This window comes from Halalkalibacter sp. HAAS-P013, from assembly GCF_056619925.1.
The window spans coordinates 55,768-113,438 of record NZ_JBWQTU010000011.1 but is presented as its reverse complement, the minus strand read 5'-3'; the positions used below and the strand labels follow the sequence as shown (position 1 = coordinate 113,438).

The 57,671-nt window shown below is 37.4% G+C and carries 48 protein-coding genes, 2 pseudogenes and 1 riboswitch (2 of these 51 only partly in view); of the genes and pseudogenes, 43 read left to right on the top strand and 7 right to left on the bottom strand.

The window, feature by feature from the left end; genetic code table 11:
• The 37 genes and pseudogenes from AC1FXP_RS15315 to AC1FXP_RS15135 all read left to right on the top strand — a co-directional run.
• A protein-coding gene (locus AC1FXP_RS15315) for an ABC transporter substrate-binding protein (protein WP_480062835.1) crosses the window boundary here: on the top strand, positions 1 to 855 show its 3' portion. Its footprint begins 162 nt before the window's first position; 855 of the gene's 1,017 nt are visible here — the last part of the coding sequence; its start codon lies off the left edge, out of view; the stop codon is at positions 853 to 855.
• 278 nt (positions 856 to 1,133) lie between these two features.
• Entirely contained in the window at positions 1,134 to 2,378 is a 1,245-nt protein-coding gene (locus tag AC1FXP_RS15310) for an allantoate amidohydrolase (RefSeq protein WP_480062833.1), read from the top strand.
• Between the two features lie 27 nt (positions 2,379 to 2,405).
• Complete coding sequence (locus tag AC1FXP_RS15305; protein ID WP_480062831.1) at positions 2,406 to 3,650, top strand: pyridoxal-phosphate-dependent aminotransferase family protein; 1,245 nt, start codon at positions 2,406 to 2,408, stop codon at positions 3,648 to 3,650.
• Positions 3,651 to 3,667: 17 nt separating this feature from the next.
• Positions 3,668 to 4,855, top strand: a complete 1,188-nt coding sequence (locus tag AC1FXP_RS15300) for an amidase (RefSeq protein ID WP_480062829.1) — start codon at positions 3,668 to 3,670, stop codon at positions 4,853 to 4,855.
• Positions 4,856 to 4,874: 19 nt separating this feature from the next.
• A complete protein-coding gene (locus AC1FXP_RS15295; protein WP_480062827.1) occupies positions 4,875 to 5,735 on the top strand; it encodes a fumarylacetoacetate hydrolase family protein in 861 nt (286 codons plus the stop codon).
• A 358-nt stretch (positions 5,736 to 6,093) separates the two neighbouring features.
• Entirely contained in the window at positions 6,094 to 6,786 is a 693-nt protein-coding gene (locus AC1FXP_RS15290; protein WP_480062825.1) for a Na-translocating system protein MpsC family protein, read from the top strand.
• 245 nt (positions 6,787 to 7,031) lie between these two features.
• Positions 7,032 to 7,475, top strand: a complete 444-nt coding sequence (locus AC1FXP_RS15285; protein WP_480062823.1) for a hypothetical protein — start codon at positions 7,032 to 7,034, stop codon at positions 7,473 to 7,475.
• Positions 7,476 to 7,673: 198 nt separating this feature from the next.
• Positions 7,674 to 8,357 (top strand): Na-translocating system protein MpsC family protein, encoded by a 684-nt coding sequence (locus AC1FXP_RS15280; RefSeq protein ID WP_480062821.1) that lies wholly within the window; start codon positions 7,674 to 7,676, stop codon positions 8,355 to 8,357.
• A 98-nt stretch (positions 8,358 to 8,455) separates the two neighbouring features.
• Positions 8,456 to 9,622, top strand: coding sequence for an ATP-binding protein (locus AC1FXP_RS15275; RefSeq protein ID WP_480062819.1), 1,167 nt, complete (start codon positions 8,456 to 8,458; stop codon positions 9,620 to 9,622).
• A 163-nt stretch (positions 9,623 to 9,785) separates the two neighbouring features.
• A complete protein-coding gene (locus AC1FXP_RS15270) occupies positions 9,786 to 11,510 on the top strand; it encodes an ABC transporter ATP-binding protein (protein WP_480062817.1) in 1,725 nt (574 codons plus the stop codon).
• Positions 11,503 to 13,323: an ABC transporter ATP-binding protein gene (locus AC1FXP_RS15265; RefSeq protein WP_480062815.1), complete on the top strand. Its 1,821-nt coding sequence runs from the start codon at positions 11,503 to 11,505 to the stop codon at positions 13,321 to 13,323. Before AC1FXP_RS15270 ends, AC1FXP_RS15265 begins: the two co-directional genes overlap by 8 nt.
• A 274-nt stretch (positions 13,324 to 13,597) precedes the next feature.
• Positions 13,598 to 15,028: a circularly permuted type 2 ATP-grasp protein gene (locus AC1FXP_RS15260; protein ID WP_480062813.1), complete on the top strand. Its 1,431-nt coding sequence runs from the start codon at positions 13,598 to 13,600 to the stop codon at positions 15,026 to 15,028.
• Positions 15,029 to 15,050: 22 nt separating this feature from the next.
• Positions 15,051 to 16,013, top strand: a complete 963-nt coding sequence (locus AC1FXP_RS15255) for an alpha-E domain-containing protein (RefSeq protein WP_480062811.1) — start codon at positions 15,051 to 15,053, stop codon at positions 16,011 to 16,013.
• Positions 16,010 to 16,858: a transglutaminase family protein gene (locus AC1FXP_RS15250; protein ID WP_480062809.1), complete on the top strand. Its 849-nt coding sequence runs from the start codon at positions 16,010 to 16,012 to the stop codon at positions 16,856 to 16,858. Before AC1FXP_RS15255 ends, AC1FXP_RS15250 begins: the two co-directional genes overlap by 4 nt.
• Before the next feature lie 291 nt (positions 16,859 to 17,149).
• The gene (ggt, locus tag AC1FXP_RS15245) at positions 17,150 to 18,799 is read left to right on the top strand and encodes a gamma-glutamyltransferase (RefSeq protein WP_480062807.1); all 1,650 of its coding nucleotides are present in this window, start codon (positions 17,150 to 17,152) and stop codon (positions 18,797 to 18,799) included.
• A gap of 51 nt (positions 18,800 to 18,850) precedes the next feature.
• Positions 18,851 to 19,426: a chromate transporter gene (locus AC1FXP_RS15240; RefSeq protein ID WP_480062805.1), complete on the top strand. Its 576-nt coding sequence runs from the start codon at positions 18,851 to 18,853 to the stop codon at positions 19,424 to 19,426.
• 1 nt (position 19,427) lies between these two features.
• A complete protein-coding gene (locus AC1FXP_RS15235; protein WP_480062803.1) occupies positions 19,428 to 19,961 on the top strand; it encodes a chromate transporter in 534 nt (177 codons plus the stop codon).
• Between the two features lie 137 nt (positions 19,962 to 20,098).
• On the top strand, positions 20,099 to 21,106 hold the full coding sequence (locus AC1FXP_RS15230; protein WP_480062801.1) for a Gfo/Idh/MocA family protein: 1,008 nt from the start codon (positions 20,099 to 20,101) through the stop codon (positions 21,104 to 21,106).
• A gap of 430 nt (positions 21,107 to 21,536) precedes the next feature.
• A complete protein-coding gene (locus AC1FXP_RS15225; protein WP_480062799.1) occupies positions 21,537 to 22,907 on the top strand; it encodes an NAD(P)-dependent oxidoreductase in 1,371 nt (456 codons plus the stop codon).
• Between the two features lie 22 nt (positions 22,908 to 22,929).
• Positions 22,930 to 24,204, top strand: coding sequence for an NAD-dependent dihydropyrimidine dehydrogenase subunit PreA (gene preA / locus AC1FXP_RS15220; protein WP_480062797.1), 1,275 nt, complete (start codon positions 22,930 to 22,932; stop codon positions 24,202 to 24,204).
• A 13-nt stretch (positions 24,205 to 24,217) separates the two neighbouring features.
• On the top strand, positions 24,218 to 25,642 hold the full coding sequence (hydA, locus tag AC1FXP_RS15215) for a dihydropyrimidinase (RefSeq protein ID WP_480062795.1): 1,425 nt from the start codon (positions 24,218 to 24,220) through the stop codon (positions 25,640 to 25,642).
• Positions 25,643 to 25,645: 3 nt separating this feature from the next.
• Complete coding sequence (locus AC1FXP_RS15210) at positions 25,646 to 25,867, top strand: hypothetical protein (protein WP_480062793.1); 222 nt, start codon at positions 25,646 to 25,648, stop codon at positions 25,865 to 25,867.
• A 186-nt stretch (positions 25,868 to 26,053) separates the two neighbouring features.
• Positions 26,054 to 27,409, top strand: coding sequence for an aminotransferase (locus tag AC1FXP_RS15205; RefSeq protein WP_480062791.1), 1,356 nt, complete (start codon positions 26,054 to 26,056; stop codon positions 27,407 to 27,409).
• Between the two features lie 255 nt (positions 27,410 to 27,664).
• The gene (locus tag AC1FXP_RS15200; protein ID WP_480062789.1) at positions 27,665 to 28,966 is read left to right on the top strand and encodes an ATP-binding protein; all 1,302 of its coding nucleotides are present in this window, start codon (positions 27,665 to 27,667) and stop codon (positions 28,964 to 28,966) included.
• Between the two features lie 164 nt (positions 28,967 to 29,130).
• Positions 29,131 to 30,444 (top strand): polysaccharide biosynthesis protein, encoded by a 1,314-nt coding sequence (locus tag AC1FXP_RS15195; RefSeq protein WP_480062787.1) that lies wholly within the window; start codon positions 29,131 to 29,133, stop codon positions 30,442 to 30,444.
• Between the two features lie 274 nt (positions 30,445 to 30,718).
• Positions 30,719 to 32,152, top strand: coding sequence for a PTS system trehalose-specific EIIBC component (treP, locus tag AC1FXP_RS15190; RefSeq protein ID WP_480062785.1), 1,434 nt, complete (start codon positions 30,719 to 30,721; stop codon positions 32,150 to 32,152).
• A 303-nt stretch (positions 32,153 to 32,455) separates the two neighbouring features.
• On the top strand, positions 32,456 to 34,132 hold the full coding sequence (gene treC, locus AC1FXP_RS15185) for an alpha,alpha-phosphotrehalase (protein WP_480062980.1): 1,677 nt from the start codon (positions 32,456 to 32,458) through the stop codon (positions 34,130 to 34,132).
• A 29-nt stretch (positions 34,133 to 34,161) separates the two neighbouring features.
• Complete coding sequence (gene treR / locus AC1FXP_RS15180; RefSeq protein ID WP_480062783.1) at positions 34,162 to 34,878, top strand: trehalose operon repressor; 717 nt, start codon at positions 34,162 to 34,164, stop codon at positions 34,876 to 34,878.
• Between the two features lie 72 nt (positions 34,879 to 34,950).
• Complete coding sequence (locus AC1FXP_RS15175) at positions 34,951 to 35,427, top strand: glutathione peroxidase (protein ID WP_480062781.1); 477 nt, start codon at positions 34,951 to 34,953, stop codon at positions 35,425 to 35,427.
• 165 nt (positions 35,428 to 35,592) lie between these two features.
• Positions 35,593 to 36,726 carry a nitric oxide synthase oxygenase gene (locus tag AC1FXP_RS15170; RefSeq protein WP_480062779.1) on the top strand — a complete coding sequence of 378 codons (1,134 nt, stop codon included), beginning with the start codon at positions 35,593 to 35,595 and terminating at the stop codon, positions 36,724 to 36,726.
• An 85-nt stretch (positions 36,727 to 36,811) separates the two neighbouring features.
• Positions 36,812 to 38,722, top strand: a complete 1,911-nt coding sequence (locus AC1FXP_RS15165) for an ABC-F family ATP-binding cassette domain-containing protein (RefSeq protein ID WP_480062777.1) — start codon at positions 36,812 to 36,814, stop codon at positions 38,720 to 38,722.
• Between the two features lie 344 nt (positions 38,723 to 39,066).
• Positions 39,067 to 39,822, top strand: coding sequence for a DeoR/GlpR family DNA-binding transcription regulator (locus AC1FXP_RS15160; protein WP_480062775.1), 756 nt, complete (start codon positions 39,067 to 39,069; stop codon positions 39,820 to 39,822).
• Complete coding sequence (gene pfkB, locus AC1FXP_RS15155; RefSeq protein ID WP_480062773.1) at positions 39,819 to 40,733, top strand: 1-phosphofructokinase; 915 nt, start codon at positions 39,819 to 39,821, stop codon at positions 40,731 to 40,733. The genes AC1FXP_RS15160 and pfkB overlap by 4 nt, the downstream gene beginning before the upstream one ends.
• Before the next feature lie 15 nt (positions 40,734 to 40,748).
• On the top strand, positions 40,749 to 42,605 hold the full coding sequence (locus AC1FXP_RS15150; RefSeq protein WP_480062771.1) for a PTS fructose transporter subunit IIABC: 1,857 nt from the start codon (positions 40,749 to 40,751) through the stop codon (positions 42,603 to 42,605).
• Between the two features lie 255 nt (positions 42,606 to 42,860).
• Positions 42,861 to 43,088 (top strand): annotated as a pseudogene (locus AC1FXP_RS15145) (amidase family protein); the annotation flags it as partial.
• 35 nt (positions 43,089 to 43,123) lie between these two features.
• Positions 43,124 to 43,223: riboswitch (TPP riboswitch) on the top strand.
• Positions 43,224 to 43,295: 72 nt separating this feature from the next.
• Complete coding sequence (thiT, locus tag AC1FXP_RS15140) at positions 43,296 to 43,865, top strand: energy-coupled thiamine transporter ThiT (protein ID WP_480062769.1); 570 nt, start codon at positions 43,296 to 43,298, stop codon at positions 43,863 to 43,865.
• 165 nt (positions 43,866 to 44,030) lie between these two features.
• On the top strand, positions 44,031 to 44,990 hold the full coding sequence (locus tag AC1FXP_RS15135; RefSeq protein WP_480062767.1) for a calcium/sodium antiporter: 960 nt from the start codon (positions 44,031 to 44,033) through the stop codon (positions 44,988 to 44,990).
• Positions 44,991 to 45,239: 249 nt separating this feature from the next.
• On the opposite strand, the pseudogene AC1FXP_RS15130 reads toward AC1FXP_RS15135, so the two are convergent.
• A pseudogene (locus AC1FXP_RS15130) lies at positions 45,240 to 46,698 on the bottom strand (IS1182 family transposase).
• Positions 46,699 to 47,309: 611 nt separating this feature from the next.
• Here AC1FXP_RS15130 and AC1FXP_RS15125 point away from each other — a divergent pair.
• A complete protein-coding gene (locus tag AC1FXP_RS15125; RefSeq protein ID WP_480062765.1) occupies positions 47,310 to 48,113 on the top strand; it encodes a carbon-nitrogen family hydrolase in 804 nt (267 codons plus the stop codon).
• Positions 48,114 to 48,264: 151 nt separating this feature from the next.
• Here AC1FXP_RS15125 and mreBH read toward each other — a convergent pair whose 3' ends face one another.
• From mreBH to glcT, 4 genes are all read right to left on the bottom strand, one after another.
• Positions 48,265 to 49,275, bottom strand: a complete 1,011-nt coding sequence (gene mreBH / locus AC1FXP_RS15120) for a rod-share determining protein MreBH (RefSeq protein WP_480062979.1) — start codon at positions 49,273 to 49,275, stop codon at positions 48,265 to 48,267.
• A gap of 282 nt (positions 49,276 to 49,557) precedes the next feature.
• Positions 49,558 to 49,692, bottom strand: a complete 135-nt coding sequence (locus tag AC1FXP_RS15115) for a DUF2639 domain-containing protein (protein WP_480062763.1) — start codon at positions 49,690 to 49,692, stop codon at positions 49,558 to 49,560.
• Positions 49,693 to 49,802: 110 nt separating this feature from the next.
• Complete coding sequence (gene ptsG / locus AC1FXP_RS15110) at positions 49,803 to 51,833, bottom strand: glucose-specific PTS transporter subunit IIBC (RefSeq protein ID WP_480062761.1); 2,031 nt, start codon at positions 51,831 to 51,833, stop codon at positions 49,803 to 49,805.
• Between the two features lie 181 nt (positions 51,834 to 52,014).
• A complete protein-coding gene (glcT, locus tag AC1FXP_RS15105; protein ID WP_480062759.1) occupies positions 52,015 to 52,845 on the bottom strand; it encodes a glucose PTS transporter transcription antiterminator GlcT in 831 nt (276 codons plus the stop codon).
• A 231-nt stretch (positions 52,846 to 53,076) separates the two neighbouring features.
• Here glcT and AC1FXP_RS15100 point away from each other — a divergent pair, with 231 nt between their 5' ends.
• The 3 genes from AC1FXP_RS15100 (at position 53,077) to AC1FXP_RS15090 (ending at position 55,298) form a co-directional block, all read left to right on the top strand.
• Entirely contained in the window at positions 53,077 to 53,841 is a 765-nt protein-coding gene (locus AC1FXP_RS15100; RefSeq protein ID WP_480062757.1) for a YkgJ family cysteine cluster protein, read from the top strand.
• A gap of 203 nt (positions 53,842 to 54,044) precedes the next feature.
• Positions 54,045 to 54,380 carry a hypothetical protein gene (locus tag AC1FXP_RS15095; protein ID WP_480062755.1) on the top strand — a complete coding sequence of 112 codons (336 nt, stop codon included), beginning with the start codon at positions 54,045 to 54,047 and terminating at the stop codon, positions 54,378 to 54,380.
• Between the two features lie 54 nt (positions 54,381 to 54,434).
• The gene (locus AC1FXP_RS15090) at positions 54,435 to 55,298 is read left to right on the top strand and encodes a polysaccharide deacetylase family protein (RefSeq protein ID WP_480062753.1); all 864 of its coding nucleotides are present in this window, start codon (positions 54,435 to 54,437) and stop codon (positions 55,296 to 55,298) included.
• A 59-nt stretch (positions 55,299 to 55,357) separates the two neighbouring features.
• Here the strand turns inward: AC1FXP_RS15090 and AC1FXP_RS15085 are convergent, their stop codons facing one another.
• Together AC1FXP_RS15085 and AC1FXP_RS15080 are read right to left on the bottom strand one after the other, a co-directional pair.
• Complete coding sequence (locus tag AC1FXP_RS15085) at positions 55,358 to 55,609, bottom strand: hypothetical protein (protein WP_480062751.1); 252 nt, start codon at positions 55,607 to 55,609, stop codon at positions 55,358 to 55,360.
• Positions 55,610 to 55,678: 69 nt separating this feature from the next.
• Positions 55,679 to 55,813, bottom strand: a complete 135-nt coding sequence (locus AC1FXP_RS15080; RefSeq protein ID WP_275980291.1) for a hypothetical protein — start codon at positions 55,811 to 55,813, stop codon at positions 55,679 to 55,681.
• Between the two features lie 88 nt (positions 55,814 to 55,901).
• Between AC1FXP_RS15080 and rnhA the strand changes: the two genes are divergently transcribed.
• A complete protein-coding gene (gene rnhA / locus AC1FXP_RS15075) occupies positions 55,902 to 56,522 on the top strand; it encodes a ribonuclease H (RefSeq protein ID WP_480062749.1) in 621 nt (206 codons plus the stop codon).
• A 78-nt stretch (positions 56,523 to 56,600) separates the two neighbouring features.
• A protein-coding gene (locus tag AC1FXP_RS15070; RefSeq protein ID WP_480062747.1) for an aldehyde dehydrogenase crosses the window boundary here: on the top strand, positions 56,601 to 57,671 show its 5' portion. The gene runs 291 nt beyond the window's last position; 1,071 of the gene's 1,362 nt are visible here — the first part of the coding sequence; it begins with the start codon at positions 56,601 to 56,603; the stop codon falls past the right edge of the window.

Sequence of the window (57,671 nt, the reverse complement as noted above, 5' to 3'; positions counted from 1 at the left end):
CCGAAAAGCCAACATGGTGGTGTTTTTGCTGCACAAGAAGCAGGAATATTTGCTGAACATAACTTAGATGTTGAGATTGAAGCAGGCGGTCCCCAAGTTTCTTCGATTCAAATTGTGGCATCAGGGAATGTACAATTTGGCTTAGCCCATGCAGATCAAATTGTGATTGCTAGGAATGAAGGAATTGAACTTGTTACATTAGCGACAGCTATGCAAAATAGTCCAGCTGCATTAATGTTCCACGAAGGTGAAGAGATTACTGATTTTGAAGATATGAATGGGAGAACTGCTTACATTCAACCAGGTATTCCATATTGGGATTTCTTAACGAATAAGTATGATTTAAGTGGAGTTACTGAAATGGGTTATACCGGACAGCACGTTAATTTCATTGAGGACTTTGAGTCTGTCAGTCAGGCGTTTGTCACTTCAGAACCATTTTTCTTAGATAAGGAAGGGGTTAAGACTGAAACGATTCTAGTCTCCGAATCTGGCTTTGATCCATATAATGTCGTGTTATTTGCTTCGAAGGATTATATTAAGAATAATGAAGATACCGTTCAAAACTTTGTTACGTCTTTTGTGGAAGGGTGGAATTTTTATAAAGAATCCCCTTATGAAATCAATGAAGTCATCCATGAAGCAAATCCTGATCTTGCTCTTGAAGACTTAGAATTTGAGACGGATTCGCAAAAGGATTTTGTCTATGGAGGCGATGCCGAAGAACACGGTTTTGGTTACATGTCTGAGGAACGTTGGCAATTGCTGATTGATCAGCTATTTGAATTAGGTTTATTAGAAAATCAATTTGAAGCAAATGAGATCTATACAACTGAATATCTGCCGTCTAACTAAATTGATAAAGTTGGTGAGGGTTCAAGGAGGTGGAGTTACCTTCTTGAACCCTTTTCTATTTAAGTCTTTTAAAATACATGGGTAGAATATCTTACATTCCGAATGGTACATATACCAATTCATCTTGTTGCCATATGAGAAAACTCATCAAACGATTGGTTATTACAACTAATAAACTAGTGTATTTTTAGATATATTGAACAATGACTAACCCTCCTCCATTCTCTACAATGAAATCAATTAGAAGCTGGGATTTTACAAGGAGGGATTGATTCTACATGATTATTACAAATCAAATAAATCAACAACGTTTATGGAAGACGATTCAGGAACTAGGTAAGATCGGAGCTGGTTCAAATGTCACTGAAGAAGGTGTGACAAGACTGGCTCTCAGCTTAGAAGATTTAGAGGCTAGAAAATATGTGCTTCAATTAATGGAGGAGTCAGACTTAGACGTACGAGTGGACTCCGTTGGAAATATTATCGGGAAGTTAGAAGGAACGGACAAGAACGCACCAGTAGTGATGACTGGATCTCATGTAGATACTGTTTACCAAGGTGGCTTGTTTGATGGAGCTTTAGGGGTTTTAGGAGGAATCGAAGCTGTTCGCTCTATAAAGGAATCAGGGATAGAACTCACTCATTCTATTGAAGTCGTATCTTTTACAGATGAAGAAGGGACTCGGTTTGGAACTGGGTATATTGGTAGTAAGGCAATGACCGGTTATTTAGACGAAGCTACGCTTAATTTAAAAGATGCAAATGGAATAACTTATGCAGAGGCGCTTGGGCAAGCTGGCTTTGATTCCACGCAGTATAAACTAGCGATTCGAAAACCTGAAGAAATAAAAGCTTATTTAGAAATGCATATTGAGCAAGGAAAAGTACTTGAGGAACACGAATTAGCAGTTGGAGTTGTTACAAATATTCAAGGACCAGTTTGGTTAGAGGTTACCCTAAATGGTCACCCAGATCATGCAGGTGCTACACCAATGAATATGAGAAAAGATGCCTCGCTCGCAATGGCGGAAGTGATGCTTGAAGTGGAACGAATTTCAACCAATTACCAAGGGGTCGGTACGGTGGGGAAAACACATGTCGAGCCAGGTGGAGTGAATATTATTCCGGGAAGAGCCATATTTTCAATTGATTTAAGGCACGGTGACAAAGAGTTACGTACGAAAATGGTTGATGAAGTAACAACGGCGATTAAGGAAATTTGCGAGAGAAGAGACATAATAGCAGAGATTGATATGAAAAAAGCAGTCGATCCAGCCACTTGCTCCCAATCAATTGTTGATATGCTTGAAGACTCATGTGCTGAGATGAATATTCCAACTATGAAACTTCCATGTGGAGCAGGGCATGATTCACTAATGATGACGAAAGTGACAGATATGGGAATGATTTTTGTTCGTTCGAAAGATGGAATTAGTCATAATCCAAAAGAATGGACAGATGAAGAAGATTGTGTCATTGGTACACAAGTTTTGTTACAGGCATTAATTAAATTAGCAAAATAATAGTTGAACATAATGGAGGAAGAGAATATGCAGCTATCTAATAGATTACAAGTTCCGGCTAGAACGATTATGACACCTGGACCAGTAGAGGTCGATCCAAGAGTATTGCAAGCGATGTCCTCATCTATTTTAGGGCAATTTGATCCAAGTTTTACATCTTTAATGAATGAAACAATGATTCAACTACGAAAAGTATTACAAACTGAAAATCATTGGGCATTTCCGGTGGATGCTACATCACGAGCTGGGATTGAAGCAATGCTTTGCAGTGTTCTGGAAGAAGGAGATAAAGTTCTCATCCCTTCTTTTGGACGATTTGGTGGATTGTTAACAGAAATTGCAGAGCGCTGTGGTGCAGAAATTCATAATATTCATTGTGAATGGGGCAGAGTCTTTGACCCAGAGGAAGTGATTTCTGAAATCAAAAAGATTCGTCCTAAAGTGGTAGCGATGGTCCATGGAGATACATCGACAGGAAGAATGCAGCCTCTAAAGGAAATAGGTCATGCTTGTCGAGAGCTAGATGTTTTACTTATTGTAGATGCTGTTGCAACAGTGGCTGGAACAGAAGTGAAAACTGATGAATGGAAGATTGATGGATTGATCACAGGTACACAGAAATGCTTATCTGTTCCTGCAGGGATGGCTCCATTGACATATAATGATCGAATTGAATCCATTTTATTAGAAAGAAAGTCAATTGAAAAAGGACTTGTAACTGATAAACAAGTATCCGTTAATCATAGAAAGATTCGTAGTAATTATTTAGATTTAAGTCAATTGCAAGATTACTGGAGTCCTGCAAGACTAAACCATCATACGGAAGCAACAACGATGTTATACGGGTTATATGAAGGGTTACGTTTAATTCTTGAAGAAGGCTTAGAGGAACGTTTCAAGCGACACCGTCTTAACGAAAGAGCATTGGTCAATGGAATAGAAGCAATGGGGCTGACGCTATTTGGTGACAATGACTATAAATTACCAACTGTAACATGTGTTAACATTCCAGAAGGTGTTGATGGCGATTCAGTTCGTTCTATGCTCTTAGATGATTTTGGAATTGAGATTGCAAGTTCGTTCGGTCCATTACATGGGAAAATTTGGAGAATTGGAACGATGGGATATAGTTGCCAGCAGCGAAATATATTACTTACACTTGCCTCTTTAGAAGCAGTGCTGTTGCGTCATAAAGTGACACTAAACGTGGGAGAAGGGGTTCAGGCAGCGTTAGATGTATACCAAAACAAAGAACGAATCGAGAGTGTGTAATTAAAGGGAGGGTACGTATGAAGGGTCACTATAATGCGTTTGTTGATGAAAATGTCACTGTAAAACCAGTGAAAACAGGGAACCTTTCAGGTCGTACATTTGCTGTGAAAGATGTATTTGATATTAAAGGAATCACTTCAAGTGCAGGGAATCCGGATTGGCTACGAACCCACACTCCAGCAGAAAAGAATGCTGTATCTATAGAACTATTGTTACAATCAGGTGCTACGTTAACAGGTACTACGATTACAGATGAGTTGATGTATAGTTTGAATGGGGAAAATTACCACTATGGTACACCAGTAAATCCAAAAGCGGAGGGGCATATTCCAGGAGGGTCATCTAGTGGCTCAGCAGTTGCTGCTTCATCAGGAGTAGTCGATTTTGCTATAGGGACTGATACAGGTGGCTCTGTTCGAATCCCAGCAGCCTATTGCGGAGTTTACGGATTCCGTCCTACTCACGGGCTCGTACCGATTGATGGAGTGATTCCTCTTGCCGAAAGCTTTGACACAGTTGGCTGGATGACATCTGACCCACAATTATTAGTCGAGGTAGGCAGTGCCCTAATTAAAGATAATCGATTAGTAGATAAACCTTTTACAGGCCTTTTATTTGGGACTGATGCTTGGGAATTGGCCGATGAAAGAAGTAAGGAAGTTTTAGAAACGTATATAGATAGACTGGGTAATGGGTTGCAATCAGAATGGTTAACGATTGCAGAAGAGGGGTTACAAAAGTGGGCAAGCTGCTTTAGAACACTTCAAGGATTAGAGATATGGAAAAACCATGGTGAATGGATAAATGAAGTGAATCCGAGCTTTGGTCCAGATATTGCTGCTAGATTTGACTGGGCAAGTACATTAAGAGAAGAAGATAAGCCGGAAAATCTAAAGCTAAAAGAAACTATTTCTACAAATCTGTTAGACGTGTTAGGAGAAGACCAATTACTAATCATCCCAACAACACCTGGGGAGGCTCCACTTTGTAATTTGTCAGGTGCAGAGATTGAAAAGCGCCGTTCACAAACAATGCAGCTATCGTGTATTGCTGGGCTTACCGGTTTTCCACAGGTGACGATTCCGATTGAGGGAAAAGTTGGAATGCCAATTGCTCTTTCAGTTATTGCTGGCCCTAATCAGGATAGACGCTTGTTGCAATGGGTTTATGAGAATACAAGCCTATTTGCATCATCAAATAAATAATGATAGATAGGTGATGATCATGAAGCTTGCCACAGTAAAAAGAGGAAGCAAAGAAGTTGCTGGCATTGTAACTGATAAGGGAATCGTTTTAATAGAGGACATTAATGAACAAGAGCAGAAAAGTTGGTCTCTTTCTATTTTTAAGCTTATTGAGTTAAATGAGCTTGATCAAGTGAGAGACTGGTATCATAGTGGAGGAATAGATCGAATAAAGGAAGCTCGATTCCTCTCCAAAAAGGAAGTAACATTTGCTCCTTTATATCGATGCCCACATAAAATTTGGGGAATAGGCATGAATTATGTAACAGTGAGATCAGAGCTAGGTGGGGGAGAAACGTCAGACCCTGTTTTCTTTATGAAGCCTGATACAAGTATAATTGGTTATGATGATGCCATTGAAATTCCACATCAATCAAAAAAGACAACTGCAGAGGCAGAACTAGCTATTATTATCGGAAAGAATTGTAAAAACATTTCTGAAGAAGAGGTTCAAGATGTTATTGCTGGCTATACAATAGCACTAGATGTAACTGCTGCAGAAATCCACGCAGAAAACCCACGATTTATCCAAAGGGCAAAAAGCTTTGATACATTCTTTGGATTTGGGCCAGTGCTGCGAACGAAGGATGAAATGGAAAACATAGAGTCGTTACAAGTTGCAACAATGCTAAATGGAAGCATCGTACATGAAAATAAAGTGGAAAATATGATTTGCTCACCAGCTTACATTGTTTCCTTTTTGTCACAAGTCACAACCCTGTTACCAGGAGATGTCATTATGACTGGTACACCTGGAGCTGTAGTGATTCGTCAAGGGGATGTCGTTGAATGCAAGATTTCAGGTTTTGAGCCATTAAGTAACAAAGTTGTACAAGTGTAATAATAAGGGAGAGAGGGTTTGAGTCAGCCTTCTCTTTTTAGAAAAGGGGAAGGATGTTTTGAAAAGTAACAGGGGGTATGGTAAGTTTGTGAAAAGTTAAAAAGTAAAGGTAACTGATTGAATTATCCTTAAGAGTATGCTAGTATTTTAGATGATTCCTGTCTAGCTGTCAGCGGTCACCGAAATGAACAATGGTTAAATGCTTGGTTTAAAATACATAATGAATATTGAATGGTAAATGAAAGAATATATACATAGTATAGAAGTCTTATTCATGGCCTAACTTTTCACTCTTGGTGAAGGTTAGGTCTTTTTTGTATTTTTTTGGTAGTTTTGTTCGGATAAGGAGGATTATTAAATGCTTAAGGATAGTCATAAGCAACGAGATTTAACGTATTTAAGTAGTTTTATTTGTAAGATTATGAAACGACGATTAGGGAAAGGTCCAGAGCAATGCAATATTATTGTTAAAAATAACCTTATTATTGTGAAGGTCCATCATTTTATTACACCCGCTGAGGAAGTGCTTTGCAAAAAAAATGAGTTAAGTCTTGCTTTGAAATTTCGATCAGTTTTAGTAAAAGCGATCATTGAAGAGGTGAAAGCAGATATTACTAGGGTGACAAACATAGGAATAAAAAAATCGCTTTTTGATTGGGATTACGAACAAAATGTAGGATTAATTATGTTTGTTGGAACGGAATCGCTACTTGCTGAGCCTAGTGCAAACAATGCATTGGAAGACTCCTTTATCGAAAAGATTAAATATGTAGGTAATAAAGTACATAAAAGACCATCACGTGTAAAATGGATTTTGTCCGATACAGCTATACATGTCATGGAATGTAGTGGAGTTCTTATTAAAACGGAAAACCTTTTGTTTGAGAATGGATATGAGGACTTGCTATTAGAGCGAGGGCAGGAAATACGGAAAAATTATAATGATTACCGCCATGAATTTGAGCCAGTTCTTGGTCAGACGATTAATCAGCTTTTCGTTACATGGGATTACGAAGAAAATAAAAGTTATATCGTCTTTTATGTGAAATGAAATTTACATTTTTATAATAATGAAGTATAATTTAAAAGAATTGTAATTTTATAGTAGAATAGAAAAAACACTTCTCTTTAATAATACAATAATGGTTAAATAACTAAATTAAATAATAGTGGTCTAAATGATGAGATAAAAAGCTAAACATAAGCCAAAGCAGAAATGGAATACTCTTATTCTCTGTTTTGGCTTTTTTTATTTATGGGATAATTCGGAATATTTGAATTAGGGGAGTAAATAGAATGCTGAATATAAAAGATTTGTTAAAAAACGCTGATTACTCAACTTATGAACATAAGTATAGTGTGCAAATTATCGAAAGAATACAAGGAAAAAAGGTAGAGCTACAAAAAATAGTGGACGAAATAGAAAAAATCATTATTGCAAATAGAAAGTTCCTTAGCGGGCAAGCTGACTATTATTTAAATGAAATAATTACAGAGAAAAAGGTGAATATGAATAGACTACTAAACGTCTTAGTAGAGGATTTTGATGATGCATCTTCCATTATTGAAATGGGAACAAAAATCGTTAAAATGATTGGTGTGCAAAACACGCTGTTTACGAAACTGCAATTACAGATGACACAAGAGTCCTTTATATGCTATGTAACAACAGAGCATGTCACTATATTGAAGTATTTAATTGAATACGGAAGGAACTTACTGCTCGAAGTATTGAAGTAATTCCTTCATAAGAAGTTTAATTTTGAAAGTCAAAGTCAATAATATGCTCATACGATTTTATCGAAGTGCCATTAAAGCATGGGGACATAGCTGATCACTACTAGATAAATTATCCAATAAGGAATAATTTGTGGTATAATGCAGTTGGTTGGTGTCTTAACGGCATTGACTATTGTTCCTTTTGAAAGAGGGAGTATAATGACAGACTTTCAAGAGCAATTAAACCATATTAGTAGTTATACAAGTAAATTACTTAGAAAAAAATTCGGGAGAGGTCCTGAATTTTGTTCAGGAACACTTTCAGAGCGTTATTTATTATTACATATACGTGGATTCATCTCACCAATGGAAGAAGTCCTTCTTCAACAAGGGAAGTCAAAGGATGTCGATAATGCTCGGTCAGTCATCATTGCTCATGTATTAGAAGAGCTCAAAGGAGTTGTTCAAATTTCTTTGGAAGTTGATGTCATTGAGTATTATCACGACTGGAATTTTCCTAATAATACAGGGGTCATAATCCTTGTATTTGAGAACGAAGTAGGAAAAAAGAGCATTACACAAGTGAATAATATCCAGGAATTTGAAAAGGAAATTAGTCGAATCAGTGCACTCGTTCAGAAAGTGCCTGATGATATTGAAGTAACCCCGCTATCTGAAACAACAATCTTAGTAAAAAGAGAAGGTATTTTAATTCAGATTGAAAAAGCATTAATATCAAAAGGGTACAAAAACGAATTACTTATAACGAAGGATGAGTTAGAGAAAAAATACTTTCATCGCTATAGTAAATTTAACGAAATCCTTAATCGAGGTGTCCGTGACATCTTTATTGATTGGGATGTTGAGAAAGATAAATCACTTATGGTGTTTATTCTACAATAAAATAAAAAGGTAAATGTGAGGAATAAAAAGTCTCGCGTGACCTAACTTCAACCGTTTTGGGGAGAGTTAGGTCTTTTTGTATTTAAAAAGGAGGATATATGTTAAATAAGTCATGGATTATCATCATACTGGTAGTTAGTACATTCTTAATGTTCATTACACAGTTTACTGAAAACCTTGTCATGCAAGTAGGAATCATTAGTATTGTTCTATTGTTCGTTGTTTTTTGTGTACAAAAGACAATCGAAAAAAAGAGCACCAGAAACAAGAGTGAAAAATCAATAATTGAGCTCCTTCCTATGCCGATTATCGTTGTTGTAAACGACAAAATTGATTATGTGAATAGGGCTGGATTATCTATGTTTGAAGCAACAGAGGTTCAGTTAACTGGAAAGTCCATCACAAACTATGTTGACTTTAATGACGAGAGCGATGGGGGAGAGGAAGTAGACGGAAGTCAAAGTAGATTAGGGAAACTCACAGTAGGGGGAAATACGATCGATGTAGAACTTCATCGAAAGCCGTTACCTACTCATCAGGGTGACACTTATTTCTTACTAGTTAGAGACATAAGTGAACAAAAGGAAAATCAATCAAAACTGCAGCATTTTGAACAATTATCGTTATTAGGCGAACTTGCTGCAGGGATTGCACACGAAATAAGAAACCCAATTACAAGTTTAAAAGGATTTTTACAATTAATAGATAATACAGATACGAAATCTCCGTATACAAAAATTATGCTATCTGAAATTGAGCGGATAAATATGATTGTGAGTGAGTTACTTTTTTTAGGAAAGCCAAAGGAATTATCAATGAAGAAACATAACCTTTTTGAGATCATTGAGATGGTAGTCACTTTAACGAAGACTCAAGCAATTATGTACAATATTGAAATCGAACTACAAATGGAATCTACCTTAAAAAAGGTAATGGTGCAATGTGACGAAAGTAAAATAAAGCAAGTCTTTATCAATATTTTAAGAAATGCTATAGAAGCAATGAAGCATGAAGGAATAATTGCTATTAATGTTTCACGTAACCATGATTTGATTGAAATTGCTATTATTGATCAAGGAAAAGGAATTCCCAAAGAGAAGTTAGACAACATTGGAAAACAATTTTATACAACAAAGGAAAATGGAACAGGACTTGGATTAATGATAAGCAATCATATTATTGAAGAGCATGGTGGTAGCTTAAGTCTTGAAAGCGAAGAAGGGAAGGGAACCAAAGTTCAAATAAGTTTACCAGTAGTCACATAGAGGCGGCCACTAGGAATTTTATTGGCTATTGGTTTATTTGTACACTATGTTATTTTGAATCGTCTAATAATTCTAACTAAATATTACTAGAATTAAAAAAATAAGCTATAATTAACTATGTTATTTCGAATTGCGAAAATAAATAGGTATGGGGGATGTTTGTGTGTCCAACGTATTTGGATTTTTAAGGCCGTATAAACTTCCGATTAGCATAGCGTTGTTCTTAATGCTAATTGAGCTTTTTGTTGAACTGCTTCACCCATTATTGTTAGCTAAAATAATCGACGATGGAATATTACAAGAGGACTTAGCTGTAATAATACACTGGGGCAGCATTATGGTGGCTTTGTCATTTCTTGCTTTTGCAGCGGGAGTCATTAACTCCTTTTACGCAGCCCATGTAAGTCAAAGTACAGGGTTTGATTTGCGTTCTGGACTATATAGTAAAATTCAAAAGTTTACCTTTTCTCAGTTGCAAAGGTTTGAGACATCCTCATTAATAACAAGACTGACCAATGATGTAACACAAATTCAAAATACAATATTCATGAGTTTACGGATCATGATGCGAGCTCCATTGCTGATAATTGGTGGCACTATTATGGCGTTTTTTATTAATGTTAAGCTAGCTCTCATTTTAGCTGTGGCAATTCCGGTTATTGTGATGTTTTTAATTTGGATGATGAAAAAGGGAGGAGCCCTTTTTAAGCTCGTCCAAGCGAAGTTAGATGGCGTGAACCATGTCATGCGTGAAAACCTCACTGCAATGAGGCTAGTTAAGGTGTTTGTCCGTCATAATCATGAGAATAATCGGTTCAAAAAGAGCAATGAAGCATTGATGGAAAAAACAATGTCGGCACTCAGGCTAATGGAAATTGCGATGCCAGTATTGTTGTTTCTTATGAATGTTGGCGTTATGGCCATTCTATGGTTTGGTACATTTGAGGTTAATTCAGGAGGAGCTCAAGTAGGGGAAGTTGTGGCGATTGTAAACTATGCAACTCGTATCACTTCTGCTTTAACCGTATTTTCAATGATTATTATAGTCTTTTCGAGAGCTCGTGCATCAGATGAGAGGATTTCTGAAGTGTTAGAATATGGAGAGGAACAACGAGGAAACGCAGGTGAGCTTTCTTCGAAACGAATAGATGGTTCAATAGAATTTGAACATATTGGTTTTTCGTATCCTACAACACGAGGGAAAGTGTTATATGATCTCTCTTTTAAAGCAAATGCAGGTGAAATGTTAGCTATCTTAGGGGCAACCGGGTCTGGGAAAACAACGTTATTTCAACTCATTCCGAAGTTGTATGAGGCAAGTGAAGGTAGAATTCTTATAGATGAGTTGGATATAAAGAACATTAATTCTGAACATTTGCGCCGTCAAATTGGCTATGTTCCTCAGGATGTATTTTTATTCTCTGGTACGATACGAGAGAACATTCAATGGGGGAACGAAGAGGCAACATTAGAAGAAATAGTCGAAGCATGTAAAGATGCTCAAATTCATAATGTGATTGAGAAACTTCCGGATCAATATGAGACAAAAATAGGACAAAAAGGTGTTAATTTATCTGGTGGACAGAAGCAGAGGCTGTCTATTGCTAGAGCACTAGTGCGCAGGCCTAAAATATTACTATTAGATGATTGTACGAGTGCCTTAGATGTAAAAACGGAAGCTAGCTTTCTAGAAGCTTTGAAAAACTATTCATGCACTACGCTAATGATTACTCAAAAGATAAGCTCTGCCATGAAGGCTGATAACATCCTTTTACTAAAAGAAGGTCAATTGATAGCTGAAGGAAATCATGAACAATTACAGAAAGAATCAGAGCTTTATTGGGTAATACTTCAATCTCAGATGAGAGAGGAGGAGCTAAATGTCTAATCAACTGATGAGACCTTTCCGTTATAATAGGATTCCCTTACCCTTACCCGATTCCGATACGAAAACCGAAGAAGCCATATTGAAAACAAAACCAAAAAATTGGAAAAGTACAATCAAACGCATTTGGAATTATCTTGCTGTTCATAAAAAATACATCGTCCTTGTCATATTAATGATTGTTTTTAGTTCAGTATTAAGTTTATTAGGACCTTTCCTCGTTGGAATGGCTATTGATGAGTTCTTAGTAAGTCATGATGTGAATGGGTTGTTCCAACTATTAATCTTCCTATTTTTTATTTACGTTTTCTATTCAATTAGTATATGGTTACAAAATTTTTGGATGATAGGAGTAGCTCAAAAGACGATTTATGCAATGAGGTTTCAATTATTTACTCGTCTTCAAAAACTGCCGATTTCCTATTTAGATAAACGCCAACATGGTGAGCTCATGAGTAGGCTGACAAATGATATGGAAAATGTCAGTACAACGTTAAATAGTTCAGTCATCCAAATTTTCTCAAGTATTTTGACCTTTATAGGAATTATTGTTGTTATGGTTTGGTTAAGTCCTATATTAACAGTCATCACATTGGCTGTTGTTCCACTAATGGTATTTGGGATGAAGTGGATAACGCGGAGAACAAGCATATTTTTCAAAGAGCAGCAAAAGCACTTAGGAGAAGTTAATGGATATATCGAAGAAACCATCTCTGGTCAGAGAATTGTTAAAGCTTTTTCTAAGGAAGAATATGTAGTAGATGCTTTCAAAGGGAAAAGTGAACGCTTGAGGGGAGCGGGGTTTTGGGCTCAAACGTATTCCGGCTTTATTCCAAAGTTAATGAATGTATTAAATAATATGAGCTTTGCTCTAATTGCTGGAATAGGCGGGATCCTAGCATTTAATAATCTAATCACAATTGGGGTCATTGTGATTTTTGCTGAGTACTCCAGGCAATTTACGCGACCGCTAAATGATCTTGCCAATCAGTTTAATACATTATTATCTGCCGTAGCAGGTGCAGAAAGAGTGTTTGAAGTCATTGATGAGGAAGAAGAAAGAGACAAAGGCAATGCCCGTGAACTGACTGAAATAAAAGGAAACGTATCGTTTGAGAATGTATCTTTTTCATATGAGGACGATCAAAACACCATTTCTAATATCAGCTTTAAGGTGAACGAGGGTGAAACCGTTGCTCTAGTCGGTCCAACAGGAGCAGGTAAAACGACAATTATTAATTTGCTTTCCAAATTTTATGAACCAGTAAGTGGAGCGATTATAGTCGATGGGCTTGATATAACTGAAGTGAAAATTGGGAGTTTACGGCAGCATCTTGGCTTTGTTCTTCAAGATACGCACTTGTTTCAAGGGTCAATTAGAGAAAACATTCGTTATGGTAGACTTGATGCAAGTGATGAGGAAGTAGAAGAAGCAGCGAAGCAGGCAAATGCTCACACATTTATTACCTCCTTGTCAGACGGGTATGAAACTGCATTAGATCAAGATGGCACCGGAATTAGTCAAGGGCAAAAACAGCTGTTATCAATCGCGAGAGTCATGCTTGCAAAGCCATCGATGTTAATTTTAGATGAAGCGACTAGTAGCATTGATACCATTACTGAAATTAAAATCCAAGAAGCTCTTCGAAGGCTAATGAAAGGTCGAACGAGTTTTGTGATTGCTCACCGCTTAAATACGATTAAGGAAGCGAATCAGATTATCGTTTTAAAAGAAGGGAAACTCTTTGAAAAGGGATCGCATGATCAATTACTCGCTGAAAGAGGATATTATTATGACATGTGTAGTCGTCCGTAAAGGGAGACATTCTTGTTAAAAAGAGTAATCCTTGTAAAAAGATAATAAAGAACGGTCATCATCCAGGGGGGGATAGGTGACCGTTTTATTGGTATCAGGGGCAGTATTCCTACTACACTAAATCCAATAGAATCTATTCAGAATTCTTGCTTCAAGAAAACTTATTTCTTGCTTAATTTGTTATATTATCTTACATAATTTTCAAAAAACGGTAAAGGGGATCTAAATTTGTTGTCGAATAATTTATAGCAAACTTCAAAGGCAGGTGCTTCTATTGATAAATAATTATGATGTTGCAACCCATTTTTTTGATGAAATGTTTAAAGAAAAAGAGTCTCCTCATGCTCATTATCAACCTTTGTATGAAAATATCTCAAAACTCGATAAAAAGGTTGTGGAGTCACGTTATCAATTAGCACAACAGAACTTCCTGCGTCAGGGAATCACTTTTACTGTATACAACAATACAGAAGAAACTGAGAGACCGATGCCTTTTGATCCACTGCCACGTATTATCTCAAAGGAAGACTGGGCTTTTGTTGAAAAGGGTTTACAGCAACGCGTCTTAGCGCTTAACGCTTTTTTAGAAGACATTTATACGGAACAAGAAATATTAAATCAAGGAGTGATTCCACGGGATTTAGTTGTTACGTCCCCCCACTTTTATCATCAAGTATATGGAATCAAAGTTCCTGAGAAGAATCATATCTTTATAGCTGGAATCGATCTCATTCGCGATCATGAAGGCAATTATTTAGTATTAGAAGACAATATTCGTAATCCTTCAGGTCTTTCTTATGTTTTTCAAAATCGCTTTGTCATGAGAAAACTGTTCCCGGACTTATTTAATGATTATTCAATTGAATCACTGGAAAATCAGCTGCATGAAATGCATGCGGCTTTAAAATATATTGCCCCAAATAAAAAGGAGCATCCAACCATTGTTTTGTTAACCCCAGGAGTCTATAACTCTGCATATTACGACCATAGTTTTCTAGCAAAGGAAATGGGGATTGAATTGGTGGAAGCACGGGACTTAGTTGTTAATAATCAAGTTGTCTATATGAAAACGACTAAAGGCTTAAAACAAGTTGATGTCATTTATAGGCGTATTGATGATGATTACTTAGATCCGTTAGTGTTTCGTGAAGACTCGTTAATTGGAGTACCTGGTTTAATAGATGCTTATAGAACAGGAAATGTGTCCATTGCCAATGGAGTTGGAAATGGAGTTGCAGATGATAAGGCAACATATGCCTATGTACCGGAAATGATTCGTTTTTATTTGAATGAGGAACCAATTTTAAGAAATGTTGAGACATATCAATTGTCAAAGCAGGAAGATTATGAGTATGCTCTTGATAATTTAGATGACTTAGTATTCAAAGAAAGAAACTCTTCTGGTGGTTATAATATGTTGATTGGCCCTCAAGCAACAGAAGAGGAGAAAGCTCTTTTCCGTAAAAAAATTATAGAAAATCCTAGTTTATTTATTGCGCAACCTACTATCTCGCTCTCTCAATCACCAACATTTACCGATGAAGGAATAAAGGGCCGTCATATAGATTTGCGTGCTTTTATCGTTCTAAATGAAGTGCCACATGTAGTTCCTGGTGGATTAACTCGTGTTGCGTTAAGAAAAGGTTCACTTGTAGTGAATTCCTCGCAAGGTGGTGGAGGGAAAGATACTTGGGTTTTAGACTAAGTTACAGAAAAGAGGGGAAATCATGCTAAGTCGTGTCGCGGATTCACTTTATTGGTTATCGTTAAACATGGAGCGCGCTGATAATATAACAAAGTTATTGTCTGTTCGTTTAGTCAGTATTTTAGAAAATAATAATCCGAAAATAGATCGAGATGATGACTGGGAAGAACTTGTGAAGATCTCTAGTGATATTAACCAATTTTATAAATGTTATGCTGATTGTAATCGTTCTTCAGTTATTCAATATCTTGCTTTTTCTAAAGATAACCCTAATTCAATTAGTTCTTGTATTTCCATTGCAAGGGAAAATGCAAAGGGGATGCGTGAAATTATTCCATTGGAACTGTGGGAAGTAATTAACGAGTTGTACTTGAAAATAAAAGCTTTTCCAATAAAAGAAGTTACTATTGAACAATTAAATGACTTTTTTCAAATGATATTGGAAAAATCATTTCAATATCAAGGGATTGTAACTGGTTTAATGCCGCGTGGAGATTCCTATTCCTTTATTATGTTTGGGAAACACGTAGAGCGATTACGAAAGCTCTCTAGAACGCTAGATGTGTACTATCATAAAAAAATATCAGCGCGAGATAATAAAGAAAATGTAAATTATCATTACTGGAGTGCGGTATTAAGTGCAGTTGGCGGATATGAATCGTATTTACAAAAATATCAAGCGTTAATTGAACCATTAAAAGTAGTCAATTATTTAATATTTGATAAAACTTTACCCCGGTCAGCGAACTTCAATGTTCATCGATTACAGTATGCATTTAGTAAGTTACAAGCTGATGGGGTAACAAGTTACTCGGAAGGTTTATATAATAAATTGAATGAATTGATGAGTGAAGTAAGTTATGACTCGCTTGATCAAGTGTCAATTTCGCTTCATGAATATTTTCAAAGACTTCAACAATTATGTGATGATGTAGGTAACGCTATTATGGATACTTACTACTTAGGAGAGATTAAATCATTATGAAATACGAAGTGCTTCAAAGCACTCATTACCAATACAGCATGCCAATAAGGCAGAGTATTAATCAGAGTATTCTTAAACCGATATCCAATGAGAATCAACAAGTTCTTTTATACGAACAAACTATCAGTCCAGATGCGTTTTGTTCAGAGCATCGTGATTATTGGAAGAATGATGTTGCTACATTTTACATATGGGCTCCACATCATGAACTACTTGTTAAAACAAGAGCAATTATTGAGTTAAACCACCCACGTGCGCATGTGATGATGACAGATGAAGTGAAAGATATAATGGTAAGCGAAAAGTTTAAACAAACGTTTGCTGAATATTTGATGAGGACGCCCTATACTTCATTATCTATTGAGCAACTATCTTCAATTAGTGATACGTTAGAAAGCACAGAAGTGGATCTTTACGTTTTTATGGAACGGTTAAATTCGTATATCTACGAAAATTTTCAATATTTGCCTGGATCAACCGATGTGAAAACAACTGCTACAGAATCGTTTGAAAAACGAACCGGGGTATGTCAAGATTTTACTCATGTGATGTTAGCAGTCTGTCGTTATCATGGGATTCCTGCCCGTTATGTAAGTGGTTATATTTATTCTGGAGAAGCTGTAGCGATGCGTGGTGATTCGGTTACGCATGCATGGGTAGAAGGTTATTTTCCGGGATATGGATGGGTTGGTTTTGACCCTACAAATAACATGATGGCACAAAATCAACATATTTGTGTAGCAACAGGTCGTGATTATGCAGATATCTCACCTTTGAAAGGTGTTCATTACGGTAGTGCTCGGCAAGATTTGAATGTATCAATTTCGGTAAAAGCAATCGTTTAAGTATAGTATCGGATGATGAGGTTTTTTAAAGGAAGGGACTAGTAGGATGGCTCCGTGCGGTACTAGACTGAAGAGGAGAAACCGACTTGTTCATTTAAATTGGGGTTGTTTCAAAAGGTCCTAAATAGACCTTATTGGAACAACCCTTTAATAATTAATGGAATTACAATGTTGATAAAATGACCTTTTTGATTTTAAAAAATAAAAATTAATTTCTTTTTGTTCGTAAAAGTCCTTAAAATAATTAACAAAAGATATTATAATGGTAATAGAGAGGAAGGGTGGTAAATTATGAGCAAGAATGATCAAGCTTATCGAGCAACAACAATGGGACCAAATGGAATGATTACAACCCCTCACTACTTAGCGTCCCAAGCGGGAATGAACGTCCTGCAAAATGGAGGAAACGCGATTGAAGCAGCAATTGCAACTGCATCAACTATTTCTGTCGTTTATCCGCATATGAATAGCATTGGCGGCGATAACTTTTGGTTGATATACAATGCGAAAACAAAGAAAGTAGAAGCTCTTAATAGTAGTGGTCGTTCAGGAGAAAATGCTTCAATCTCTTTTTACAAAGAAAAAGGATTTAATAAAATACCTTCTCGTGGTTATTTGTCCGCCAATACAGTGCCGGGTGCTGTTGCTGGATGGGATGAAGTCTATCGTTATGCTAAAGATCACCTCAGTTGTACATATTCTTGGGAAGACTTACTACAAGCGGCGATCCTTTATGCAAAAAATGGATTTGCAGTCACACCTAGTCAAGAGCACTGGACGAGAGTGAACATAAACGAAGAAGATAGTGAGTTTAGATACTTACATCGATTTGATGAGTTTAAAAGGACATTCCTCAAGCCGGATGGATCTTTATATAAAAAAGGGGAAGTACTGAAACAACCAGACTTGGCTAACACATTAGAACTGATCGCTTCTGAAGGAAGCAAAGCGTTTTACGAAGGAGAGATTGCAAGGAAGATAGTTGATGATCTCCAAGCAAATGGTGGTTTGTTAACTCTTAATGATTTTAAAAATCACCGTTCAAATTGGGTCGATCCCATTAGTGTCGATTATAAAGGATATACTGCGTATAATTTGCCTCCAAATACACAAGGGATGGCATCATTATCAATTTTGAATATATTAAATAACTTTGATTTTTCCACAATTGAAGAAGGTTCTAAAGAATATTATCATCTGTTAATTGAAGCTACGAAACTAGCATTCAAAGATCGAGATCAATGGTTAACAGATCCTGATTTTGTTGATATCCCTCTAGATGACTTGTTATCAAAATCACATGGGATGGAGCTTGCTCACCAAATCAATAGCAACTTCTCCAAAGTAATGGAAAAACAGTTAGACCCTAAAGGAGACACAGTTTGGTTTGGAGTGGTCGACAAAGAGGGAAATGCTGTTTCATTTATTCAAAGTATCTATCATGATTTTGGTTCTGGAATTATTCCAAAACAAACAGGTATACTTCTGCAAAATAGAGGAAGCTTTTTCTCATTAGATGAAAAAAATGTGAACTCATTAGAGCCTAACAAAAGAACATTCCACACTTTAAATCCAGCAATGCTACTAAAAGAGAACTCACCTTACCTTGTTTATGGAACGATGGGAGGCGAGGGGCAGCCACAAACTCAAGCAGCATTGGTCACTAGAATTATTGATTATCAATTTGATGTTCAAGCAGCGATTGAAGCACCGAGATGGTTATATGGTCGAACATGGGGAGCTAGTTCGAATAATTTAAAAGTCGAATCGAGAGTGCCAGATGAAATCATTCAAGCTCTTGAAAGTCTTGGGCATGATATAGAAGTAGTGGAGGAATTTACTGATGTTATGGGGCATGCAGGTGCGATCCTGATAGATGATAACAACGTAAAACGAGGTGGAGCAGACCCAAGGGGAGACGGGATGGCTCTTGGTTATTAAAGTCAATCTCAGGAATAGGATAGAACATTTTTGGTTTAAGGTGGGAGTCATTTGAAAAATCATATAAATCTTTTTATTGCATTTTTTCGATCGGGAATTTTAGGATTTGGTGGTGGCCCTTCTGCGATTCCGCTTGTACATAAAGAAGTGGTCACAACGTTTAAGTGGATGAACGATGATGAATTTAGTGATGTTTTAGCTTTAGGGAATATGTTACCTGGTCCAATTAACACGAAAATGGCTGGGTATATTGGTTATCGTGTTGCTGGAGTATTAGGAATGATTAATGCAGTGCTTTCTTCAATCGTGCCATCCATTTTGATGATGATCGTATTATTAACGACATTGACAGCTTTTAAAGATCAACCTTGGGTTGCTGGAATGACAAGGGGTGTGATCCCGATTGTTGTAGTGATGATGGCGGTTCTCACTTGGGACTTCTTTAAAAAGTCAAATCAGGGTCTCGGTTGGAAAATTAGCATTACTCTTCTATTGGTTAGTTTTTTATTAATCGAATTAGTACAAGTTCATCCAGGAATCGTTATTGCCCTTTTACTAGCTTATGCTTTGTTAAAGCCTAATAAGCAGAAAAAAGAAGAAATAGAAAAGCAGAAAGGGGCGAATTAAAATGATATATTGGGAATTGTTTCTAGCTTTTTTTATTCCGGGAATACTCGGTTATGGTGGTGGCCCAGCATCCATTCCGTTAGTTGAATATGAAGTAGTGGCGAAATATCAATGGATGACTGTTGAGGAATTTAGTGAGGTACTGGCATTAGGTAATGCGTTGCCAGGGCCAATCGCTACGAAAATGGCTGGGTATATCGGGTATGAGGTTGGTGGAGTGTTTGGAGCCATTGTTGGAGTCTTTGCAACGGTTGCTCCATCATTAGTATTAATGATTGCTCTTTTAGGGCTTTTGTATAAATTTAAAGATTCTCCAAAAGTTAAGAATATGACAGCACTTGTGCGTCCAACTATAGCCATTTTATTAGGCGTTTTAACATACCGCTTTTTAGAAAGTTCATACGTTGGAGCGGGAGTATGGCATACTCTCTTCTTAATAATTGCTGGATTCTTACTATTAGAGAAGTGGAAAATTCATCCTGCTTTTGTCATCGTTGGTGGCTTAGGATATGGAGCTATTTTTTTAAGTTTTTAATTTGGAAATTTTTAGGGAGAGGTTACTATGACCTCTCCTATTTTTAGTAGCAGGTTTTATTAACATAAAAAGGGTTTCTTTCGTACGGTCTTGAATGAATATATGGACAGTTACTTTAGTGAAAAGGAGTTAGGAAAATGAGTAAAACCATAAAATGGGGGATTTTAGGTACTGCAGGTATTGCGAGGAAGGCCATGATCCCAGCAATAGAAAGAGCGAATAATGCGGAAGTCATTGCTGTTGCTAGTAACAGCGATTTAAAAAAGGCAGAGGAATTTGGGACTTTGTTTGACATTCCTAAGCAGTATGGAAGCTATGATGAGTTATTAGATGATGAAGAAATTGAGGCTGTTTATATTCCTTTGCCAAACAACCTTCATGTAACGTGGGTTACGAAAGCGGCTGAGAAAGGGAAGCATATACTTTGTGAAAAGCCGGCAGCGATAACAGCTGAAGAGGTTAAGCGTATGGTTGAAGCTTGTGAGAAGAACAATGTATTATTCATGGAAGCGTTCATGTATCAATTTCACCCTCAACACCAGCGTGTGAAGGAATTGATTGAGGGTGGGGTTATTGGTGATGTTAATGTTATGCGATCATCATTTTCCTATTCGATGGATGTAGAAAGTGAAGCACAGAATATACGTTTAAACCCAGGATTAGGTGGCGGGAGTCTATACGATGTTGGTTGCTATTGTATACATGCCAGTCGGTTCATTCTAGATAAAGAGCCGAAGCAAGTGTTTGCTACTGGCGATATTCCAGATAACTTCGGTGTTGATCTTACAACAGTAGGTTTATTGTCTTTTGAAGATGGGATTACAGCTAGCTTTTCTTGCAGTTTTCAGCAACCTAATGAAAATCAATATACAGTGATTGGTACGAAGGGAAAAATAGAAGTACCGGCTGCTTTTAGACCTGATATACAAGAAGGGAATGGTCAAATATTGATTACAGATCAGAACGGTGAAACACGAGAAGAATGGGTAAAAGGTGATCAATATGCTCTTCAAATTGAACATTTCTCGGATTGTATTTGGTCAGGGAATAAACCAGTCTATAGCATTGAACAAACAATCGCTAATATGAAAGTTCTTGAGGAATGTCAAAAGTCGTTACAGCAAAATAGATTAATGATAGTGTAAGAGCCAGTAATAAAGATGTAGCGAATCCACACATTGCTTAGGGGTTATCCCAAATGGTCAAAAAACAGACCTTTGGGATAACCCCTCTTTCATTTTCAGTAGAACTAAAAGCACATCTAATATAACAAATAGAGTTACATAGAGAGTAATGAAAATATGTAATAAAACCTTCCGCATTAGACGTGAGAAGGAAAGAGATGTGGTAGGATACGAATAATTAATATAATTTCCAATTTTAACAAGTTGTATATTACTGTCAATTATTCATTAACGATGATTTGCATTTTGTATAATGCAACGAATTGGGAAAACGATTATTACGGACTTAGTATTCAGAATAATCAAAAAACAACTTGTGGTTTGTATGAAATACCTTTCCTAATAGGCGTCGTTACTAATCTTTATTTAGTTGAAGAAGGAGGTTCATCACATGAGTATAAGTCTGAAGAATCAATTACTTACGAAAATTGAACAAAATTTTCAAGAAGTTGATAACGGTCTTTCCAAGCAAGAGGCATTAGAAGAAGCCAGTCGTTGCCTATACTGCTATGATGCTCCCTGTATACAGGCTTGTCCAACTGGAATTGATATTCCATCATTTATTAAGAAAATTGCTTCAGGTAATTTAAAAGGGTCTGCCAAGACAATTATGATGGAAAATCCAGTTGGTGCAAGCTGTTCAAGGGTATGTCCGACAGAAGAATTATGTGAAGGCTCCTGCGTGTTAAATCATTCAACTAAACCAATTATGATTGGGAATTTGCAAAAATATGCAACAGATTGGGCGATGAAAAATGAACAAGTTTTATTTAAACCAGGACAAAAAAATGGCAAGAAGGTAGCCATTGTTGGTGGAGGCCCGGCTGGACTTTCTGCTGCACGGGAACTTGCTTTATTAGGATATACAGTAACGATTTTTGAAGCAGAAAAAGAAGCAGGTGGTTTAAATACGTATGGAATTGTTTCGTTTCGTTTGCCACAAGCAGTCTCTTATTGGGAAGTAGAACAAGTTAAGAGTCTTGATGTTGAGATCCGAACAAATACAAGAGTTGGAGTTGATGTTCAAGCTGTTGATCTAGTGAAAGATTATGACGCCGTAGTACTCGCTATTGGGATGGCAGCTGTTCCTTATGTAGGTATTGATGGAGAGGACGCAGAGGGGGTTCTTGATGCAATTGAATTTGTAAAAGAAACAAAGTCTGGCACATTTACAGAGAAATATATAGATAAAAAGGTAGCAGTCATTGGTGCTGGGAATACTGCAATTGATGCTGCTACGTGTTCGATACGTCTGGGTGCTCAAAATGTGTCAATTGTTTATCGCAGAACAGTAGAGGAAATGACTGCGTATCCATTTGAATTTGAGTTTGCAAAACAAGAAGGTATTGAGTTCAGGTGGTTAACATTACCGAAACGTGTGATTACTGATCAGGCTGGAAAGGTGGCAGGTCTTGAGTGCATCAAAATGAAGCTAGGTGAACCGAGTAATGATGGACGTAGGCAACCTATTCCGATTGAAGGGTCTGAATTTATTCTTGAGGTCGATGTTGTAATACGTGCTATCGGTCAATCACGCTATATTGATCTGATTGAGCAATTTGGCTTACAACATGATGACGGGGTAGTGAAAGTTAACGAAGAATCTTATCAAACGTCAAATGAAAAAGTGTATGCCTGTGGTGATGTGATTTTTGGGAAGGGACAAGGCGAAGCAATGGTTGTATCTGCTGCTCAGCAAGGAAAACTAGTAGCTTACCAAATTCACAAACAGAATACCAAAATAGCTAGCGAGATGGCGTAGACGAGAAATGGGAGGGGATAACATGGTTGATTTACGTACTACTTTCGCTGGGATTACTTCACCGAATCCTTTTTGGTTAGCTTCTGCACCACCAACCAATTCAGGGTATCAAGTACAAAGAGCATTTGAAGCGGGCTGGGGAGGTGCTGTTTGGAAAACGTTAGGTGAGCCTATATTGAATGTATCGTCTAGATTTGCTGCTGTAAGTTTTAATGGTCAAAGGGTTGCAGGTTTTAATAATATCGAATTAATTACCGATCGGCCTTTGGAGGTAAATTTAAAAGAGATTGAGGAAACGAAGAAACGATTTCCTGATCATACAATTATCGCTTCATTAATGGTCGAGCCGAAGCAGGAGAAGTGGCATGAGATTGTGAAGCGAGTCGAAGATGTTGGGGTAGACGGATTAGAATTAAATTTTGGTTGTCCACATGGGATGGCTGAACGAGGAATGGGGGCGGCATCAGGCCAAGTCCCAGAACTAGTTGAGCGTCAAACATACTGGGTAAAAGAAGTTGCCCAAACCCCTGTTATTGTTAAATTGACTCCCAATATAACTGACATTACGGTAACAGCTGAGTCAGCTGTGCAAGGTGGAGCGGATGCGGTCAGTATGATTAACACTATTAATAGTTTAGCTGGGGTCGATATAGAAACTTGGAATACGATCCCTCATGTTGCAGGAAAAGGAGCGCATGGAGGCTATTGTGGACCAGCGGTTAAGCCAATTGCCCTTAATATGGTAGCTGAATGCGCAAGAAATCCACTTGTTTCAGTTCCTATTTCAGGAATGGGCGGCGTGTCAGACTGGAGAAATGCTGTTGAGTTTATGTTAATGGGAGCTTCTAATGTTCAAGTTTGTACAGCTGCGATGCATCACGGTTTCCGTATTGTAGAAGACATGATAGATGGTCTCTCCAATTATCTAGAGGAAAAGGGCCTTTCTTCTGTTGGTGAACTAGTAGGTCAATCTGTAAAAAGGTACTCAGATTGGGGCGATCTAGATTTAAATCATAAAATTGTTGCCCGAATCAATCCAGATACCTGTATCAACTGCAACAAGTGTCATATAGCTTGTGAAGATACATCGCATCAATGTATTGATATGTTAAAAGATCCATCAGGTAATAAATATTTAAAAGTGAGAGAGGAAGATTGTGTCGGTTGTAACCTTTGTTCTATTGTTTGTCCAGTAGATGGAGCAATTGATATGGTTGAGCTAAAAACAGGGTTGCCATCAATGACTTGGAATGAACGTCAAACAATTATTAATGATACGAATACTGTCAAAGTATGATGGAGGGAAAAAGATGAGGAAAATAATTAAAAATGGAACGATTGTAACAGCAACTGACGAGTATCAAGCTGATTTACTAATTGAAGGAGAAACAATTGCAGCAATAGGCAAGAGCTTAAATAAAGATGGTGCAGAAATTATTGATGCTTCTGGCTTATACGTTTTTCCGGGCGGAATTGACCCTCATACCCATTTAGAAATGCCATTTGGTGGTACCGTATCAAAGGATGATTTTGCAACAGGAACAAAAGCAGCTGCTTTTGGTGGAACAACAACCGTTATTGATTTTTGTCTCACAAATAAAGGAGAGCCACTTCAAGCAGCTATTAACCGCTGGCACTTAAAATCGCAGGATAATGCAGTAATAGACTATAGTTTTCATTTAATGATTGGGGAAATTAATGACTCCTTATTAGAACAACTTCCTTCTGTAATAGAGGAAGAGGGAATTACATCGTTTAAAGTCTTTATGGCATACAAAAATGTTTTTCAAGCAGATGATGAGACGTTGTTTCGCACATTAATTGCGGCAAGAGATCTTGGTAGTCTCGTAATGGTGCATGCAGAAAACGGTGATGTCATTGAATATTTAACAAAACAAGCATTAGCGAATGGGCAGACAGATCCAATTTATCATGCTAAAACAAGGCCTTCTGAAATAGAGGGCGAAGCAACTGGACGTGCAGCACAATTGACTGGATTAGCCGGTTCACAGCTTTATGTTGTTCATGTTTCGTGTGCGGAAGCAGTTGAAAAGATTATAGAAGCGCGTCAAAAAGGAATTCAAGTGTATGGAGAAACGTGCCCCCAATACTTAGTTCTCGATGAAACCTATTTAGAAAAACCAGATTTTGAAGGAGCAAAGTATGTATGGTCACCGCCATTACGAGAGAAGGCTCACCAAGAAGTTCTTTGGAATGCGTTAAAAACAGGCCAGCTCCAAACTTTAGGATCAGATCAATGCTCATTTGACTTTAAAGGTCAAAAGGATCTTGGCAAAGGAGACTTTACAAAAATACCAAATGGAGGACCGATAATAGAAGACCGTGTAAGTTTGCTGTTTTCAGAAGGTGTAAAAAAAGGCAGGATTTCAATGCAACAATTTGTTGACCTCACCTCAACAAGAGCAGCAAAATTATTCGGCTTATTTCCAAAAAAAGGAACAATCGCTGTTGGAACAGATGCCGATTTAGTTTTATTTGATCCAAATGTCGAGCGTATGATCTCTGCTTCTACCCATCACATGGCCGTAGATTATAATCCATTTGAAGGAATGAAAGTGACGGGGGAACCAATCAGTGTCTTATCAAGAGGTGAATTTGTTATTCGTGAGAAATCGTTTGTTGGCGCAGAAGGCGCAGGGCAGTATGTTAAACGCCAAAAGTTTAGCTCCGTGAAAGAGACGCTTATGAACCAATCTCTGCAAGTGGAGGTGTAAGATGTGTCAGATTATCAGCAGTTCATAAATGAACGTGAAAAAATTGACCTTTTGTTCGAGAAAGGTTATAAAATCACAAATGTTATCGAGAATGTAGGTGGATCATTTGTGGATTTTTTAAGAATAAATGGGGACCAGGAGGAAGACTATATCCAGCTGCAAATTCAAACAGCCGATGCACGAAAGTATTTTGCGACCAAAATGCTTGAGAAGAAAAGGGCTTAAAGGGACTTTTTAGGTGTCCAAAAGGTTAAGTTTCCGCCTTATGGACACCTATTTTTATTTTTGTGTGAGAATAGAGCACATGATAATAATGTAAGATATTAAGTTTTTACATTAAAGCGTATGAATATCGTGTCTAAAATCTAGAACCAGTAAATAAAAATGTAGAAGAGGTTAGGAGGAGGTATTATGTCAAAATCAGAGTTAACGAGTAAGTATCAGAAGAAGGATGAAGCGTATGTTTGGCATGCCATGAAGCCATATAATCCAACTAATACACTAATTGCAAAAGAAGCAAAAGGAGTATGGGTAACAGATGAAGAAGGAAATCGCTTCTTGGATGCAATGTCTGGTCTTTGGTGTGTGAATGTTGGTTATGGAAGAAAAGAGTTAGCAGAAGCTGCCTATGAACAAATGAAGCAACTTGCTTATTTTCCTCTTACACATAGTCATGGCCCTGCTATTGAGTTGGCAGAGAAGTTAAATAAATTGCTTGGTGAAGATTACGTTATTTTTTATTCCAATAGTGGGTCAGAGGCGAATGAAGTTGCCTTTAAAATTGCCCGTCAATATCACCAGCAAAAAGGCGAATCAAACCGTTATAAAATCATTTCAAGATATCGTTCCTATCATGGAAACACGATGGGGGCAATGGCTGCTACTGGCCAAGCGCAAAGGAAGTATAAATATGAACCGATGACTACAGGTTTTCTTCACGTGGCACCTCCTGATACGTACCGATCTCCAGTGGATTCGACTAAGACAGGGAGAGAGCGAGAGGAAGTAAAAGCAATTGAACAAATGATGGTTTGGGAGCTAGCAGAAACAGTCGCTGCTGTTATTATGGAACCGATTATTACAGGAGGAGGTATCCTTCTCCCACCTGAAGATTACCTCAAGTCCGTACAGGAAGTCTGTCAGGAAAAAGGGGCCTTATTAATTGTCGATGAAGTCATCTGTGGCTTTGGGCGTACGGGGGAGCCATTTGGGTTTATGAACTATGGTGTAAAGCCAGATATTATTACGATGGCAAAAGGGATAACAAGTGCATATTTACCATTATCCGTTACAGCTGTTAAAAAAGAAGTCTACGATGCGTTTAAAGGGTCCGAAGAGTATGATTATTTTAGACATGTCAACACATTTGGAGGGAATCCTGCAGCATGTGCATTAGCGTTAAAGAATCTGGAAATTATGGAAAAAGAAGGGTTATATACGAGGGCAAAAGCCGTTGGAGCAGAAATGTTAGAAGAACTAATAAAACAGTTATTACCACACCCGAATGTTGGTGACGTTCGAGGCAAAGGATTGCTTATTGGAATTGAGCTAGTAAATGATAAAGAGACTAAAGAGCCGATTGATGTTCAACTTGTAAATAAAGTCATTGCTAGCTGTAAAGAGAAAGGTGTGATTATTGGGAAAAATGGTGCTACAGTTGCCGGATTTAATAATGTACTAACCATTGCTCCTCCTCTCATAATTAACGAAGAGGAAGTTAAGCTACTTGTTAAAACAATTGTAGAGTCAGTAAATCTTAATTTATAAATGGAGCATAGATATATTGGAATTAATTAATTGGCAGAAGCCCTGCTAGAACTATTACCTTAAAGTAGGGCTTTTTTTATTGTAGGATTTTTTTCGGTTGTTTGTAAGTGTAAACGCCTCTTTAAAATTAAGAGAATGTCAGATTATATACTGACAAAATTTCTAATTTTTTGAAGGATTAACAGAGAGAATGTCGAATATTGATGTAACATTAATGAATCCACTGTGAGTGGACGAAAAGGTGGGAGCCTTTACATGATTGCAGAAAAACTCCTGTTACATCTCTTAATCGTTTTGATGCCAATCTTGGTTGTTACTCTTTTTCTAAATGACAGAAAAGATAAACAGTCAAAATTCGTCTTAGTTATTTTATTTGGTGTAGCAGCTATTTTGTGTATCGTTTTCTCGTTTAAAGAACAAGGATTACATTGGGACTTACGTTATGTTTTATTAATGCTTGCTTTTTTATATGGGGGTCCTAAAGCAGGTTGGGCTATTTGTGGAGTGACGCTCTTAACAAGAACAATTATTGGTGGAGAGCATCTTTTTATTGGCCTTGGCGTCATTATTGTTTCTTCTCTTATGTTTCATTTATTCACCAATCGCTATCAACAAATTATACATAAGTGGGAAAGAGTCAGATTTTCTATTATGTTAATTTTTTGGCCTGCGCTTACTCAATTAACGCTATTGGCTGTTTATTTAAAGTTAAGTGGAGACTTAAATAGACAATTAGGTCACTTTATCTATTACATACTTGTCTTTATTGGTGCACTCGTTATTTCAGTCGGGTTTGCAACCTTACTTTTGGAACAATTAACAGAAAGAAAGCGGATACAAGAGGAGATGCAAAGAGCTGTAAAATTAAATGCTATTAGTGAGTTGGCTGCTTCTATCGCACATGAAGTTCGTAATCCGTTGACAGTAGTGAAAGGTTTTCTCCAATTAATGCAAAAAGATGAACAAGGAAAGAAAAAAGAATACTTTAATATTGCATTGCATGAAATGAATCGAGCAGAGCAAATTATTAGCGATTATTTAAATTTTGCAAAACCACAATTTAAGAATATTCAAGTGATTGAAGTGAATCAGATTTTACATGAGATTATTAGTTTTTTAACCCCTTATTCTCTTAAAGAGAATGTTGAGTTGAATATTGAAGGAACAAAGAACACATTAATTAGTAGTGATAAAAATCAATTTAAACAAGTATTAATTAATTTAATAAAAAACGCCATTGAAGCAACTCCTGAAAAAGGTCAAGTAACTGTAAAAGTCGAAGAAGACCAAACCGTTGTGAGAATTACTATTGCAGATAACGGAAAAGGAATGAGCCAAGAACAACTGACTAACATTGGGACTCTCTTTTATTCAACTAAAGAAGAGGGGACAGGGCTTGGGACCATGGTTTCATTTAGAATTATTGAGGAGATGGGCGGAACATTAAGATATGAAAGTCGTGTTAATGTTGGAACGAAGGTGACCATCGTAATGCCAATGAATCAAAGTACGAAGTCGTCCATAGAGGTCGCAGCGTTATCAACAACTAATGATTAGTTTGAGATTCAATTTGTTATGAAAAATAATTAGTACTTTCTTGCCGGGCTTAGTTATACAAGCTTGGTTTTTTTATTTTATTCTGATGAATCTTGCTTTTCTCAACCATATTTTAGCAACTTGTCTCATATAAATTTATGGACAGGATGTGGGGGAGAGAAACAATGAATATCTTTTTTAAGAGTGCGTTACTGTTAATTGTTGCAGCTTTTCTAGGTGAATGTATAGAGTTTCTTATTAATATGGTTTTGGCAAGGGAATTAGGGGAGGAAGGCCTTGGATTATACATGTCGATCTTGCCGACGGTGCTGTTTATTGTTGTTATAGCCAGTCTTGAACTTCCTATTTCTATTTCTAAGTTTGTTGCTGAGCAAAATGAAATTTTTCATCGTAGCATGTTGATGCATGCGTTAAAATTTGCGACAGTGTGCACGGTTGTGTTTTCATTACTAGCGGTATGGATACTACCGATTATTCCTGTGTTTGACCGATATCATCCGCTTGTTCCTTGGTTATTTCTCTGCCTGATTCCGATCATCGCGTTTTCCTCCGTAGCAAGAGGTTACTTCATGGGAGCACAAAAAATGGGGAAGATCGCATTTGCCAACTTCCTTAGGCGTGCAGGACAACTCATTTTATTAATTATCCTATTTATGCTTACTTCATTTGACTCGGAAGTAGCTTTGTTAGTTGCGTTATGTACGTTAATTGCTAGTGAGTTTCTAGTACTAAGCTTTTTGTTTATTGCCTTTCTTATTCAAATGAGGGTATTGAAACGAGAACCGAGGGCAAACCTCTCAGGCAGTAAAGTACGGAAAAGTTTGCTAGAAGTGTCAATACCGACAACTGGATTACGTATTTTCCATGCTGCTGCTTTTGCAGTGAAACCTTTTTTTATTAAAGAAACATTAGTAAGAGCAGGTATGGTTGATTCACTTGCGATGGTACAATATGGGAAGATGGCGGGGGTAGCTTTTACGATTGGCTTTTTTCCAGCATTTATTGCTCATTCCTTGTTGATTGTTTTGATACCAACTGTATCTGAGGCTTACTCAAGGGGAGATACGTCAAGGTTACGATCTCTGTTAAGAAAGGTAATGTTATTAACAGCAGTATATGGAATACCTGCTGTGGCAGTCTTTTATTTCTTTGCTGAACCGTTAACTAGTCTCTTCTTTGAGAATTCACCAGCAATCCGTTATTTACAATTATTGGTTCCATATTTTTTATTTCATTTCTTTGTTATTCCTATGCAAGCCTATTTAATTGGTCTTGGACTCGTGAAGGATGCTTTTGTTCATGCCCTCTACTCGACGGTATTTTCTTTTGTCATGATGTATGTTTTAGGCTCTAACCCAAGCTTTCAAATGGATGGAATTATTTTGGGGATGAATATGGGAGCGGTATTGCTAACATTCTTACATTATTTAACCATTTGCAAAAAAATTAATGTGGATTTGTTTTTGCAAACAAAATAAAGTTAAAACCAATGCTCAGAAAAAAATCTGAACATTGGTTTTTTTATGAGCTTTTCTTGTTTATGTAAAGGATAGAGTGAATATATCTTCTGCCTGTAGGCAAAATACGATGAGCAATATGGTTGAATATCCTTTCTTAAAACTATTAATAAAAAATAAAAAGTCATTGACATGCTTGTACATACAAGTTAGAATGAAAACGCAATCAGAACTTGTATATACAAATAGTGAAAAATAAATGTTTTGCTATGTAGAAGAAAAAGGGGGAGAAATAATGAGCAAGTATACTGACTCAGCCAAACAGTTGCTCGAACATGTGGGTGGAAGCGAAAACATTTCTGTTGTAACTCACTGTGCAACTCGAATGAGATTTGTTTTAAACGATCCAAAAAAGGCAGATTTAAAGAAGGTAGAAGAGATTCCTATTGTTAAAGGAACATTTACGCAAGCAGGGCAATTTCAAGTTATTGTTGGTAATGAAGTCGCTTCATTTTATAATGAATTCACTAAAATATCTGGTGTTGGTGATACGTCTAAAGAAGAGGCAAAAGAAGCAGCAAAACAAAATATGAATTTTCTGCAACGTTTAATTGGTCACCTTGCAGATATCTTCACGCCATTAATTCCGGCGCTTGTTGTTGGGGGTCTTATTTTAGGGTTTAGAAATGTTATTGGCGAAATTGAAATGATGAATGGAGGAACGCAAACATTAGTTGAAGTTTCCCAATTCTGGGCTGGTGTTCATGCATTCTTATGGTTGATTGGTGAAGCAATATTTCACTTCTTACCTGTTGGGATTACGTGGGCTATTTCAAGGAAAATGGGGACGACGCAGATTCTCGGTATTATTTTAGGTATTACTTTAGTGTCTCCACAACTTTTGAATGCTTACGGAGTAGCTGGTACAGAAGAAATTCCTTTTTGGGATTTTGGTTTTGCACAAGTTGAAATGATTGGGTACCAAGCTCAAGTTATTCCAGCAATTTTAGCCGGTTTTGTTCTTGCTTATTTAGAATTGGGCTTACGTAAAGTTATTCCAAGTGTTGTTTCCATGATTTTTGTTCCGTTTTTTGCATTAATTCCCGCAGTACTAGTGGCGCACGTTGTTTTAGGTCCAATTGGTTGGACAATTGGTTCTTGGGTTTCTAATGTGGTTTACACGGGATTAACATCTGCATTTGGATGGCTATTTGCCGCAATATTTGGCTTTGCTTATGCACCATTAGTGATTACAGGACTTCATCACATGACAAATGCTATCGACCTACAATTAATGAGTGAGTTTGGTGGTACAAACTTATGGCCGATGATCGCATTATCGAATATTGCGCAAGGTTCAGCTGTTGTAGCAATGATCATATTAAATAGAAGAGATGAAAAAGAAAAACAAGTTTCAGTTCCAGCTTCTATTTCATGTTATTTAGGTGTAACAGAGCCGGCAATTTTCGGGATTAATTTACGATATGGATTCCCATTCCTTGCTGCGATTATTGGATCGTCGATGGCAGCTGTTATATCAGTTGGTAGTGGAGTAATGGCTAATTCAATTGGTGTCGGAGGTATACCTGGCATTCTTTCAATCCAAGTACAACATATGCTTATGTTTGCTGTTGCGATGGTCGTAGCAATTGTTGTTCCAATCATATTAACTATGGTGTTTGCTAAGACAAAAATGGGTATTAACGCATATAAGCGTTTAGGTAAATAAGGTAATAAGAAAAAGGGAGGCAACCATCAGTGGTTGCTATCTCTTTTTTACACAGTATTACATTGAAGAAGTAGAGCATTCGAAATTTAGAATACAGAAGCGCACATCAATAAGACCGAATTGATGTGCTTTTGAGCTATACTTGTTTTTTTAGCTGAAAACAAGTAAACTGAACTTGTATATACAAGATTAGGATGTTGTTTGACATTAATTCTAAAAAAAACGAATGAGTTTTTATGAACGATGAATGAAGATACTAAGAAAAACATTAATTGATAGCGATCGTAAGGAAGGTGCAAAGTGATGAATGAATGGTGGAGAAAGTCGGCAGTGTACCAAATTTATCCCAAAAGCTTTAATGATACAACAGGGAACGGTGTTGGAGATTTACAAGGAATTATTGAAAAGTTAGATTATTTAAAGGAGCTAGGAGTTGACGTCCTTTGGTTAACACCGGTCTATGCCTCTCCTCAAAAGGATAATGGCTATGATATTTCGGACTATTATTCCATACATGAAGAATACGGTACGATGGAAGACTTTGATCAACTCCTTGCTGAAACACATCAACGTGGAATGAAGTTAATTATGGACCTAGTTGTCAATCATACATCAACAGAACATGACTGGTTTAAGCAATCACGGCAATCAAAAGATAATCCATACCGCAATTTTTACATATGGAAGGATCCTATCGATGGTGCGGAGCCTACAAATTGGCAATCAAAATTCGGGGGAAATGCTTGGGAGTTGGATGAGAAGACGGGCCAATACTATTTACATCTATTTGATGTTACCCAAGCAGATCTTAATTGGGAAAATGAAACATTACGTAAGCACGTTTATGACATGATGCATTTTTGGTTTGACAAAGGAATAGATGGCTTCCGTCTTGATGTCATCAATTTAATTTCTAAAGATCAAACATTCTCAAATGATGATGGAAGTGTAGACCCGGGCGATGGACGTAAATTTTATACCGATGGTCCAAGAGTTCATGAGTATCTACAAGAAATGAACAAAGAAGTTCTATCTAAATATGACAGTATGACAGTTGGAGAAATGTCATCAACATCGATCGAACATTGTATTAAGTATTCTAATCCTGCAAGCAATGAATTGAGTATGACCTTTAATTTCCATCATTTAAAAGTAGATTATCCGAATGGTGAGAAATGGGCAATTGCTGATTTTGACTTTATTGCCTTAAAGAAGATATTAACGAAATGGCAAGTTGAAATGAACAAAGGTGGAGGATGGAATGCTCTATTTTGGTGTAATCATGATCAGCCAAGAGTTGTTACCCGTTATGGAGATGATACAACCTTCCATAATGAATCAGCGAAAATGCTAGCAACAACGATCCATCTTATGCAAGGGACGCCATATATTTACCAAGGTGAGGAGATTGGAATGACCGACCCTGGTTTTGACTCCATTCAAGACTACCGTGATGTCGAAACATTAAACTATTACCGCATAATGAAAGAAAAAGGGCTAACTGAAGAGGAAATCATGGAGATAATTAAACGCAAGTCTCGTGACAACTCTAGAACTCCAGTGCAATGGAATGATGAAGAACATGCTGGTTTTACAAAGGGAACACCATGGATTCCAGTAGCAGCAAACTACAAAGAAATTAATGCTCGACGTGCTGTTGCAGATGAGTCGTCGATCTTTTATCATTACAAAAAACTAATTCAATTACGGAAACATTATGATATTTTGACAGTTGGTGACTATCGACTATTATTAGATGAAGATCCTCAACTGTTCGTGTATGAACGTGTACACGAAAATGAAAAAGTTCTAGTTGTTAATAACTTTTACGGGAAGGAAGGTACGTTTGAAGTATCTGAGGAGTGGATTGAATCAATCTCAAGTTGTGAGCTTCTTCTTTCAAATTATGAAGAGAAGCAACCACTTACACGTAGTCTCAAACTTCGACCGTATGAGTCGCTCGTTTATTACAAGAAGTAAACATGATACACTATACACAGGTGGTATAGATGACGATAAGTAAATTTCAAAAAATTTATGATGATTTAGCTGGGCGAATTCAAAATGGAGTATTAAAGGCTAATGAACTCCTTCCATCCGAAAATGAATTAGCTGAAAGCTACAAAGCATCACGAGAAACAATTCGAAAGGCATTAAAGTTGCTGTCTGAGCATGGTTATATTCAAAAGATGCAAGGGAAAGGCTCAGTTGTTTTAGATGTAACGAAAATTAACTTTCCGATCTCGGGACTTGTGAGCTTTCGAGAACTTGCTGATAAAATGGGGCAGCGTGCCCAAACAGATGTGGTGGGTTTAGAAGAACAAATGATGCCATCTGATATGCAGGAGCGCTTTCAAACGAAGGAAGCAGCTGCTGTTTGGAGTATCAAACGTGTTCGGGAGATTGATCGAGAACGAATCATCTTAGATAAAGATTATCTCCTCGCTTCTCTTGTTCCTGGACTGACAAAAGAGATATGTGAGCGATCGCTATACGCTTATATTGAAGAAGTTCTTGGGTTAACGATTAGTTTCGCTAAAAAAGAAATAATGGTTGAAAGGCCTACGGAAGAAGACAAGGAACTTCTTGATTTGAAAGGGTACGACACGATTGTTGTTGTTAAGAGCCATGTGTATCTTGATGATGCCACGATGTTTCAATATACGGAGTCACGACATCGCCCTGATAAGTTTCGGTTTGTTGATTTTGCCAGAAGGACACGATAGTAAGAGTAGAGCAGAGTCTTCGTTTGTTATTTTCATTTACGGCATAATGAGCGTAAGTGAGGGAGGGATTTGATGAGTGTTCATGACTTTTCGGTATTGAAGTCTAGTGGAGAAGAAGTAAGTCTTGAATCTTATGAGGGAAATGTCTTATTAATTGTTAATACAGCTACAAAATGTGGACTTGCTCCTCAGTTTAGAGGGTTAGAAAAGCTTCATCAAAAGTACGAAAAACAAGGATTAGCTGTGCTGGGATTTCCATCAAATCAGTTTCTAAATCAAGAACCTGTTTGTGATGAACAAATGGAAGAAGCTTGCGAGCTAAACTTTGGAGTAACGTTCCCTTTATTTGCAAAAATTAATGTCAAAGGCAATGCAGCTCATCCGCTCTATAAATTTTTAAAAAACAAAAAAAAGGGATTATTAAGCTCGGAAATTAAGTGGAACTTTACTAAATTCCTAGTTGATAAAAATGGTATCGTGTTAAAACGTTACGGTCCAACGGTTGTTCCGGAAAAAATTGAAGAAGATATACAAAGATTATTAGAGTAATTATAAAGCAGACATGTCGTTGTAATGGCATGTCTTTTTTTGAAATGTTCATCTTATGATCAATTGTTTCTCGAATAGTCAAATCTTTTTGCGGTAAGATGAATTGTGTAAAAATGCAATTCTCGCTTACAATATGAAGAGTGGACGGTAAATGAGGTGATCGGTATGTTACAAGAAGAAGCAAAAATATTTATCAAGACGTGTTATCAAGAGTTAGGTAAAGATGAACATGAATACAATGAAAGAATGTCATCTATCCTTAAAGAGATAGATGAATTTGGAACATATACCCACACCTACGAAGAGCTAGCTCATGGGGCGAGAATGGCATGGAGAAACAGCAATCGTTGTATTGGACGTTTGTTTTGGGAATCGATGCATGTACTAGATGAACGAAAACTTGAAACAGCAGAGGAAGTAGCGAATGCACTATTTTTTCATCTTCAATACGGGACTAATCAGGGAAAAGTGATTCCGACCATTACTGTATTTAAGCCGGGGCATGTTCGTATTTGGAATCACCAATTAATTCGTTATGCTGGATATGAAACGAAGGATGGTATCATGGGAGATCCTGATTCTGTAGCATTTACAAAATTATGCGAGGCTCTAGGATGGGAAGGCGGAAAAACTTCATTTGATATATTACCATTAGTGATTCAGGTTGGAGAAAGTCAACCAAAATTCTTTACTATTCCAAATGAATGCATCCTAAATGTCCAGATCAAGCATCCAACCATAGTAAATTTTTCAGATCTTCAATTACAGTGGTATGCTGTACCTTTTATATCGGATATGAAGCTTGAAGTTGGCGGAATTAAATATGAAGCAGCCCCTTTTAATGGATGGTATATGGGAACAGAGATCGGAGCAAGGGATTTGGCTGATCAAAAGCGTTATAATGTATTGCCAGAAGTTGCTGAACTGATGGGGCTAGAAACAACTCGAGACTCTACGTTATGGAAAGATCGTGCGCTTATCGAACTTAATGAAGCTGTTCTATATTCGTTTAAGCAAGCGGGAGTCAGTATAGTTGATCATCACACAGCTGCAAAACAATTTAAGCAGTTTGAAGATAGAGAAGCGGACAAATGTAGAAAGGTAACTGGAACTTGGTCGTGGCTTATCCCGCCAGTGTCTCCAGCTTCAACGCACATTTTTCATAAAGATTACCATGATGAAGTGGTTAAGCCGAATTATTTTTATCAAGACAAAAAGTATTATGGGGTGTCTCAAAAGTCTGTTTTTGACCTTTTGAGACACCCCCGAAGCAATGAGCTAAGTCGCTACATGTTTTAAAAGCCTTTTAGAGGAGTGGGATGCAAAATTTAGGGAAGTTGCGTTAAAATAGAGTTTATAAGTATAGGGAAAAGGACGGAAAATAATGAGCATGTTACAGGTTGAGGGGTTAACAAAAACATACGGTGACAAAACGTTATTTGATCACCTTTCATTTACGATTGGAGAAAAAGAGCGAATTGGATTAATTGGTGTAAATGGAACGGGAAAATCAACTCTATTAAAGATTATTGCTGGAGTTGAATCAGCTGATAAAGGTGAGCAAATGCATGCTAATGATTTTCAAATTGAATATTTGCCACAACAGCCCGTGTTACAGGATGATCTTACGGTTATGGAACAGATCTATTATGGCGATTCAAAAATCATGTCAACAATGCGTGCGTACGAACAAAGTTTGTTGTTATTTGAGAAGGATCCTGAAAGTCAACATTATCAGCAGCAATTTATGAAATGGCAGCAAACAATGGATGAACTTGATGCGTGGGAGGCAAATACGATCGCGAAAACAGTTCTTTCAAAGCTTGGCATTAAAGATTATCAAGCAAAGATCGGTCAGCTTTCAGGTGGACAAAAAAAACGTGTTGCGATTGCAAAGGCTCTTATTCAACCAGCGAATTTGTTACTTTTAGATGAACCAACCAACCACCTTGATCATGAAACGATTGAGTGGTTAGAAACGTTTCTATCGACTTACAAAGGTTCAATTATACTCATTACACATGATCGCTATTTTTTAAATCGAGTGACAAATCATATGTATGAACTTGATCAAGGGCGCTTATTTAAATATGTTGGAAATTATGAAACATTTCTAGAGAAGAAAGCTGAAAGAGAGCAACAGGAAGCACAAAAAGATCAGAAGAGAGCAAATATATTAAGGCGTGAGCTAGCATGGCTAAAGCGCGGTGCAAAGGCTAGAACAACTAAGCAAAAAGCCCGAATTCAGCGAGTGGAAGTGTTGCAAGAGGAGGAAGGTTTCTCCGGACGAGGAGACTTTGACTTTTCTATTGGCTCACAGAGACTAGGAAAGCAAGTTATTGAGCTTGAAGGTGTCTCAAAAACATACGATCAAAGAGTACTGATCGACTCACTTGATTATTTAATTGTTAAAGGAGAACGCCTAGGGATTGTAGGACCGAATGGAAGTGGAAAATCAACATTATTGAATATGATAGCTGGTCGCATTCTCCCAGATAAAGGAACAATTACTACTGGTGAAACGGTTAAAATAGGCTACTACACACAAGAGGGTGAAGAAATCGATGGATCTTTACGTGTCGTAGATTATATTAAAGAAGTGGCAGAGGTCGTCTATACTGTTGATGGATCAATTATTACGGCGGAACAAATGCTAGAACGTTTCCTATTTCCAAGATCTATGCAATATACGTATATCCGCCGTTTGTCTGGTGGGGAACGAAGACGTCTTTATTTATTAAGAGTTTTAATGAAAGAACCAAATGTATTGTTTTTGGATGAACCAACCAATGATTTAGATACGGAAACACTCTCGGTACTTGAAGATTATTTAGAACAATTTCCAGGTGTTGTCATCACTGTTTCTCACGACCGCTATTTTCTTGACCGTGTTGTAGATCACTTACTCGTATTTGAAGGAAATGGTGTTGTTTCACGTTTTCAAGGTCATTACACTGATTACTTAGCAGATAAGCAGAGCAAATTAGAAGAAGTAAGGCCTAGTGAAAAAGAAAAAAGTCGTAATCCAGATAGCTCTAAAAAAGAACCAAGAAAAAAGTTATCTTATAAAGACCAGCAAGAATGGAATCAAATTGAAGACAAAATTACAGGAATTGAAGAGAAGCTTGAAAATATAGAGAATGCAATTACTGAAGCAGGTAGTAATTATGGAGTAATTTCAGAAAAGGTGAAGGAAAAAGAATCGTTAGAAAAAGAGTTGGAAGAAACAATTGAGCGGTGGACAGAGTTATCTTTGTTAGTTGAAGAAATTGAAGATAACTTAAAAAAAGGATAAAAAAGAGTTCGGAACAAGGAAATGATTTACGAAAAAAGCAAATAATTAAAATAACGGGATGTCCCAAAAGGTCGAAAGCAACCTTTTGAGACATCCCCGTTTACTTTATAACAATTATAAAAGCCTCTTGTATAAGACTTGTAATTAATTACATTTTTTTGATGAAAAAGAAGATTATAGATTTTTAAAGTGGGGTTTATTTCAATGTTTAATAAAAAATTATTTAAGTGGTAACCTAAAAAATGGTTAGCGCTTTCTTTTTTTAAAGAAAATGATTGAAAATGATTGAACTTGGTTGAATTTGAGTGTATACTTTGTTTGTAGTTAAGGTTAGGTGATGGATTTTGCTCACAATTGAAAGACATGAAATAATACTTTCTTTATTAAAAGAAAGAGTTACAGTGAAAATGCAAGAATTGGTTGATGAGACGAATGCGTCAGAATCAACAATTAGAAGAGATTTAACCGATCTCGAAAAAGCAAATAAATTAAAGCGCATTCATGGCGGGGCAACACTTCTTCAAAAGAAATTAGAAGAGCCGACAGTTGAGGAGAAAACGATCAAAAACAGTCAAGAGAAGAAAAAGATTGCCGAGAGGGCCGTTTCTTTAATCGACGATGGAGACTGCATCTTCCTTGATGCGGGTACAAGTACAGTTGAAATGATTCCTTTTTTAGAAGGTAAGGAAGTAGTTGTTGTTACTAATGGATTATCTAATATTCCATTGTTAATTGATTTAAATATAGAAACACATGTTGTTGGTGGTTATGTGAAATCAGGGACGAGAGCTTTTATTGGGAGGAGTGCCATTCGAACCTTGGAGTCTTTTAGATTTGATAAAGCTTTTATTGGTGTGAACGGAGTAGCCATCCAAGATGGTTACACAACTCCTGACCCTGAAGAAGCGTTCATTAAAGAGAGTGCAATAAAACGATCGCGTCAAAGTTTTATTTTGGCAGATCATTCAAAATTTGGTGAAGTTTCATTTAGTAAATTTAGTAATGTTGAAGAGGCAATACTAGTAACTAGTACAAAAGTAGATGAAGAATACTTATGCAACTTACGAAAAAAGACAACGTTAGAGGTGGTTAGCCTATGATTTATACCGTTACTTTAAATCCTGCGCTTGATTATTTTGTTGAACTTGAACAAGTTAATCTAGGTGCAGTGAACCGTTCTAATTATGACTATAAAGCCCCGGGTGGGAAAGGGATTAATGTTTCAAGAGTATTAAAAAGACTTGGACATCAAAGTGAAGCACTTGGATTTATAGGTGGATTTACAGGTGCATATATAAAAGATGTCGTTGAAAAGGAAGACATAAAGACAAACTTTTTACAAGTTACTGGTGATACAAGGATTAACATAAAGATCAAAAGTGAACAGGAATCAGAAATTAACGGTGTATCACCTGAAATTACTAGTGAACATCTTGAACAATTGCAAACACAATTGTCGGTTTTAAATGAAGGCGATGCGCTTGTTCTAGCAGGAAGTGTACCGGCGATGATTCCTAGTGAAATTTACAAAGTGTTATGTAGAAGTGCAATTGAGAGAAACGCTGAGGTTTTTATTGATTCAAGTGGTGAAGCCATGACAAAAGTACTTGAAGCTCAGCCAACGTTCATTAAACCGAATCACCATGAGCTAGGAGAGTTGTTCTCGGTAACACTACATGAACCACAAGAAGCTATTCCTTATGTACGAGAACTTCTGGGAAAAGGAATCGAATATGTTCTGGTTTCGTTTGCAGGCGATGGAGCTGTCTTAGGAACAAAGGATCAGATTCTTTTCGCTAATACTCCTAAAGGGGAAGTCAAGAACTCTGTTGGAGCGGGGGATTCCGTTGTTGCTGGTTTCTTAGCGGCTAAAACAGAAAATATGTCACTAGAAGATTCCTTTAAATTTGCAGTTGCGACAGGGAGTGCGACCGCTTTTTCTAAAGGATTTGCAGAAAGGGAAAAAGTAGAGGCTTTAATGAGGGAAATTAACATCAATGAATTAGAATAGAAAGGGATGAGTAGGATGAGAATTTCAGATTTATTAAAAAGAGATACAATCGTTCTTAATATGAAAGCTAACGATAAAGCTTCAGCGATAGATGAATTAGTTAAAAAGCTAGACGACGCTGGAAGATTAAATAATGCAGCTGAATACAAAAAAGCAATACTTGCAAGGGAGGAACAAAGCACAACGGGTCTTGGCGATGGAATTGCAATCCCTCACGCAAAAAGTGAGGCTGTTAAAACCCCATCGATTGCTTTTGGCCGCTCAGATAGCGGATTAGATTATGAAGCACTGGATGGTCAACCTACTCACCTATTCTTTATGATTGCTGCATCAGCTGGAGCAAATGAAGAGCATTTAGCAACGTTATCGCGTTTGTCTACGTTTTTAATGGATGAGGCTTTCCGTAATGCTTTATTAGAAGCAAAGTCAGAGGCTGATGTTGTCGCTGCTATTGATAAAAAAGAACAAGAGCAATTAGATAAAGAAGAAGCAGAGAAAACACCGGCAAAAGATGGGTATGATCTGTTAGCCGTTACAGGCTGTCCAACAGGAATTGCTCATACGTTTATGGCGGCAGATGCACTAAAAGATGAAGCGAAAAAACAAGGATTAACTATTAAAGTTGAAACAAATGGTTCTGGTGGAGTGAAAGATCAATTAACTCCAGATGAAATCGAAAATGCTCAAGCTATTATCGTTGCAGCGAGCACAAAAGTGGAAATGGATCGCTTCTCTGGTAAAAAAGTTATTGAAGTGCCAGTCACAGATGGAATCCGCCGCACAAAAGAACTTGTTGATCAAGCTAAGTCTGGGAATGTTCCAGTGTATAAAGGGTCAGGCGGTTCTGGTGGAAACAACGAAAATCAAGAAAAAGGAAAAGCTGGTGGCGGATTTTATAAACACTTAATGAATGGTGTTTCGAATATGCTCCCGTTTGTTGTCGGTGGAGGTATTTTAATCGCGCTTTCCTTCTTAATTGACATTGACCTGAATAATGAGTTTGCACAAATGTTAATGGACATTGGTGGAGGAACGGCCTTTGCACTAATGATTCCGGTTCTAGCTGCCTTTATCGCGATGAGTATTGCTGATCGTCCTGGTTTTGCAGCTGGTATGGTTGGTGGTTTAATTGCTGTAAATGGAGATGCTGGTTTCTTAGGTGGGTTGATTGCTGGTTTCTTAGGTGGTTATATTGCTCTACTTGTAAAGAAATTACTAGCTGGCTTACCACAACAACTGAGCGGTATTACGACGATTTTGTTCTATCCGGTCTTTAATATTTTCTTAACAGGTATGATCATGTTACTTCTTGTTACACCACTTAGCGCGATCAACCGTGGGCTTGAAGGCTGGTTAGGCGGCATGGGAACAACAAATATGATTTTACTCGGAATCATTCTTGGTGGAATGATGGCGATTGACATGGGTGGTCCAATTAACAAAGCTGCCTTTACTTTTGGTATCGCGATGATTGATGCGGGTAACTTTGGACCTCACGCTGCTGTTATGGCAGGCGGGATGGTTCCACCACTTGGAATAGCTTTAGCAACAACATTCTTCAAGCGTAAGTTTACGAAGCAAGAGCAAGAAGCAGGTAAGACAAATTATATTTTAGGTGCATCCTTTATTACAGAAGGTGCCATTCCGTTTGCTGCAGCTGATCCGGGTCGAGTTATTCCAGCTTGTGTGGCTGGGGCAGCAGTAGCAGGTGGGCTTACAGCATTATTTGGAATTGGATTGCCTGCTCCGCATGGTGGAATATTTGTAATCGGACTTGTGTCTGGTGGTTGGTTTATGTATTTATTAGCTATTGTTCTTGGTGCTATTGTGACAGCATTAGTTTTAGGAACTTGGAAGAAGAAGACTGTATAAATAGGGTGATAAGGGCAGTGTCAAAAGGTCAAAAAACGGACCTTTTAACACTGCCTCTTTTTCTTTGTACTTCTTTGCTTCTTACTAGTTTACGTAAAATAAATTCAGTATAATAAAATAATATCATTTCATGAAAGTAGGTCTTTAGATGATCAACCCAAAACTAAAAGAGATTGAAAAGAGTTGGTTATTAGATGCAAGCATTGAAGTTATCCAAACAGGCTGAAAAATGGCCAGTCTTTGCTTATGAAATCGGATAAGACTAGAGAGGATCTTGATATCATCGTTTTTCCTAATAATCTTGGGGCAGCAATTCCAGCAAAGGCGGGTTATCCATCTATTACAGTTCCAGCAGGTTATACAGGAGAAGGAGAACCGGTAGGGATTACGTTCACAGGAAAAGCATTTACAGAGAATAAGTTAATCGAGGTTGCAGCTGCGTTTGAGAAGTTGGGAAATATAAGAAGAAACCCAACCTTTTAGAAGAATATGATATAATATAACAGACAATTTCAAGCAATATCCACTAGGGGTGTCGAGTGACTGAGAGAGGGTAATCCTCAACTCTTAGAACCTGATCTAGTTTAAACTAGCGTAGGGAAGTGGCTGTAATAATGTGAGATTATTTGTGCTCATTTTATATTGACACCTTTCCTTCTCTTGTGGATAAAAACAAAAGGAGGTTTTTTTATGTCTAGAGATCGTTTATTAACAATGATTGAAGTGGCAGTGATGACAGGTTTAGCGATTGTCTTAAGTAATGTAAAGTTTGGGGCACTTTGGGCAATGGGGGGGTCAATTTCGTTGATTATGGTTCCTATTTTTATTATTTCCTTTAGACGAGGTTGGAAAGTGGGTGTAGTAACAGGATTATTAGTCGGATTATTAAATCTGCTGTTTGGGGGATATGTTGTACACCCGATACAGTTAATACTAGATTATCCATTAGCGTACCTTGTATTAGGCTTAGCGAGCATATTCATGTTGAAAAAAGGCTTGGTTCCTAGCACGGCAGCTATTGTATCAGGGTTGTTATTTGCTACGACTCTGCGCTTTTTTAGTCACTTTACATCAGGTGTAGTGTGGTTTGGAGAATATGCTCCAGATGGAATGAATGCCAGCCTGTACTCTTTTTATTATAATATCTCATATTTAATACCGGAGATGTTACTAACGCTTGCCATATTAATTTTACTTTCAAAGAAGTATCCTCAGTTCTTCTTGGCAAAACGTCAAAGTAATGTTTCAGATGCAGCATAAAAGGATTAGGTAAAAAACGGCTTATGTGACGAGGGCACTGAAAAAAGGTAAAGCTGACCTTTCAGTGCCCTCCATGTGAGTCGTTTTTTGTTGGCGTAAAAAGGTTAAAATCTCTTCAATTTGTGTAAATTAAAAAAGATTACAAAATGGACGGGTGATAATAAGATGGTATATCTTTTACTCTTAATAGGCTTTGGGTTACTTATTAAAGGGGCGGATTATTTTATTGATGGTTCGTCTAATATTGCTGCATTGTTTCGTGTTCCACCTCTTATTGTAGGCTTAACAATTGTGGCGTTTGGTACAGGTGCCCCTGAAGCAACAGTTAGTATCATTGCTGCTTTAGAAGGGAATGCGGATGTCACAATCGGTAACATTGTTGGTAGTAATTTATTAAATATGTCATTAGTTGTTGGGATCACTGCATTTATTTTTCCTTTGTCTGTGGAAAGGCCAACAATAAAAAAGGAAATTCCATTTGCTTTTCTTGCTACGGTTGCATTACTCGTAGTTATGAGTGATAGAGTTCTCCAATTTACAAATGAAAATTTTATTACTCGAAGTGATGGAATTATCTTCTTGTTATTTTTTGCTATATTTTTGTATTATGTAATTGAAGCTGCCAGGAATAGCCGTGAAGAGAATATTGGAGAAAACAAAAACATTGACCAAACTGGAGGATGGGGTAAGAACATTCTTATTACATTTGGAGGTTTGGCTGCAATTGTATTAGGCGGATATTTGGTTGTAGAAAGTAGTACGGATATTGCTTTACGCTTTGGGATGAGTGAGACCTTAGTAGGACTAACAATAGTTGCTATAGGATCTTCTTTGCCAGAGCTAATTACATCAATAACTGCTGCAATGAAACAACAAAGTGAGATTGCCTTAGGGAATATTGTTGGAAGCTCAATCTTTAATGTGTTATTTGTCCTTGGGATCGCATCTATTATCTCTCCCTTGCCGGTGAATGATAAATTATTTTTTGATATATTTGTGCTACTTGTGTTAACGATTATCTTGTTTATCTTCTCTCGTACACATTATAAAGTGAAAAAATATGAGGGGATGGCTTTAACGATATTTTATATAATATATTTAATATATATTATTATGAGAAATTAAATAGATAAACAACAAAACCATTGGTAAGGTGGTTTTGTTGTTTTTTAAAGCTGTTTTTGTAAAGATTGTTGCTGTGAAGAAACGTTTTCCTCGTAGGGAAATGGAGCGGAAGTCACTCGACTCCTGCGGGATGCAGAGGGAGGGCACTGAAAAACTTCCGTTTTTCGTGCTAATGAGAATTTGAATTTAAAAAAACAGGCAATTTTCCTCCGTTATTGGGTGAGAAATTGCCTATTTCTTTTCTATTTATTACTCTTTCTCGTTTAAAAGCTTTAGTATTCTCTTGAGATTCACCGCAAATATCGTGGTAGCTGCTTGAATTTGCATAGCAAACAGACCCGAGGATGATGCAATTTTTAACCCGTGTCGATGTTTTAACTCGCTATTTTTTGCTTCTATTTTATAACGTGACTTCTGCATTTCTTTAAACTCTTCTGTTTGTTGAAAGGATTCTTGATCAGAATGTTCCTCTGATTTAATGGTCACATAATATGACTTTGTTTTTGCGCCTTTTTTATAACACCCTTCTTGAAATGGACAGATTTTGCATTTCTCAACATCAAATAGGTATCGAATTCGAGGATTAGTATCTTTCCCTTTTCGTTGATCATATTTTTTGTGAGTTGCCATATGTCCAGCTTTACAAACATACATACCGGCATCTTTATTGAATTCGAATTCATCATTTTTCCGTGTTCCGTCTGTAATGATAGGGTGGAGTTTGGAAACTAGGCTCATGTTATTTGTTTTCGCAAATTGAATGTTGTCTTTATCAGAGTAGGCTGTATCTCCAATGAGTGTATCTATTTCCATTCCTGCTTCTTGGCTTTTTTGAACTAGTTCCTGTAGATACTTTCCATCGCTTTTTTCTCCAGAAGTGACCACTGACGCTGTAATAATTCGTTCTTCGTTCGTCATGGCGAGATGTGTTTTGAAGCCAAAGAAAGAAGAGTTCTCTGTTTTATGTCCAAGTCGTGCATCTGGGTCGTTTGAATAATTGAGATGCTCTGTATAATCTTCTACTACTTCTTTTAACACATTTACTTTCTCTTTAATCGCTGGAATCTGAGCGATTTGCGGTTCTTTTTCCACAACAGAGATGACTTGGCGACAATACTCCAATTCATCCGCAACATCATTAGATGTTGTTTTAGCTGGAACTTCTCCTTCATGGACTCATTAATCTGATAGACAGCTTTTCGAACATTTTTTGATTTTTCTTGTGAAAATTCCTTTGGGATTTTTGATTATAACGAGCTTTTGTATGTGTGGCATCCACGATGATGCTTTTACTCTTTATAATCTCCTTTTCTAAGGCAATCTCGACTGATTTTCGAATGAGCATATCTAATAAAGCCTCGTCTTTAAGGCGAAGCCTTCTGAATTTAGTTAGCGAACTTGGATCAATAACCGATTCTTCAGGTGCCATATTGAGAAAATATTTAAATGACATATCGTATTTAGAACGTTCAACTAAATCAACATCCGATAAATCATAAATCACTTTTAGTAATAGATATTTGAACATACGAACAGGTGGAATTGCATTCCGACCATTATCAAGGCAATAATTTGATTTTAACTCGTTTAGTATGAATGAAAAATCAACAAGTTCATTGATCTGACGAGGCATATTATCTTTAGGGACAGCTAGTTCATAAATTCCCATATATGGACTGAGTGTTATTGTTTCTTCATTTGATATCATTAGATTCACCTACATCTATGTAATACCTAAATTATAAAATAAAATGACAGTGAAATGTTTGATGAAAATTAAACTTCAGACTGTAGACAAAAGGCCTTTGAGTTTCATTTCTCAAAGGCCTTTTTACGCTATTTCTCCTATTTCTTTTGATCGTTGAAGAGTAGGGAATTTCTATCTTTCCGCTCAACAAAGCGGACGGGATGGGAGGGCCGACTCCTGCAGGAGGGAAGGGCAGGTTGAAATCCACCGGCGCAGCCGGTTAGTTCAACGCCCGCCTGCGGAAAGCGTGCCCCCCATCCCGGGAGCGAGGTCAAAGCTCCTTTTCAAGTCCGAAATAAACGAACACTTTTTCAGTGGCCTCATGCAGAGGTAGGGGCGAGACCCCGCAGGCGCAGCCGAGGAGGCTCGGCACCTCCCCGCGGAAAGCGAGTGGCTGGAGCGCAATGGAACGAACATGAGGAGAACACGTATCCCATAAAAACAACTTTTAAGTATGCGAACGCCTTTTAAAATGAAAACCTTGGTTGAGGAAAAGCCATTCTTATTTCGGTTTCTCTTTTAACCAATGATATAATAAAAGGTACATACAAAGTAATTGGAGGAGAGGTAGTATGAAAATAGCTTCATATCAAATGGATATTGTCCCTGGCAACCCTGCTAAAAACCGGGACAAGATAAAAATGTGGGCAGAGCAGATTTGTAAGGAACAACAGCCTGATATCCTTGTCCTACCTGAAATGTGGACGACAGCTTATACGCTACCTACATTGGAAGTGACAATTAAACCAGATAAGGATGTAACGGAGTTATTCCTAGAGAAACTAGCTAGCAAGTTAAACGTAAATATTGTTGCTGGCTCTATTGCAGTTGAGGAGGATGGCGGTATTTACAATAGGTCGTATATACTCAATCGAAAAGGCAAAATTATTTATACATATGATAAGATCCATCTTGTTCCGATGTTAGATGAACATCTTTACCTAAAAGGAGGGAGAGGTTCAGTACAAGTATTTGAGCTAGAAGGGCGTAAGATGGGGATTATTATTTGTTATGACTTACGTTTTCCTGAGCTCGTACGTTCACTAGCGCTACAAGGGGCGGAAGTGGTATTTGTCGTTGCGGAGTGGCCTATGGCAAGAGCTAATCATTGGGAAATTCTCCAACAAGCAAGAGCGATTGAAAATCAGTTGTTTGTTGTGAGTTGTAATCGAGTGGGTACATATGATGAGGTTGAATTCGCAGGAAGTTCAATGGTTATTAATCCTTGGGGGGATATTGTTCATAAAGCTTCTTCAACAGGTGAAGAGACAATAAGCGTTAGTTTGAAATTGGACGAAGTTAGTCGTATTCGCAAAGATGTACCTGTATTTTCGAGCAGAGTTCCAAAGCTATACGTGGAAGCTGATGATAAATAACGTTTAATTAAGGGAGTCATTGAATGGGGTGTTACTAAAACGGAATATTCCCGTGATCATGAAAAAAATAAGAGGAGAAGGAATCAAAGTGCCCTTCTCCTCTCTTTAGAGAAAAAATCTACATTGCTGATTGCTTCAGTGTCCTCTTTGGTCACACTGATATTTTTTGTAGTTTATCAATAAATTTTAGCGAACGGCCTGTCCCAATTGCTACCGACTCAAGTGGATTCGGGGCTACGTGAACGGGAACAGAAATCTCACCGGCGAGCCATTCTTGTAAACCGTTTAATAGGGCACCTCCACCTGTAAGCATAACTCCTTGATCAACAATATCTCCACTTAATTCAGGAGGACAATCCTCGAGAGTTGCTTTTACAGATTCAAGCAATTGCAAGAGTAACTCATTAAGGGCTTGCTGAATTTCCGTAGAGTTTAGAGTGACTGTTTTAGGTAATCCGTGAACAAGGTCGCGTCCACGTACTTCCATTGTCATTTCTTCATGAGCAATAGGAGCATAGCCAATTTCCATCTTAATTTGCTCAGCTGTTCGCTCACCAATTAAGATATTATACTTCTTACGTACATGCTGAATAATCGCTTCATCAAATTTATCTCCGCCAATTCGTGCTGAGTGACATGTAACAACTCCACCAAATGAAATAATAGCTACTTCTGTCGTTCCTCCTCCAATATCAACAGCAACGTTTGCAATAGGCTCATCAACTGGAAGGCCAGAACCGATCGCGGCAGCTAATGGCTCTTCAATAAGATGGACATTTTTTGCTCCAAAACTTCGAACTGCATCCAGGATGGCACGACGTTCAACCGATGTCGAACCTGATGGCGCACAAACGACCACATTCGGTTTACGAAGAGAAAGTCCTCCTAGCTCTTTGCTCATCTTCTTCATGATTGCTTTTAGCATGCTTGCTGTCATATCAAAATCTGCAATGACACCATCCTTCAATGGTCTAATGGCGACAATATTTGCAGGTGTTTTACCTACCATATTTTTTGCTTCTGTTCCAACAGCTAGAACTTCATTTGTATCAAGATTAAGGGCAACGACTGATGGTTCATTTAAGATAATGCCTTTATCTTTGCTGTATACAAGGATGTTAGCAGTACCTAAGTCAATTCCTATTTCAATATTTGAAAACATCATTTCACCAACTTTATCAGATCTTTTCTAGGTAAGTCTTGATTTTATCAGGTAAGAGGAATCGAGAATAGTGTCGAATCGCTCATCTTCTATGTAATAATATGAGAGTTTACGGCAACAATAAGGGATTTAACCCGAAAATTAGGGAACCATTTCCACTTATTTATTTATAGGGTCTTTATTCCTAGGTTAAAAGATGGTGATGGTGTCTGACCTAGATGATTTTTGTAGAGATAAAAGAGGATATATTAAGTATTTGTCAGACACGTGATATAACTAATGTTACTTAGACTGTGATTCATGTAAAAGGTTTGCTAATACATGTGCCTTGTATCGTTCAATTTTCCTACCTTCTATATAGCGTATTCCCTTTTCTTTTAACTTCTTCACATACCAACCTTTACTTCCGATATACATGTACATCCATCCTTTCAAAAAAATAAAAATAAAAACGAGCAAGCCTGTGGCTTCCTCGTTTTTGTTGTTTAATTCATCCTATGCATTGAACTTGTATGACATTCCGCCTTTTACTTTTGCTTGATGGAAATAACGTCTTTTTCGTTCAAGGATACTAGTTCTTCTTTATTAATTTCTACATATTCGCCTTCAGCTAAGTTTGTGAAGACGATTGGTGTAATCGTAGATGTTGCGTTTTCTTTAATGAAATCAAGATCAAAGCGAAGGAGTTCTTGTCCTTGCTCGATAGAATCATCTTGCTTAATTAGTGCCTCGAAACCTTCCCCTTTTAGGTTCACTGTATCAAGCCCGACATGGATTAGGATTTCTTTTCCTTCATCAGACAAAATACCGATAGCATGCTTAGTAGGGAAGAGGTTAACGATTTTCCCGTTTACAGGTGATTTAACAACACCTTCTGTTGGCTCAATTGCAAAGCCGTCACCCATCATCTTACCAGAGAAAACTTGGTCTGGTACTTCTGTAATAGGAAGTACTTTTCCTGCTAACGGCGATACGAATGATACGTCACCAGCTACCGCTTCATTTGCTGGTGCTGTTTCTTCTACTGGAGCAGGTGTGCGTCCGCTAATAATATCTTGCATTTGCGATTTAATTTGGTCAGAACGTGGACCAAAGATTGCTTGAATGTTGTTACCCATTGTCATAACACCAGAAGCACCTAGCTTCTTCAACGTGTCTTTTTCAACTTTATCAACATCGTTTACGCTAACACGAAGGCGAGTAATACAAGCATCCAAATTAGTTAAGTTTTCTTTTCCACCTAGAGCTTTTAGCACATTATATGGTAGTTCAGACGTATTACCAGATGAAGGTGTATCATCTTCATCCACTTCTTCACGACCCGGAGTCATTAAATTAAACTTCTTAATTGCAAAACGGAAACCGAAGTAGTAAATGACTGCGAAAATCAAACCAATTGGAATAACGAGCCACCAATCAGTACGGTTTGGCAGTACCCCAAAGAGTAGGAAGTCGATAACCCCACCTGAGAAAGTCATACCGATCTTAACATCAAGCATTTGCATAATCATGAAAGAGAAACCGGCAAATACGGCATGAATCGCAAATAATACTGGAGCAACAAATAAGAAACTAAATTCAATTGGCTCTGTGATACCAGTTAAAAATGAAGTTAATGCAGCAGAACCCATGATACCTGCAACAATTTTCTTTTGTTCCGGACGAGCACAATGATAAATAGCTAATGCAGCAGCCGGCAGTCCAAACATCATGAACGGGAACTTACCAGTCATAAATGTACCAGCTGTTAATTCTGCACCATCACGTAGTTGTGCGAAGAAAATACGTTGGTCACCACGTACAATATCTCCAGCTGCATTCGTGTATTGTCCAAATTCAAACCAGAATGGAGAGTAGAAAATGTGATGCAAACCAAATGGAATTAACGCACGTTCAATTACCCCGAAAATAAAGGCTGATATCGTTTGATTCGTTTCAACCATTAAGTAAGATAGGTTATTTAATCCCAATTGAATAGTCGGCCATACAAAGTATAGAGCAATACCGATCAACAAACCGAAGAACGCTGTTGCGATAGGTACAAAACGTTTTCCGGCAAAGAAACCTAAATAAGATGGTAGTTCAATATTGAAATATTTTTTATACGTATAGGCGGCAAGCAAACCAGCTATGATTCCGCCAAAGACCCCAGTTTGTAGCGTTGGAATCCCTAAAACATTAGAAATCCCTGGATCATTAGCAATCATTTCTGGTGACCACTCACCATAGCCTCCAATTACACTCATTGTAACGTTAATGATTAAGTAACCGATTAAAGCAGCTAGACCGGCTACACCATCTCCGTTTGAGAGACCGACTGCAACCCCAACTGCAAATAAAAGAGCGAGGTTAGCAAAAACAATGTCACCTGCATTTTCCATTACACTAGCAAGCATGACTACCCAGCCTGTTTCCAGAGCAGGAATTCGTGCTATTAAATCTGGATTTTGTAATGCATTACCAAACGCAAGCAGAATACCGGCTGCTGGTAATAATGCAACTGGTAACATAAGTGCTTTACCGACACGTTGCAAAACGCCAAACGAATTTTTAAACATAATGATTCCTCCTTGTATGGTTAGTTTGAAAAAGTATTTTGAAATTTATGCAATAAAAAAGACATGAGTGGCAAAGGGATTGCACGAGTATCGTGAGATATTCGTGCAATCGCTTCCCTTCCACTCATGCCTGCATAACCAGTAACACGTATAAAGAAAATATGATAGCATTTATTAAGTATTATTCCTTAGAAAGTCGTTGAAGGTGTAATGTTAAATACACGGCTTCTGCTTCTGGAATCGTTTTCTTTAAAGTCTGTTGCATAATTTTCATCAATTTCCAAGACAAATTGTAGCACACCGGATATTCCGCTTGCAACACATTTTTTAACGAATCTTGGTTATCAAAATATTGTCCTTTATTTATCCGCTCAATCGCATGGTGAAGATGCCTTACGAGTCTTAAATAATTTACATCTTTGCGATCGATCTTTAATTTTAACGCTTCTTCAGTTACGGAGACTAATTCACTTATTAGTTGAGTGTGACGATTTACTTCTTTGAGAGAACGTCTTGTTAGTGCACTATGAATGTGCAGGGCAACGAATCCTATTTCTCCAGGAGGGATATCAAGGTCTAATTGACTGCTCAAATAATCAACCAGTTCCGTAGCTACGGAAAATTCTTTTGGATAAGCTAGTTCGGTTTCCGGGAGAAAAGGGTTCTTTACATCTAAGCCTTGTTTAACCCTTTTGGTTGCATAAAAAAGGTGATCTGTTAATGCAATGTGGATGTGCTCATGTAAATTAACTGCAAATCTTTCTTCGACGATTTCAATAATATCATTCATAAGTCCAATGAAGTTTTCATCAACATAATCAAGCAGTTGTTTATATTGCTCTTGTTCTTTTTCTTCTTTTAATACAAAGAACTTTTCAGCTTGCTCATCAGCAACAAGGTCACCTGTTTTTTTTCCGAAGCCGAGCCCTTTTCCAATAAGAATGACCTCTGCATAGCTAGGGTGTTTTGCAACTAAAACATTATTATTTAGTACTTTCTTTACGGTTAACACGCTTTTCCTCCTTTCATCAAAATAGGAATTTTGTCGAATTGTGTACTCTTTTCCATATCAATCATATCGAGAAAAAAAAAGAACGTCAATGGAAATGATCCCTAACATTATGAATTTTTCTTTTTGTTTTTAGCGAATTTCACTTTATTGAGGTTCTCGTTATAAAACGGTCGATTTTTCTCGAGGGATGGACTAGTATTAAAGGTGATTAACGTAAGGAGCTGTTTAACCGTGAAGCGTCATTTAACATATGAAGATATGCAGAAAATAGTTGGGCAAATTAATCAACGAAATTATGACTACGATGAACCTTTTTTGAATGTTGTAGATGAAATATTAGATGAGTGCGAAGGGAAACATGTCCAAACCGTATTAAATGAATCATTTGAAAAGTTATTATCTCAAGTTAATACGGAAATAGAGCAAGTTGAGAAAGAAATGGAACTGAGATCTCTATGTCGGGTTGGGTGTGCTCATTGTTGTTATTTTCCAATTATAGTTACTCGCTTAGAAGTGAAGTTAATGCTATTTTATATAAATCAGTTGCCAAATGACAGGAAACAGGCGATAAAAAATCAAGTAGAAGGGTATTTGCAACAACACGCAGATACTCTAGCTGATGTTCAGCAACTTAATTTTGAAAAAGATCAAAGTTTCAAGAGGAAATATAAAGAGTTTCATCTGCCTTGTATATTCTTGAATCAAGAAACGAATAAATGTATGGCGTATGAAGTGCGCCCTATTCCTTGTAGAACATATGTCAACTATGTAGATGCAGACGTTTGTGCAAACGAACTTTTACCAAAAGAACCGATAAGTTTTGAATTTTTGCATCGGTTTTATGTTGAAGGAATGGATGAGGTTATTCAAGAAATTCTTGAAGTAGTAGAAGATAAGGAGTTAGGAATTTCTTATCCTGGTGATGCGGCAGATGTTAATTATTTACCAATACTGCTGAAAGAGGAGCTAAAATCAACAATTGTTAACTGGGATTGAAAATAATTTTTGGTTGTTTCAATAATTTTCTAACTATTTTTCGTTTAGTAAAAACGTCACTCGTGGTATGATTAAAATATAATTCGGCAATTCTATTCTTTATTTTGAAGATAGTGCATAGGTTAGAATTAATTATAACCTGTTGCTGTTGTTTTTTATTATTACTGTCATTTAGATAGAAAGTAGACTGGGAGGGATTACAGGTGGAAGAGAGAGAAATTCATGCGTATTTTGAAGAACGAGTTATACAGGCTAAAACACAGTTTGAACGTACTGTCGATTGTAAGCATACCGAATTTGATGATCTGTATCCATACATGACGGAGCAACCGCAGTTTTTTTGGTACAAACGTTATGTTGCTTGGCAGGAATTACTAACAGTAGTTAAAATAGCAGAAGATATGAATGTTGAATGGAAGAGTCTTTTCTTAGATAAACAATCTTCTTTTATTGAAGGCAGAGTACTAGATGCGAAAGTTCTTGATGATTGGTATGAAGAATCTGAGAAGCCGGAAAAAGAATCGTCGAAAAATGAATAGGAATCTTCCCCCTAAGAGCTAGATACTTAGGGGATTTTTTTTGAAAGGAAGTATATGATGAAGTGGTTTCAGATCTTATTGCTTTTAACGGTTATAAGCTTAAAGGCGTGTGGCATTGAGAGTCCAAATGATGAATTAATTGAAAAAATAGAAGAAGAAAAGAGCGTTATAGAGAAAGAAGTAGTTGAAGAGGAGTTAGAGACAGAGGAGAGTTTGAAAGAGCTCGACTTGAGTCTATACGAAGCGCGTGAACCTCTGCACTGGGGGGAGAATGTTGAAGGTGTAAAAACGCGTATAGATACAGATGAGGATGTAATTGCTTTGACGTTTGATGCATGCGGGGGCCCATATGGGAATGGGTATGATGCATCATTGGTTGATTTTTTAAGGAAAGAAGAAATTCCTGCTACTTTATTTATTAATGAGCGTTGGATATTAGAACACGAGGAATTGTTTTTAGAGCTAGCTCATGATCCGTTATTTCAAATTGAAAATCATGGAACGAACCATGTGCCGCTTTCAGTAACTGGTAATTCAGCCTGGGGAATTAAGGGGACTGACAGCCCAGAGGAAGTGAGAGAAGAAGTATTAGGAAACCAAGAGACGATCCTTCATTTAACAGGACAAGCGCCAACTTTGTTTCGTTCGGGTACGGCATTTTATGACGAAGTAGCCGTTGAAATTGTAAATGATTTAGGGTTGCAAGTTGTTAATTTTGATATTTTAGGTGACGCAGGAGCGACATTCTCTGCTCGTGAGGTCCACCAGGCGATCATGAAGGCTACTGGGGGATCGATTGTGCTTCTCCATATGAACCAACCTGACAGTGGGACTGCAAAGGGAGTCCAATTAGCTGTTTTGGACCTGCGTGAACAAGGGTATGAGTTTGTTACATTAGCTAATGCAAGCTTGAAATAGTGGTAAAGGAACGGGGCTATCCCAAAAGGTCAAAATCAGACCTTTTTGGGATAGCCCTTTTAGTTTAAGGTAATATGCAAATCTCGGTGCTGATAAATACCGTCAAGTTTATCTCCAATATCCTCCTCGATCTCTTGATTAGTCGGAAGCGAGTCATAGCTTTCTATAATCGTAAACGTTTCAAGGCATAAGAGATGGAATGGGTATTTTTCACCACGGTCTTCAATAATGGCGTATAGCTTATTTTTTTTTGTACTGATAAGGTCCCCAGGCTCGTTAACTGAACGTTTGCGGTTAATCGTCACATTCACGCTAGGTTACACCTCTTTTTTAGCACCATTATTGGAGGATTCTTATAAAATTATTCATAAAAAAGGAATTTATTTCTTTTTGTTGTTTGCACGGTTTGTCCCATTATCAATCATTTCACTTGCAACATCTTCATTCAATAAGTTTTCTTTAGGGGTCTGATTGTTTGTTAATGCCTTTCCCTTTTGTCTGTTTCGCTTATCCATTTGCACAGCCTCCTTGTCATTGTCTAAAATTGGTTTCACTGTTACTATTTCTTTAGATCAAAATTCTATTCAAAGAGTAGGTGTCACATTGGCAAAAAAGAAGTTTTATGTTGTTTGGAAAGGAAGAAAAACAGGAATCTTTACATCTTGGGGTGAATGTGAAGCTCAAGTAAAAGGATTTACAGGGGCTAGGTTTAAATCGTTTCCGACTAAAGAAGAAGCCGAAGCTGCTCTATCTGGGAAAACAACATCAAAGAGCCAAAGCCGTTCAAGTGCTAAAGCAGTTAAGGAGATTAATGAGGAAGTTGAATGGGACAGCATTTCTGTTGATGTGGGCTGTCGAGGCAATCCAGGTATTGTCGAATACAAAGGTGTTGATACGAAATCGGGGGAAATTTTATTTGCACACGATGAAATCCATATTGGCACGAACAATATGGGAGAATTTTTAGCGATCGTACACGGCTTAGCTTATTTAAAAGAACAAGGGAGTTCTAAGACTATTTATTCTGATTCGATGACAGCCATTAAATGGGTAAAGCAGAAGAAGGCTAAGTCAACATTAGAACGGAATGAAAAGACCGCCTATATTTGGTCATTAATGGACCGTGCTGAGAAATGGCTGCAAACAAATAGCTATCCTAACAAAATTAAAAAATGGCATACGGAAAAGTGGGGAGAAATTAAAGCTGATTATGGGCGTAAATAAGGATTATTTACTGGAGTGGTCTAATAAATCTCGCTTTACATGTAACTTTATATTATATCATTTTAGGAGAACTTGTCTGTGACGGATCAATTATTGTTCAAACAACGAGAGTATTTTTATAAAGGCAAGACAAGAGAAGTATCATTTCGTCTGAAACAATTAAGCATATTAAAACAAGCGATCCAAGAGTATGAAGAGGATTTTCTTCATGCCTTGAACAAGGACTTAAATAAATCAAAAGAAGAGGCCTTTCTAACAGAACTTGGACCACTCTATCAAGAAATTACGTATATGAAGAAACACCTTCGTAAGTGGGTAAAGCCGAAAAAAGTAAAGACAGCTATGTCACATGTTGGTTCTAAGGGATACGTTTATTATGAGCCTCATGGAGTAGCGCTTATTATTGCACCTTGGAATTACCCACTACAGTTAGCGTTTGCACCTTTAATTGGTGCTATTGGTGGAGGGAATTGTTCGGTAATTAAGCCTTCAGAGTTAACACCTCATACCTCAAGACTACTTTCAAAATTAGTTAAAGCACATTTTTCGGAGGAATATATCGCGGTCGTAGAAGGTGATGCTAGCGTCAGTCAATCATTACTTTCAAAGCGCTTTGATTATATTTTCTTTACAGGGAGTGTTGGTGTAGGGAAAAAGGTAATGGAAGCAGCTTCAAGAAATTTAATACCTGTAACCTTAGAACTAGGTGGGAAAAGTCCAGTTATTATTGATAAGAGTGCCAAATTGAAATTAGCGGCTAAACGAATTGCTTGGGGGAAATTTATTAACGCGGGTCAAACATGTGTAGCGCCAGACTATGCACTTGTACACAAAGAAATTCAAGAAGAGTTTCTCTCTCATTTAAAAAATGAAATTGAGAATGTTTATATAAATAAGTACGAAGAGGGGACATATCCAAGGATCGTAAGTGAACGTCACTTTAAACGTTTGCTTACTTTTTTGAATAACGGAGACATAGTTACAGGTGGATTCAGTGAAGAGGAGCGTTTAACGATTTCACCAACACTACTTACCAATGTTAAGTGGAATGCCCCTATCATGCAGGAGGAGATTTTTGGACCGATCTTACCTGTTTTTTCATATGGAGACGATAGTGAAGCAATGGCGATCGTTCGTGACAAGCCCGAA

Bases quoted from the DNA above. Each gene is read 5' to 3' on its own strand.
- AC1FXP_RS15310 (WP_480062833.1), top strand. From the start codon at position 1,134: ATGATTATTACAAATCAAATAAATCAACAACGTTTATGGAAGACGATT.
- AC1FXP_RS15305 (WP_480062831.1), top strand. From the start codon at position 2,406: ATGCAGCTATCTAATAGATTACAAGTTCCGGCTAGAACGATTATGACA.
- AC1FXP_RS15300 (WP_480062829.1), top strand. From the start codon at position 3,668: ATGAAGGGTCACTATAATGCGTTTGTTGATGAAAATGTCACTGTAAAA.
- AC1FXP_RS15295 (WP_480062827.1), top strand. From the start codon at position 4,875: ATGAAGCTTGCCACAGTAAAAAGAGGAAGCAAAGAAGTTGCTGGCATT.
- AC1FXP_RS15290 (WP_480062825.1), top strand. From the start codon at position 6,094: ATGCTTAAGGATAGTCATAAGCAACGAGATTTAACGTATTTAAGTAGT.
- AC1FXP_RS15285 (WP_480062823.1), top strand. From the start codon at position 7,032: ATGCTGAATATAAAAGATTTGTTAAAAAACGCTGATTACTCAACTTAT.
- AC1FXP_RS15280 (WP_480062821.1), top strand. From the start codon at position 7,674: ATGACAGACTTTCAAGAGCAATTAAACCATATTAGTAGTTATACAAGT.
- AC1FXP_RS15275 (WP_480062819.1), top strand. From the start codon at position 8,456: ATGTTAAATAAGTCATGGATTATCATCATACTGGTAGTTAGTACATTC.
- AC1FXP_RS15265 (WP_480062815.1), top strand. From the start codon at position 11,503: ATGTCTAATCAACTGATGAGACCTTTCCGTTATAATAGGATTCCCTTA.
- AC1FXP_RS15255 (WP_480062811.1), top strand. From the start codon at position 15,051: ATGCTAAGTCGTGTCGCGGATTCACTTTATTGGTTATCGTTAAACATG.
- AC1FXP_RS15250 (WP_480062809.1), top strand. From the start codon at position 16,010: ATGAAATACGAAGTGCTTCAAAGCACTCATTACCAATACAGCATGCCA.
- ggt (WP_480062807.1), top strand. From the start codon at position 17,150: ATGAGCAAGAATGATCAAGCTTATCGAGCAACAACAATGGGACCAAAT.
- AC1FXP_RS15235 (WP_480062803.1), top strand. From the start codon at position 19,428: ATGATATATTGGGAATTGTTTCTAGCTTTTTTTATTCCGGGAATACTC.
- AC1FXP_RS15230 (WP_480062801.1), top strand. From the start codon at position 20,099: ATGAGTAAAACCATAAAATGGGGGATTTTAGGTACTGCAGGTATTGCG.
- AC1FXP_RS15225 (WP_480062799.1), top strand. From the start codon at position 21,537: ATGAGTATAAGTCTGAAGAATCAATTACTTACGAAAATTGAACAAAAT.
- preA (WP_480062797.1), top strand. From the start codon at position 22,930: ATGGTTGATTTACGTACTACTTTCGCTGGGATTACTTCACCGAATCCT.
- hydA (WP_480062795.1), top strand. From the start codon at position 24,218: ATGAGGAAAATAATTAAAAATGGAACGATTGTAACAGCAACTGACGAG.
- AC1FXP_RS15205 (WP_480062791.1), top strand. From the start codon at position 26,054: ATGTCAAAATCAGAGTTAACGAGTAAGTATCAGAAGAAGGATGAAGCG.
- AC1FXP_RS15200 (WP_480062789.1), top strand. From the start codon at position 27,665: ATGATTGCAGAAAAACTCCTGTTACATCTCTTAATCGTTTTGATGCCA.
- AC1FXP_RS15195 (WP_480062787.1), top strand. From the start codon at position 29,131: ATGAATATCTTTTTTAAGAGTGCGTTACTGTTAATTGTTGCAGCTTTT.
- treP (WP_480062785.1), top strand. From the start codon at position 30,719: ATGAGCAAGTATACTGACTCAGCCAAACAGTTGCTCGAACATGTGGGT.
- treC (WP_480062980.1), top strand. From the start codon at position 32,456: ATGAATGAATGGTGGAGAAAGTCGGCAGTGTACCAAATTTATCCCAAA.
- treR (WP_480062783.1), top strand. From the start codon at position 34,162: ATGACGATAAGTAAATTTCAAAAAATTTATGATGATTTAGCTGGGCGA.
- AC1FXP_RS15175 (WP_480062781.1), top strand. From the start codon at position 34,951: ATGAGTGTTCATGACTTTTCGGTATTGAAGTCTAGTGGAGAAGAAGTA.
- AC1FXP_RS15170 (WP_480062779.1), top strand. From the start codon at position 35,593: ATGTTACAAGAAGAAGCAAAAATATTTATCAAGACGTGTTATCAAGAG.
- AC1FXP_RS15165 (WP_480062777.1), top strand. From the start codon at position 36,812: ATGAGCATGTTACAGGTTGAGGGGTTAACAAAAACATACGGTGACAAA.
- pfkB (WP_480062773.1), top strand. From the start codon at position 39,819: ATGATTTATACCGTTACTTTAAATCCTGCGCTTGATTATTTTGTTGAA.
- AC1FXP_RS15150 (WP_480062771.1), top strand. From the start codon at position 40,749: ATGAGAATTTCAGATTTATTAAAAAGAGATACAATCGTTCTTAATATG.
- thiT (WP_480062769.1), top strand. From the start codon at position 43,296: ATGTCTAGAGATCGTTTATTAACAATGATTGAAGTGGCAGTGATGACA.
- AC1FXP_RS15135 (WP_480062767.1), top strand. From the start codon at position 44,031: ATGGTATATCTTTTACTCTTAATAGGCTTTGGGTTACTTATTAAAGGG.
- AC1FXP_RS15125 (WP_480062765.1), top strand. From the start codon at position 47,310: ATGAAAATAGCTTCATATCAAATGGATATTGTCCCTGGCAACCCTGCT.
- mreBH (WP_480062979.1), bottom strand. From the start codon at position 49,275: ATGTTTTCAAATATTGAAATAGGAATTGACTTAGGTACTGCTAACATC.
- AC1FXP_RS15115 (WP_480062763.1), bottom strand. From the start codon at position 49,692: ATGTATATCGGAAGTAAAGGTTGGTATGTGAAGAAGTTAAAAGAAAAG.
- ptsG (WP_480062761.1), bottom strand. From the start codon at position 51,833: ATGTTTAAAAATTCGTTTGGCGTTTTGCAACGTGTCGGTAAAGCACTT.
- AC1FXP_RS15090 (WP_480062753.1), top strand. From the start codon at position 54,435: ATGATGAAGTGGTTTCAGATCTTATTGCTTTTAACGGTTATAAGCTTA.
- AC1FXP_RS15080 (WP_275980291.1), bottom strand. From the start codon at position 55,813: ATGGATAAGCGAAACAGACAAAAGGGAAAGGCATTAACAAACAATCAG.